Source organism: Neobacillus sp. Soil_C_43 (assembly GCF_057656715.1).
The window spans coordinates 115,343-172,473 of sequence record NZ_JBDGJV010000011.1 but is presented as its reverse complement, the minus strand read 5'-3'; the positions used below and the strand labels follow the sequence as shown (position 1 = coordinate 172,473).

Genomic DNA, 57,131 nt, shown 5'->3' with positions numbered 1-57,131 from the left:
TTTCTTGGTCGAAAACATTGTAACACGAGTCATGATGATGACCTATTTTCTTTTTACACAATTATATGGACTTAATCTCCCCAGAAGGCAATACGGTCGCATAGACCCCGTCTAAGCGACCAAAATCAATCTCCAGAAGGCAATACGGTCGCATAGACCTCGTCTAAGCGACCAAACCCCTTCTCCAGAAGGCAGTACGGTCGCATAGACCTCGTCTAAGCGACCTAATTCATTTCCACCAGGCAATTAAGGCTCTTAGAAAAGGAAAACCGGTCCTTAGAAGAGTTCTACGAGCCCCAAGAGGTAATGGAAATGGCGAACCGGTAACGTGGGTCATTCTCGTTCAATACAAATTAATAAAGCTAACAAAAAAAGCTGGTGGAAGTGAGCATCATACACTTTTCACCAGCTTTATTTTATTTCTCCCCCTGGAGACTCTCCTGTCGAGGCATCTTCTTGTTTGTCCGGTTTGCACATACGATCGAGTAGAAAACCAGCAAACACCATAAACGCAATCGGAATTGAATAATTTAAAACATGAATCACAGTCATAGCATCAAACACCACCTTTTATTTTGAATATTAATAATATTTAGTATATTTATATGTTGTTTATATTATATGTTATCTGTCACATTTTAGACAAATTTCATTAACATAAATCCTTGTTGTTCAGCCGTCCCTTCAAATAGCAAAATGTTTTTCTATTTTTTAACAGGATTTTCAAGATTCGTATCGTAATAGTTATATGAGTAGGGAATATTATGAAATTTTGACTTGCTTAACAAAGGACCTTAAGGAGTGGATGCTAACAATGAACAAACAGGAAGCAATCATTTTTGATATTCTCTGTATTGGTGGAGCGAATGTAGACCGTAAAATTCAGGCGCTTAAACAGTTGGAGTATGGAACATCAAACCCAGCCATAAGCTCATTGTCACGGGGCGGAGTCGCAAGAAATATAGCAGAAAACTCAGGCCGGATAGGTCTCAAAACATCTCTGTTTGCTTATGTTGGCTCAGATCCTGAAGGAGAATGGCTACTAGAAAACACTAAAGACTTTGTGGAAGTAAGTCCTACACAAATCATACAAGGAAAATCTACCGGCACTTATACTGCCGTACTTGATCCATTAGGTGAAATGGAAATCGCACTAGCTGACATGGCTATATATGATGAAGTGAAAGAATCCATTTTTGAAGATATATGGACGTATATTGAACAATCAAAAATGATTTTATTAGACACAAACTTTCCAAAAACCATCATTCAACAAGTAATTACTGACTGTAAAAACTTCATGAAGCCTATTTGTATTGCTACAGTTTCCGCTCCGAAAACAGAAAAGCTTCCAGCATCCCTTGAGGGTGTAACCTGGCTAGTGGCCAACCATAAAGAGGCAGAGGCGTTATCCAACCTAGAAATCAAATCAGAAGGTGACTTCTACCAAGCAGCTGAAGTCATTTTGAAAAAAGGTGTGGAGAAAGTAGTTATTACTCGAGGTGAGAAGGGATTAATTTATTATACAAAGGCTGGCGAAGCGGGGGCTTTACTACCTCCGACTGTTCCGATTGTAGATGTAACGGGGGCTGGCGACTCACTCATTGCCGGAATTTTATTTGGCTATCTTAAGGGGCTGAATACCGAAGATTCATGTAAAATTGGTCTTTCCTGTTCATTGATTACCATAAATTCAAATGAAACGGTAAATCCCAAATTAAACCAGCAAACCTTACTTGAAACGTATCAGAAATACTTCAGTAAAGGGGTCACCAAGCGATGAACCAAGAATACCTGTCCTTTTCTGAGGAAGTACTTAAAGCCAAAAGAAAAGGTAAGCCCATTGTTGCACTTGAATCGACGATTATTTCACATGGGATGCCGTACCCTCAGAATGTAGAGACTGCAAGAGAAGTAGAAGAAATTATCCGGCAGAATGGGGCTGTACCAGCTACCATTGCCATCATTAATGGGAAAATCAAGATTGGTTTATCTGAAGAGGATTTAGAATTTTTAGGCACTAGTAAGGAAATCATGAAAGCAAGCCGGCGGGACCTCCCCTACTTAATCGCAGCACAAAAACATGGGGCCACAACGGTAGCAGCGACCATGATTTGTGCACAAATGGGTGGTATTAACGTGTTTGTGACAGGTGGTATTGGCGGTGTTCACCGCGGGGCAGAAGTAACAATGGATATTTCAGCTGACTTACAGGAATTAGCAAAAACAAATGTAGCAGTCGTTTGTGCTGGAGCAAAATCAATTCTTGATTTAGGGTTAACGTTGGAGTATTTAGAAACCAACGGAGTGCCCGTCATTGGTTATCAAACAGAGATTCTGCCAGCTTTTTATACGAGAACAAGTCCATATAAAGTGAATTTCCGAGTGGATTCCCCAGAAGAAGCGTCAGCATTAATGAAGGCTAAATGGGATTTAGGGTTACAAGGTGGGATCGTCATTGCCAATCCGATACCAGAACCCTATGCTATGGATGAAACTGTAATCAATAAGGTTATAGAACTTGCTTTAAACGAGGCCAAAAGTAGGGACATACATGGTAAAGAGGTCACACCTTTTCTCTTAAGCAGAGTAAAAGAGCTAACAGAAGGGTCAAGCCTAGAAGCAAATATTGCACTAGTGAAACATAATGCCAAAATAGGTGCTCTTATAGCAGCAGTAAAAGGCGATAAATAAGCATACATTTTAAAGGGAGGATTTGACCTAATTTCCTTCCTTTTTTAATTTCCTCTCCTAAAAATGGTAGTAAAAGGAATTTTTTGTAGAAAAATAGGATAATTTGTGTATAAAAATAGTTCGAAAATTATAAAAAAAAGACAAAAAACAACAACCTATTATAAAAGGACTAGATATAATGAACATATCATTTAGTATTAAGTCATTTTACCTAAACAAATAGTAGAAAAATGAAAAAATGTAATACTTAAGTTGCAGTCGAAACAGAAAAGGGCAAACCTGTTGAAAAGTAGGGACGCAAAGCCGAGGATCTAAGGCAGGCATTTCATGCTATGATGGCCGGGTTACCTGGAATACTATGTGTATTTTAGGGGGAGAAAAAATGATAATTGCAGAGAGAGACGTGGATGTAATTGATCAGGAATGGATGGCGCTCATATTAGAAGCAAAGGAACTTGGCTTATCTATTACAGATGTTCGTGAATTCCTTCTCCAAGATGGTCAAAAGAACTAACTTGGTACATATTAAAAAAGCATTCTACAGAAGAGGTTTCTTTTGTAGAATGCTTTTCTTCTTTATAGAAAAAAATTATTCGTTACTACTATTTTGATTTATTCTCCACTTATTAAATTCCAGGAAGTCACGAAATTGCTCTTTTGAAACACCAGATCCCATTGCTTCTTTAACTAAATTCATCCATTCACTGTCTAACTCATCCTTATTAATTTGCTCATGGATAAAATGTTCAACGGGTAAATTTAATACGGCTGCAATTTTCTCAAGAAATTGTATAGATGGATTTTTTTGCAGGTTTCTTTCAAGAGAGCTTAAATAAGACTTAGCGACGCCAGCTTGCTCTGCAAGTTCGGAAAGAGACATCCTCTTTTCTAAGCGAAATTTTTTTACGCGGTCACCAATCATTCCATTCACACACCTATTAAACATATTTATATGTTAATTCTACCAAAAAGAATGAAAAAGTACCATATTAAGAACAAAGGAATATGACAAAATAGTGAATATAATAAAATGATTATCCAAAAAAGCCCAATAATAACAAGTTCTTTTGAAAAATTGGCGGATTCGAGTTACTATTAATAGTGTTTCCAAAAGAGAATATAGTTTAATGCGAACCGTAAAGCATACTATACATAAAAATATTCAAAAAGGCAGGGAAAAGAATGATTGTCCTGAAATCACAACGTGAAATTGAAGCGATGAAAAAGGCTGGAGAAATCCTTGCGGCCTGTCATAAAGAAATTGCTAAATTAATTAAGCCAGGTGTAACTACTTGGGAAATTGACCAGTTTGTCAATAAATTCTTAAGCGAACACAAGGCCACACCCGAGCAAAAGGGATATAAAGGCTATGAATATGCAACATGCGCAAGTATCAATGATGAAATATGTCATGGCTTTCCAAGAAAAGAGCCCTTAAAAGAAGGAGATATTGTTACGATTGATATGGTAGTCAATTATAATGGTGCCTTAGCTGATTCTGCGTGGTCTTATGCGGTAGGAAATATTTCGAAAGAAACAGAGCATTTATTAAAAGTGACAAAGGAAGCATTATATAAAGGTATTGAGCAAGCGGTTGTAGGCAATCGAATCGGTGATATTGGTCATGCGATCCAAACCTATGTGGAAAGTGAAGGTTTATCGGTTGTAAGAGACTTTATTGGACACGGCATTGGTGCTGTGATTCATGAGAAACCGGATGTTCCTCATTATGGGCTGCCAGGAAAAGGGGCAAGAATTAAAGAGGGAATGGTCTTTACGATTGAGCCGATGGTAAATATCGGTCACTATCAAACGAAGATGGATACAAATGGCTGGACCGCCAGAACTGTAGACGGGAAATATTCAGCACAATATGAGCACACACTTGCCGTTTCTAAGAATGGCCCTGTCATCTTAACAGAGCAAAAATAAATGAGGTTGACTCCAAGGAGTCAACCTCTATTTATTATTTTTTTCGCAGACTTCCTAATTCTTCTACTAAAGCCTGCATTTCATTCGGACTGAAGGAGTTCTTTTTTTGTACCATTTCATAAATCTCTTTTAATTCTTCGTACATTTCTTCATCAAAGTGAGAAGGTTTAATAGCCCCTAGGTTTAATACCCTAAGCTTTTCTTTTATTTGTTCAATCATATATTCCACGTTTTCAATCGATTTTTCTGATAGATTCATTTCGGTCACCCTTTCCGAATTCATATATCTCATCTTTTCATGTTAAAAATGATCTGTCAATATAATCTTCTCTTAAATTCACACGATTAATCTCGTAAAAGAATGGGTATAAAAGAGTACGCGGACTTGCATAGGAAACAGAGATAACGCAAAATAAACGTAGGGAATCTTTGGCATTATTTTTTGAAAAAGATGAATGATAATAACTAGGATTAAGGAGAGTTTAAGATGACAAAGAAGAATCAATTTTGGAGGGGCATGCTGATCGGTGCAATCGCCGGTGGTGCCATAAGTTTATTAGATAAACAAACCCGTCAGGCGATGACGGAAAATGTCCTAAAAACTTCTAGAAAGGTATCCTATATTGCGAGAAACCCAGGTGAAATTGCTGATAAGGTGAAGGGAACGGCATCCAAGCTTAAGGAAACCTTTGAACAAGTGAGTGAGGATATTGCCTATATTACGGACAAAGTGGACGAGTTACGTGAACTAACACCTCACGTGACGGACATCATTAAAGAAACGAAAGAGACGTTCTCTAAGAGCGAGGAAGATGATTTATTAGAGGATGTTCTAGGAGAAGAGAAAACGAACAAATAGAGGGAGGAAGGAAATGGATAAAGCAGCGAATTTACGCTCATCTTTGCTACGATTACTTTGGCACAGGATTGAAGAAGACGATCTTCCTGGATTAAGTGCGCAATTGGCCTATTTTTTACTACTTTCTTTGTTTCCGCTCCTCATCGTACTATTTACACTATTGCCATACATACCGTTTCCGCATGAAGATATGCTGGGGATGATCAGAGACTTTGCACCGGAAGAAGCTATCAATCTGATTGAAAAAAATGTGAATGAAATCATGAACCATCGTAATGGTGGACTTTTATCCTTTGGGATTATCGGGACTATTTGGTCCGCATCAAATGGAATTAATGCGATTGTGAGAGCGTTTAACAAAGCGTATAACGTTAAAGAGAGCCGCTCATTCATCGTTGCAAGAGGGATGGCTATTGTACTAACCTTTGGTATGATTTTTGTTTTTATTCTTGCAATTATCATACCCATTTTTGGAAGAGAAATCGGCCTATTTCTTTTTTCAAAATTAGGATATACGACAACATTTATTAAGCTTTGGAACGCCTTAAGCTGGCTAGTGAGCGCCATCATATTGTTCCTTATTTTCACCGGTCTTTACTGGATTGCTCCCAATGTAAAACTAAAGTGTCGAAGTGCTTTCCCTGGAGCAGCTTTTGCCACTGTTGGCTGGATCATCTCTTCCATTGGCTTATCCTTTTATGTTGGAAATATTACTAACTATTCTCTAACTTATGGCAGTATTGGTGCCATTATTGTGTTAATGATTTGGTTATATATATCTGCTTTCATTATTATTTTGGGCGGGGAAATCAATGCCTTTTACAGTGAAAAAAATAAGACAAATTGCTAATACTTTCCCTTCATGAAATTACTCCTTCTGTTCAAACTATGATGGAAGGACAACCCCAAAGCAAGGGAGGGTAAAAGCGATGACCAAACATACGAAAAAAGATGGCGGCACAAAGCAAAAAGGCAAGGGCAGTAAAGGAAATAAAACATCTGGATCAGCCAATGGATCGAATGGCTACCACTAATGAAAGAAAGGAGGCTGACTTTGAGTCAACCTCCTTTTCCTTTCATTATAAGAAAGTTTTAAATTCGACTTCGAGAATTGTCCAGCTCCAGCACCTAGCCCCTCGGGTCAAATAACCTTCTGCAATAAAAGTCAAAGAGCGACTTTTCTTGCAGAAGAACATTTGCCTGTCGGGGCTGATCAAGGTGCTTGCGCTTTTCTTATCACCTAAGATTTTAATAATCTTAAGCTGTTCAATATAACAAGTATGGTACTTCCTTCGTGACCGATGACGCCAAATGGCAGGTCGAGAATCTGGAAAAAGTTAGATGAAATCAGGACCATGATAACGGAAATCGAGAACACGACGTTTTGTTTAATAATTCTGTTCATCCGCTGAGAAAGATTGACGGCTTCGGCTATTCGTGTCAGGTCACTTTTCATCAACACAATATCTGCTGTTTCTAGGGCCACATCCGTACCTTCCCCCATGGCAATACCAACATTGGCAATGGCTAGGGCAGGGGCATCATTGATACCATCTCCAACCATCGCTACTGTAGTATACTTCGTTTTTAACTTTTTAAGATGTTCCACTTTTTCCTCTGGGAGGCATTCTGCAAATACTTCATCAACATGACTTTCAGCCGCAATTGCTTGAGCTGTTTTTTCACTGTCACCGGTAAGCATAACGGTACGGATACCTTGTTTCTTTAGATGGTCAATTGCAAGCTTCGTTTCTTCACGTACAACGTCCTTTAAGGCAATCATCGCACTAAGCTCACCGTTAATTTCAATAAACACAAGTGTATTTCCTTGGCTTGCAAGGTCTTTTGCTTTTCCGCCTGAGAAGCTGTCGACGGCTTCTTTCCCGACAAAAGCTGCCTTACCAATCTTCCATTGTTCACCGTTGATTTCTGCCTTCACACCCCAGCCAGGAATATCTTCAAGACTATCTGGATGGAACAGTTCTTTCTTAATGTTAGGTTTCACGTATTTTACGATCGCTTGTGCCAAAGGATGATTGGAGTGGCTTTCGATGGATGCAGCCTTCCAAATCAGATTTTCTTTATCTAATCCTTCTTTTACGATGACCTCTGTTACTTCTGGTTTCCCTTTAGTAAGTGTCCCTGTTTTATCAAAAGCGATTGCTCCTAAATGACCTAGATTTTCTAGGTGGACACCGCCTTTAACTAAAATCCCGTGTTTGGCTCCATTTGAAATAGCAGAGAGGGTAGCAGGCATAATAGATGCAACCAACGCACAAGGCGAAGCGACAACCAATAGGATCATGGCTCGATAAAACGATTCATGCCAGCTCCAGCCTAGTAAAAAATGCGGAATAAAAAACATTGCAAGAACAACAAGTAAGACAACCTTTACATAGGTACCTTCAAATCGCTCAATAAAAAGCTGTGAAGGAGATTTTTCACTTTGGGCTGATTGAACAAGCTGTATTATTTTTTGAAACAAAGTATCATTACTTGATTTTGTTACTTCAACGGTAATCGAGCCTGTCATATTTACTGTTCCTGCAAAAACTTCTGTTTGTTCGCCCTTGGATACGGGCATGGACTCACCCGTAATTGCCGCTTCATCAATATTGGTTTGTCCTTTGATAATCATTCCGTCAGAAGGGACACGCTCACCGGGCTTGATTAGAATGTGATCGCCAACAGCAAGTTCTGAGACAGGGACGCGTTTTTCATAGCCATTTGCTATCAATAGCGCCTCTTCTGGCTGAAGCTCCATTAATGAGGAAATTTCTTTGTGGCTCTTATTCATTGTGTAGGTTTCAAGGGCACCGCTTACTGAAAAAATAAAGATGAGGATAGCCCCTTCTGTCCAATAGCCGATGATAGCTGATCCAACGGCAGCAAAAATCATCAGCATTTCTACATTTAATTCTTTATCTTCAAAGGTTGCCTCGATCCCTTCTTTGGCTTTAGCGAAGCCGCCTATGACAAATGCCAGCAGATAGGCTACGATGGAATCGGCCCCTTGACCGTACTGATCAAGAAGCCAGCCAGCCGCAATCAATACCCCGCTTAGACCAGCCGCAATTAGTTCTGCATGTGGTTTGATTTTTTCTATAAAGCTCGGTTCCTGAATTCCCTTGCTAAGTGACTTTGCTTCTGAACTCATGTTTTTTCCCTCCCTATTCATTCTCTTATTTTTTATATTAGTCTTTTCTAATTGAGAGCAATAATCAAATTCATTACCCCTAAAAAACACGAAAGCTGTCATCAATGGATGACAGCGAAATTCTTTCTTCTATTTGTTTTAATCTTACCACACATTCTATTCATTGAATATCAACTTGCTTCATAAAAACCTTATGAATTTTGCTGCTCAACCAGTAGATACGATTTTTTACCAAAAGAAAAGATGATGACTGATAATACTAAAAGCATTGTACTAATAATGTAAAAGAAACTTACATCTTGCAGGTACTTAATAAATAAACCGCCGATGATGGGCCCCATTAAGCTGCCTAAACTGAAGAAAATGCCGCATAATAAGTTTCCTGTAGGCAAAAGGTTTTTTGGTACCAAGTCGGTCATATAACTTATGCCAAGAGAGAAGGTCGACCCAACAACCATTCCTGAAATGAGAAACGTAACGAACAGTCCGATAACTGAATGCTCCATGAAGCTTGCAGCAGTAAAACTGAAAAAACCAAGGAAGAGAACCGTCATTAAAATATTTCTCCGGCCGTATTGATCACTTAACATCCCTAACGGAAGCTGGGTAATAATACTTCCAATGGCAAAGGCAGATAAAACGATCGAGACACTCGAAACATCCATGTCCATTCTTAAAGCATATACAGGAAAGCTACCGTTTAACGATGATTCCAGAAATCCATAAGAAAAGGGAGGTAAGAAAGCCACCCAACCATACTTTAAGGCTTTTCTAAATTGTTTAATCGTTTCTAGAAAAGAGTTGATCGACACTTCTTGTTCAGGTAGTTCATTTTTTAAAAGAAAGACAAATCCCCAGCCAATTAAACATAGAATGGAAGAGGCAATAAATGGCAAAGCTTCATTTACATTTACTAACGGTGTCATCAAAGGCCCAGTGGCAAATCCAATTCCAAAAAATAAGCCGTATAATGAGATATTTCGTCCCCGTCTTTCCGGTGGTGAAAACGAAGTAATCCAGGTTTGAGTTGCGAAATGGAGGGAGTGGTCCCCTATACCAATCAGTAATCTTAATACAAACCAAAACCAAAAGGTCTTCCATAAAGGAAATAAGGCTAAGGATAGAAAGACAAGTGCTCCACCGAAAATAATAACCGGTTTATACCCATATTTTCTTAGGGGCCATTCCATAAACGGAGAGACAAGTAGGATTCCAATATAAAGTGCTGTAGCATTTAACCCATTTAATGAAGGAGAAACCCCACTTTTTTCAAAAATAACAGCAATTAGCGGCAAAAGCATCCCTTGGGAAAAACCGGAAATGGCCACAATACTGACCAAGATCCAAAAACGTAAATACATTTTATTCATTATTACTTTCTCCACTTTCCGAATTTCAAATAGTTTAAATTGTTCCTAAATGATGGTAACGAGAAAATGGAACATTTGCAAGAGAAAAAGGATTTGAATTTTTTTATGTTTTAAAGGAAAATTTAGGGGAAAATAGAAAAAACATATATAATAGGTGAAAAAGAATTTGGAGGGAATGTAGTGACGAACAAAATCTTTATGCTGATGACATTCATCGGTGTTCCACTATCCATTATAGGAACGCTGATGCATTGGTCATATATTGTCTTATTTATTGTGTACTGTGTAACCATAATTGCTCTTGCAAGTTATATGGGAAGAGCAACAGAAAGTCTTGCTATTGTGGCTGGACCTCGAATCGGCGGTTTGTTAAATGCTACCTTTGGAAATGCCGTTGAGCTGATCATTTCAATATTCGCCTTGAAGGCGGGACTAGTGGGAGTGGTTCTAGCCTCCTTGACTGGTTCAGTGTTAGGGAATTTACTACTTGTCGCAGGATTGTCTTTTTTTATTGGCGGCATAAAATTCAAACGTCAGCAATTTAATGTGTTTGATGCCCGCCATAATTCTGGTCTGTTAATGTTTGCAGTGATGATTGCTTTTGTTATTCCTGAGGTTTTCGCCATGAACATGAATGAAACAAAAACACTTTCATTAAGTATTGGAATATCCGTTATTTTGATTCTTCTCTATTTGGCTGCATTATTCTTTAAACTAGTTACGCACCGTGGCGTGTATCAGTCCAATAATGAAAATACAGCACATGAGGAAGAAGAGCCGGAATGGAGCAAAGGGAAAGCGATTGCTATACTAGCGATTGCCACAGTTGCAGTTGGATATATATCTGAACATCTTGTACATACCTTTGAATATGTGGGTGAGACATTCGGCTGGTCCGATTTGTTTATCGGGGTTATTATCGTAGCGATTGTAGGGAATGCCGCAGAACACGCTTCTGCGATTGTTATGGCTTATAAAAATAAAATGGACATTGCAGTGGAAATTGCAATTGGTTCCACTCTGCAAGTGGCTATGTTTGTTTTACCGGTACTAGTTTTGATCTCATTGTTCTTTGATTCCACCATGCCGCTTTTATTTAGCTGGCAGGAATTAATCGCCATGGTTTCTTCGGTACTTTTAATGGTCGTCATCTCCAACGACGGAGAATCGAACTGGTTTGAAGGATTAACGTTGCTAGCAGCCTATGTCATCATGGGCATTGGGTTTTATCTACTCTAACAAAACTGACTGTGTTAGCGAAAACAACGAGACACTGTCAGAAGGCAAGGCAACTTCGGACAGAGTTGGCAGAAAACAGCGAGACACTGTCAAAAGGCAAGGGAACTTCGGAAAGAGTTGACAGAAAACAGTAAGACACTGTCAAAAGGCAAGGCAAGTTTGGACAGAGTTGGCAGAAAACAGTAAGACACTGTCAAAAGGCAAGGGAACTTCGGACAGAGTTGGCTGTAAAAAGAGAAACACTGTCAAAAGGCAAGGGAACTTCGGACAGAGTTGGTAGAAAACAGCGAAACACTGTCAAAAGACAGGGCAACTTCGGACAGAGTTGGCAGAAAAAAGAGAAACACTGTCAAAAGGCAAGGCAAGTTTGGACAGAGTTGGCAGAAAACAGTAAGACACTGTCAAAAGGCAAGGGAACTTCGGACAGAGTTGGCTGTAAAAAGAGAAACACTGTCAAAAGGCAAGGGAACTTCGGACAGAGTTGGTAGAAAACAGCGAAACACTGTCAAAAGACAGGGCAACTTCGGACAGAGTTGGCAGAAAAAAGAGAAACACTGTCAAAAGGCAAGGGAACTTCGGACAGAGTTGGTAGAAAACAGCGAGACACTGTCAGAAGGCAGGGGAACTTCGGACAGAGTTGGCAGAAAACAGCGAGACACTGTCAGAAGGCAAGGGAACTTCGGACAGAGTTGGCAGAAAACAGCGAGACACTGTCAAAAGGCAGGGCAACTTCGGACAGAGTTGGCAGAAAAAAGAGAAACACTGTCAAAAGGCAAGGGAACTTCGGACAGAGTTGGCAGAAAACAGCGAGACACTGTCAAAAGGCAAGGCAACTTCGGACAGAGTTGGCAGAAAACAGAGAGACACTGTCAGAAGGCAAGGGAACTTCGGACAGAGTTGGCAGAAAACAGCGAGACACTGTCAAAAGGCAAGGGAACTTCGGACAGAGTTGGCAGAAAAAAGAGAAACACTGTCAAAAGGCAAGGCAACTTCGGACAGAGTTGGCAGAAAACAGAGAGACACTGTCAGAAGGCAAGGGAACTTCGGACAGAGTTGGCAGAAAACAGCGAGACACTGTCAAAAGGCAAGGGAACTTCGGCCAACTTGAATGATTTCAAGGGCACTAATTTCAGAACCTGAGATAAGTTCGGGCAAAATGGATGAAATTATTCAAGTCAAAAGATGTGCGACTTCATGGAAAACATAAGTATGAATAACACCAATCTTTTGTGAAAACACCCAAACTGAAAGAGACTCTAAGCCAACTGGCCTAGAGTCTCTTTTTTTTTAATGTACGGAGTAATTTCAACTTGCTATGCTATAATAAAACAGCATGATTTTTAGGGTTCAAAAATCAATCGTATTTCTGGGACCATCAACCACCAACCTTCATGTTTAGTTATTGACAATAAAAACACGAGTGTTGAATTTCATATAAGACGGGGATCCCAACCTCCTTAGTAAATTAAATATAAGTAGTCGATTGATTGCTGCCCTCCTTTTTTAAAAGGTTAAGTTTATTATAAATCTAAGTTAGAATTTTGTAAATAATCAGATTATTACATTTACATTACTTTTTTACCAATTTTAAAGGAGAAACAAATGAAATTTTTTATTAGGCTATTATTTTTTATTTTTGGCTTAGTCATTATGACTTTTGGCGTATGTATGACTATTAAGGTAGCGGATATTGGAGTCGGTGCCTGGGATGCACTGAATTATGCTCTTACCAAAAAGGTGGGCTTGTCGATTGGAAAATGGGTCATGATTGATGGGGCTATTTTAGTAATCGTCAATTCCTTACTATTAAAAAGAAGGCCGGCAATTCTTTCACTTTTTACAATTATAGTGATTGGGTCTTTAGTTGATTTTTGGCTGATGACGTTCTTTGAATTATTTGAAGTACATGGGTTTATTGCAAAAATAGCGATGCTCTTGGTAGGGATTTTAATTATCGGATTCGGTGCGGCTATTTATATTCAGGCGAAGTTTCCGCAAAGTCCTATTGATAACTTTATGTTAGCCATCAAGGAGCGTTTTCGTGTGAATTTAATGATGGCAAAAACGATCGGTGAGATTACGGCTTTAATTCCCGCGTTCCTTTTACACGGGCCGATTTCGTATGGAACGATTATTATTACATTTACCGTCGGTCCGGCCATTCAGCTGTTCTTTCCTTTTTTTGAGAAATTAATGGGACGACTGCAGGCGAAATATTGAAATTAATTGCTTGAATGGATAATATCTATGAACTCCGAAAAAACTAATAGCAGACATGGTAATGCTATTAGTGAAAGGAGTTTAACCTCGTGAAGAGAAATGTATCGATTCTAATGACACTGCTATTAATGCTAACCTTTATTCCATCTGCTTTCGCTCAAAAAGCAAAAGACCAGGTAAAGTATCAAGTCCCAGCCTCGGTTCGAAATATCACGAAGGAAAATACGTATCCGAATTCAACACAGGACTTACCTTTATTGCAGCCGAGTGATTTAACAAAAAAACTAATCAACTCTTCTAAAGTGAAGATTCAAAATCCTGATTTAATTCGTATGCTCAATGAGTCAAGCATCAACAGTACTCCGTTTGCACTTGGATACCGTGCGATTATTTATCTCGGACAATGGCCATTAAACTATGAGTCAACGGAGACCTCCCCGAATTGGGAGTACCAAAAAATTAACACTAATTATTTTGATAACCGTGGCGGGAAAGTGCCGTATCAAATTAAGTATGTGCAAGAGGCTCAGAAAATCGTTAGAGGTGGCCTGACTGCGAAAATTGCCAATCCTGAAGATGTGAAAAAGATGATGCTGTTAAAAGCGATGGAAAAAACTCGTCTTCCATTGTCGTTTGAAACCATTATTGGTGCAGGAACGAAAAATGATCACATTTACAATATCCCGCCAAACCGTTTAGGGTACCTTTTTGCATATGCACCTGGGGTAAATGAAAAAGGCAAAGTGACTTACGGTGAAGTGTACTTGATGCTTAAGGGCAGTAAAAAGTTCATTGTTGTTAAGAACGTGACATCACAAGGGATTGGCGCTTGGATTCCGGTCCAGGATTATGTATCATTTGGTTTTGCTGCTTCCGAGCGTCCGCGATGATTGTGAGAAAGGACTCCTGCCGATTGGCTGCAGGGGTCTTTTTTTGCAAATGGCTCGCGTTTTCTTTTCTAAAAGTTGGGTAAAATAAGGATAACTATTGCCAACAGCCGTCTATTTACGATAGGATGAAACGGAACACGAAAGGAGCGAGCAGCTTGGGCAGTCCATTACAAGATAAAAACACACAAGTTACTTTTTTAAAACAGCGTTTAAATATGTTTATCGATGTGCTTGATGCAATTGATCCGGAAGATACGGATCTTGAGGATATTGATCGCTTAATCTCTATGTTGGATGATATGGAGTCTAAATGTAAGGAATTTAATAATCGAGATATTCCAGAGTCTGTTTAACACAACAGGCTCTTTTTATTTGGGGGAGTAGGGGTCTATTTTCCTTATAATGGAATGAATTCGTTTGCAACCTTATTCTTTAATTCAAAGGATTATAGGAGTATAATGGTAACGTGAAAAAGTTATAAAATTGAAAATAGATACATTTGAGGAACAAAGGGAGAGGGGTACTCGAATTGAATATCGAAAAATTTCAAGAAAGCATGTACAAGCTAATTGTTGAAACGTCTACAAAGCTTCCAAAGGACGTGCGCCGGGCTGTCAAAAAAGCCAAGGAAATAGAAAATGCTGGTACAAGTGCGGCAATGAGCCTTGCAACGATCACAAACAACATCAAAATGGCAGACGATCAAGTATCACCCATTTGCCAGGATACAGGTTTACCAACGTTCAAAATTAAAACTCCTGTTGGTGTAAACCAATTGGTTATGAAAGAAGCCATTAAAAATGCAATTGTCCAAGCGACAAAAGAAGGAAAGCTACGCCCTAACTCTGTTGACTCACTAACAGGTGAAAACAGTGGGGATAACCTTGGTGCTGGACTTCCGGTCATGAAATTTGACCAATGGGAAAAAGATTACATCGATGTCCGCTTGATTTTAAAGGGCGGCGGTTGTGAAAATAAAAATATTCAATATAGCCTTCCTTGTGAATTAGATGGACTTGGCCGCGCAGGCCGCGACCTTGACGGTATTCGAAAATGTGTCATGCACTCTGTTTACCAGGCTCAAGGCCAAGGCTGTAGCGCAGGGTTTATCGGCGTTGGTATCGGTGGTGACCGTTCATCTGGCTATGATTTAGCAAAAGAACAGTTATTCCGTTCTGTGGATGACGTGAATCCAAATGAAGATCTTCGTAAGCTTGAAGAATATGTTATGGAAAATGCGAACAAGCTCGGAATCGGTACAATGGGATTTGGCGGGGAAGCTACCTTACTAGGCTGTAAAGTTGGCGTAATGAACCGTATTCCGGCTAGCTTCTATGTTTCCGTTGCTTATAACTGCTGGGCATTCCGCCGTTTAGGTGTAAGCGTGGATCCTGTGTCAGGTGAAATTACAGAATGGGCATACCAAGATGGTGAGTTCATTGATTTCGCAGAGGGAGAGGCGGCCAAGGAAACGGCAGCTGCTTCGGCTGGCGATTCTGAGCGAGTCATCATGTTGCAGGCACCAATTACGGAGGAACAAATCCGTGAGCTGAAAGTCGGCGATGTGGTTAAAATTAACGGATTAATGTACACAGGCCGTGATGCGATCCACAAATATTTAAGCGATCACGACGCACCTGTTGACTTAAATGGCCAAGTTATTTACCACTGTGGTCCGGTTATGTTGAAGGACGAAGCTGGTCAGTGGCACGTTAAGGCGGCTGGACCAACAACAAGTATTCGTGAGGAGCCATATCAAGGTGACATCATGAAGAAGTTCGGTATCCGTGCCGTAATCGGTAAAGGCGGTATGGGACCGAAGACATTGGCTGCGTTGAAGGAGCACGGCGGCGTGTACTTGAACGCAATCGGCGGTGCGGCGCAGTATTATGCGGACTGTATCAAAGGCGTTGAAGGTGTGGATTTAATGCAATTCGGTATTCCAGAGGCGATGTGGCATCTTCGAGTAGAAGGATTTACGGCCGTTGTAACGATGGATTCTCACGGCAACAGCTTGCATGCTGATGTGGATAAGTCTTCATTGGAAAAATTGGCGCAGTTTAAGGAACCGGTATTTAAATAGGATTGTGGGATTTTTTAAGGGGGGGCTGGGCACCTTGGTGCTTGGCCCTTTTTTATGCTTTGCTTTGGTAGATGATCCTATTTTGGGGGCGTATCCTTCGTTTTTGCTCACGTAATTGTTAGTTGGAAATTGATTTCCATGTTTTGTTGAATACAACCTCAATTTTGTAGAATAAATTAATTTTTTGTAGAATTCCACTCTCAATTTGTAGAATAATCCTCAATCTTCATCTGTAATTTCAATAATTGGGACTTGATTACCAATTTTTGTAGAATTCACCCCCGATTTTGTAGAATAACTTGAAATTTTGTAGAATTCGTCCTTCAATTTGTAGAATTCCTCTCCAGACACACTGAAATTGCACCAAACTTCTCTCAAATTAAAAAAGTCACAAAAAGTCCACATAGGAAACAAAGGAAAATCCGGATCATTAGCCGAAATTCTACCTAAAATACAAAGGAGGTATCATAAATTGTTTGATAAAGATCTTAAATTACCCATTAATTTAATTAAAGCAGAAGCATTAGAGAGAAGAACAGCGGAAAACCATCCGTGTAGGGGGGATTTAAAGTCATATATAAAGAATTTAAGGTCCGGTTATAACGGTGAAAAAACAATCAACTATTTTTTAAGCCAAATTCCACCCCAAAGGTTTCGCATTTTCCATGATCTACGTCTCCCATATGGTGATACTTACTTTCAAATTGATACTCTCCTATTATCTACTAAGTTTATTCTCATGCTTGATGGGAAAAATCATTCCGGAAAACTTTATATTGATAAAGAACAAATGATTCAAGAGTACTTGGATACTCGCAACGTATTTGAAAATCCAATTATACAAGCGAATCGCCATAACGTATTACTAAAGTACTTTTTAGAGAAACACAAAATACCCCAAATTCCGATCGAATCGTTAGTAGTCATAAGTAAATCATCAACTGAGGTCACTATTGATGTAGGTTACACCGAGGCAAATAGAAAGGTTTGTCGTGCAAGTGAATTAGTTAATAAAATGGAGGAAAAATATCGTTATTACAGAAAGGAATATATTGATAATAAGACCGTAGAAAAGATTAAAAAGCTGTTACTAAAAAAACACACTCCACTGAACACAAACATTATGGAGAAGTTCAACGTGACGATACTGGATATTTTAACAGGTGTTCAATGCCCAAAATGCTTCTTTATACCAATAAACTACAAAAGAAACAATTGGATTTGCCCAACCTGCCACTTCCTTTCACCCGATTCCTTTATAAATGCGGTGGCTGATTATTTCCTGCTCATCAATCCCTCATTTACTAATGCGGAAATTCGAAAGTTTCTACATCTTCCAACCTCCAGGTCAGCAAGCTACTTTATATTCTTATTAGATTTCCCTTCAACTGGCACCACAAAAGGCCGCATCTACCACCAACCCAAAGATTTCCTATAATCTTTTCCCCAATAAAACAAACACTAAAAAAAACAAAATAGGGGGAACATGGATGAAAAGAATAATGAGCCTGCTGATTGCGGGGCTACTACTCCTTCCGCAAATGACCTATGCAGCCGTCTCCAATCAACCCATTCATTGGGGCTTTAAAAAATCTGTCAATGAGCAGCCGCCAGAAGCGGGTGCCGCCTACGATCAGATTTTGGCTAAATACGGGGCGTTTTACAAAGGAAACCCGAACTCCAAAATCTTATATCTTACTTTTGATAGTGGGTATGAGAACGGACAAATGCCGAAAATTCTTGATGTGTTAAAAAAAGAAAAAGTACCAGCTGCTTTTTTTGTCACCGGGCACTTTTTAGAGTCCCAGCAAGAACTGTCCAAACGCATAGTAAAAGAAGGCCATATCATTGGAAATCACTCCTGGCATCATCCTGATTTTACAGCCGTTAGTGATGAACGAATTCGTGAAGAACTGGCAAAAGTAAAGAAACGCACAACAGAAATCACTGGTCAAAAAAAGATGAAATATCTTCGTCCGCCGCGCGGGGTTTTCAGTGAGAGAACTTTGCAAATTGCCAAAGAAGAAGGGTACACACATGTCTTTTGGTCGATGGCGTTCGTTGATTGGAATGTCAATCAGCAAAGAGGCTGGCAATATGCCTATGACAACATCATGAGACAGGCTCATCCTGGCTGTGTGATGCTGCTGCATTCGATTTCACAGGATAACGCCGATGCGCTAGAAAAGGCAATTATAGATTTGAAAAAGAGAGGCTATAAATTCAAGAGCCTTGATAAGTTTAAAGAATAATCGACTAACCGAATTTCACAGAGAAATTCGGTTTTTCCCTTTTCAAGATTTTTCGTGCTATAATACGGGGAAAATACTAAAGGATGGAATCTGCCCGTGTGGAGAGAAGAGATTCATTTCGAAGGTCCTTATAATTTCGATAGTGTGCTAATGAGGCATAAACCAGATCCATTGAAACAGGTAGATATAGAAGCTCGGTCCATCAGAGTGCCTGTTGTTATTGGCAACCACTCACAGGTTATAGATGTGACGGCAATTGGTACGGTCGATCATCCTGCATTTACCGTAAAAGGACAAACGGATAAGGAAGTTGTCATACCACATATATCCGAACTTTTTCAATGGAATAGATCTTTAAAACCAATCAATAATCACTTTCAACAAACCGATCTTAAGGACATCTTCGACACATTCATTGGCACACCGCTCGTCCTTGATTTCGGTCTATTTGATAGCCTCATCAAGTGTATTATCCACCAGCAGATAAATATGATGTTTGCCTATCAGTTAACGGAGCGTTTTGTAAAAACATTTGGCTATGAAATCGACGGTGTTTGGTTCTTTCCTCAGCCTGAAAAAGTAGCTACCCTAACGGTAGAACAACTGCGTGAGCTGCAATTTAGCAGTAGGAAAGCGGAATACATGATTCAAATTGCGAAGGATATCGTTGAAAAAGGTCTGAACTTACAGGCTCTCAAAATGCTAACAGACGAAGAAATTTTTCAAAAATTAACGCTGATTCGCGGAGTTGGCAAATGGACGGTTGAGAACTTCCTATTGTTTGGCATGGGGAGGCCTAACCTGTTTCCGATGGCAGATATAGGCATTCAAAATGCACTGAAGAAATTGTACAAGTTGGAGACAAAGCCAACTTTTGAAGAAATGGAACACTATAAACAAGGCTGGGAGCCTTATCTAAGCTACGCTTCTTTGTATTTATGGAGAAGCCTTGAATAATGGAGTGAATATATGAAAACCGAGCAAAGTATTAAAATTCAACCGAAGCAGACGTTTCCGTTAACTATCAAAAGATTAGGAATTAATGGGGAAGGTGTCGGATATTTCAAAAAGCAAGTCGTGTTTGTACCGGGTGCGCTACCTGGTGAAGAGGTAGTGGTTGAGGCGACGAAAATCAATCCTAAATTCGCTGAGGCAAAAATTAAGAAAATCCGTATCCAATCACCGCATCGTGTACAAGCGCCATGTCCGGTTTATGAGCAATGTGGCGGCTGTCAGCTGCAACATTTACAGTACGGACAGCAATTAAAAGAAAAACGCGATATCATCATTCAGTCACTTGAACGGCATACGAAACTAGCAGTCAACAAGCTGGATATCCGTGAAACGATTGGAATGGAAAATTCATGGGGCTACCGGAATAAAAGTAGTTTCCAAGTGGCTCAGAAAAATGGCAAGGTGTTAGCCGGATTATATGGAATGAATTCGCACCAGCTCATCGATATCGAACACTGTGCAGTTCAGCATTCACAAACAAACGAAGCGGTCACAAAGGTAAAATCGATCTTAGAGGACCTGCAAATTCCAATTTATAATGAAAAAAGGGGTAAAGGTATTGTTAGAACAATCGTTGCCCGCGTAGGAGTGGAAACGGGAGAGCTACAAGTTGTCCTTATTACTACACAAAAAGAGTTACCTAAAGAGGACTTAATTATAGAAGAAATTCAAAAACGACTTCCTAAGGTAAAATCAATTGTTCAAAACATCAACGGTGAAAAAACGTCGCTGATTTTTGGAGAGGAAACCCTTGCGCTAGCTGGCGAAGAGTTTATCCAAGAGACACTAGGGGACCTGCAGTTTGAGCTGTCAGCAAGAACGTTCTTTCAACTAAATCCAATCCAAACCGTCAAGCTTTACGACGAGGTGAAAAAAGCAGCCGCTCTGACAGGTAAAGAGAAAATTGTTGATGCTTATTGTGGGGTGGGAACGATTGGATTGTGGCTGGCGGATCAGGCAGCAGAAGTGCGCGGCATGGACATAATTCCAGAATCCATTGATGACGCGAAGAAGAATGCCAAACGTCACGGATTCACCAATACGAAATACGTTCCAGGTAAAGCGGAAGAAGTACTTCCAAAATGGGTGAAAAAAGGCTGGAAGCCGGATGTCATTGTGGTCGACCCACCAAGAACCGGCCTGGACAACCAGCTGCTTCAAACCATTTTGCAAGTAAAGCCGGAAAAGTTGATTTATGTGTCTTGCAACCCGTCAACATTGGCGAAAGATATTCAAACGTTAAGTTCGAAGTATGAGGTTAAGTATATTCAGCCTGTGGATATGTTTCCGCATACGGCGCACGTGGAGACAGTCGCACTGCTGGAATTAAAATAATGATTGAAACCCTTGGAACTGGCTTATTGAAGGCATTTCCAAGGGTTATTTTTATGTGAAGAATTGAAAGTGAGTCGAATTTTTAGGTGTGTTTTTAAGGGATATTGGATTTGTGAGTGATGGAGAAGTAATAAAACGGTGTGCAGTTTTGCGGTGAGGGTTTAACAATGAGAGAGGGATTTTTAGTTTTTAGTTTTTAGTTTGCAATCAGGTTTAATTGCAGTGAATTATACACCGTGTTTGACCCTGTAAAATCATGCCCAGGCTGCATTTATTTATGCTATGATTTTGGTATATAGCATTTGGAGGTGCAGGTATGATAGATTTTGAAAGTCTTAATAATAAGAAATTCGCATACAGTTGTCTCGCTCTTCTCAGAGAAAAAAGTTGTTTAAATGAAGCGGAAATTCGCATTTTAACTAGTGAGGATGCATGTAAACGGCTATTTAACTGCAGTAAATATCCGATACTATCAGAAGTTCCGCGTGATAGTGGATTAGTTGATGCCGATTGTTATGATGAACTCGGTAGACAAAGATTCTATAAAGATAAAATATTTGTTGACGGACGAGCTTTTGTAGTGTCGAATCATTGGTACGGACCGAAAAAATCTATGCCTGACAACAGAACACCTTTTCTACAATGGGTATTAGAAAAAACAAAGGAGAAATGCCGATGAAGTATAGACTTATTCACTGAATTTGTCATCATTGCAAACTATTGGAAACTCACGTATAATAATAGAAGTTTAGATTAATAGACTGGAATTAAATACTACTTCATTTGTGCCGGGGCAACTAGTTTTTTAATCAGAAACTGGTTGTTTATTTGTTTAATGATAGATTTTCTTAAATCTCCATTCTGTAAGGCACTTTTTCATATTATCCCATTAACTAAACTTGCAAATATTTTTGCACTTACAGGAGCGGTGATACATGTGGCTAAAAAATACTATGCAGTAACACAAGGCAAAAGAACTGGAATCTTTACAACATGGGATGAATGCAAACAAAATGTACACGGATACGCAGGTGCAGAATATAAAAGCTTCACGAGTAAAGCAGAGGCAGAAAACTTTTTGACTGGTACACAAGAAACTGGCAATCCGCAAAAAGATAGAGCAACCGAAAGTGAAACTGAAGTTGTAGCTTATGTTGATGGTAGTTTTAATCAAGAGAGCTCCGAGTTTTCTTACGGTGCAGTTATTTTTTACCAAGGGGAACAAACACATTTTGCTGAAAAATTTAGTGATCCCGATCTAGTTTCCATGAGAAATGTAGCGGGAGAAATTATGGGTTCAGAAAGAGCTATGGCTTTTGCTGTTGAAAAGGAAGCCAAGAGCTTGACAATTCATTATGATTACGAAGGCATTGCTAAATGGTGTACAGGTGAGTGGCAAGCAAAAAAGCAAGGCACTATTGCTTATAAACAATTTTTTGACAGTATTAAGAATGATGTGAATGTTAAATTTGTAAAGGTTAAAAGCCACTCGGGTGATGAATTTAACGATTTGGCAGATAAATTGGCTAAAGAAGCTTTTCAGCAAACAATATCTGAAGAGAATCCAGTAAATAGTATCTCTGATAAAACAAAATCTGAAGAAAACCCAGTAAATAGTATCTCTGATAAAACAAAAAATATTGGGATCTTTGTTCAATCAAACAAGTTAGAGGAAGCTATTTCCTATGCTGGGTCAAGCGAATGGGAGGATTTTCAGCTTGTCTCTTTTGAAAAAGTTGGGAATGCTAAACGATGCATCTTCTCTGTTAATGGTAACCAGGGTTCTTTGGATTTTTATTATAGTAAGGTCAAAGGAACAACTACTATGTCAACTGTTGGGAAAAATGTTGAATTTTCCACGGTGCTTAGGGATCGAATTATCGAACAAAGTAAATATACAGATACGGGTATCTCTAAATCGCACACGTTTAGTATCACTAAAGAATGGGCACATAAACTAGTAAATTTCTTAGGTGGACTAGAAGGTATTGATAAAGAACAAAAAAATTACGATAACCCAAAATATGAACAGTACAAAATTGTGAGTGGTATTGGCGACCGATTAAACGTAAACATATATGAAACAGGTAAAGTTGTCTTGCAAGGAAAACCCGCTTATCTTTATACTGAGGCTCTTTCCTTATTATCTTACTGCCCAGAAGTCAGTATGAATGATGTTGTTGAAGCGAACAATTCATTTCATGAAGTGGATATTACAGTCACAGAAACTAGAACGGAACTTCAGAAGCTTATGCCTAATGCATTTAAGAATATTGACGAAACTTTAATCAAGATTCTTTCTCCTGCAGTGTCTCTTAAAAAAGTTAAAATGGAGATTGAAGATTACTCATGTTACGCTTTTCCCGCTTTACGAGGACTGGAAGGGTACTTGAAGTACTTGTTTAGTATAGAAGAAATTGAAATTGGGCATAGCTATGGACATCACTTTAGACATGATACTAAGAGGGATTCGTTTCACTTGAAGAAAAAGATTGTACAGGATTTAAAGAATCCAAAGAGTGATGCTGCTTTAACGGAAGTTTACAACTACTTAAATAAAAATCGTCATACGTTGTTTCATTCAGAACAATTGCTGTTTACTACTCGCATCTTAGAGGATAAACTAGAAGCAGATCAAATTGTTAATGAAGTCATTGATCTGATTGAACGCACATATACGTATCTTATAGCATAAAATATCTGAGGGAGAAGGTGGTTTTTATGAATAATTTTGATGTGATTCAACTTAATAATGCCCCATATGACTACTTGTTGATTGCGACAAGTTTTCGTAGCTCCCTCAGTGATTTAACGAAGCTAGAAAGTGTAGTGGGCATAGGGCAAGGTAAGGTTTTGTTTGACTTTATGCTAATTCATGGGAACAAAAAGAATCGTTTTGTGGAATGCAAAGTTTTAAATGATGCTTGCGAAAGACAATCAATAAAAATTGCAGATAATGTTGACGAAAATATTCGAAAAAAGAGCTCATTATTTTTTAGGGAAAATGAACAGCTGGTTAAAAACAGCGTATTACCAAAAGCTCTTCAGTATCTAATTACAACTGGAGATGTTATATAATAAAAAAACTGTTGGAAGGCATGGTAGTGTCTAAATACAAATACTTCATTTTCGGTAGGAGCGAAACTACATGTTTTGCTCTATTTTTTATGAACAAGAATATAATAGATTCGTGCATCTGCTGAAAAGTGGGTGCTTTTTTTATGCCCAATTTCGGAGGTGAAGATCATGAAGATACCGTTGTTACCAAAACTATTTCAGTCAAGAGCAAGCCCACAAAATAGTCTCTTCGGAAGCACTTATAGTTTCTTCTTTGGTAGTACAACTAGTGGAAAAACAGTTAATGAAAGATCGGCAATGCAGACCACTGCCGTCTATGCTTGTGTGAGGATTCTAGCTGAAACGATTGCAAGTCTCCCGCTTCATTTATACAGATACACTGATAATGGTAAGGAGAAAGCAGTAGAAAATAGTTTATATTTCAAGCTCCAAGATGAACCGAATTCTGAGATGACATCATTTGTGTTTAGGGAAACATTGATGAGTCATCTTTTATTATGGGGAAATGCCAATGCGCAGATTATTCGTGATGGTAAAGGAAATGTGCTTTCTTTATATCCTCATCTGCCTGATCGAATGTCTGTGGATAGAGCATCTAATGGTGAGCTTTTTTATGAATATCGAAAGGAAACTGGTTCAGTCATTCTTAGTAACAAGGAAGTGCTTCACATTCCAGGTCTTGGATTTGATGGTCTAGTGGGTTATTCACCGATTGCTATGGCTAAAAACGCTATTGGTATGGCACTAGCAATCGAAGAATATGGAGCTGAATTTTTCGCCAATGGGGCAAATCCAGGAGGTGTCTTGGAACATCCTGGCGTATTAAAGGATCCTGCAAAAATTAGAGAAAGTTGGAATGCTGTCTATCAAGGGAGCAGCAATGCCCATCGAGTTGCAGTCCTAGAAGAAGGAATGAAATTTCAAAGCATCGGTATTCCACCAGAACAAGCACAGTTCTTGGAAACAAGGAAGTTTCAAACAGAAGAGATTTGTAGAATCTTTCGGGTGCCACCTCATCTTGTAGCGAATTTAGATAAAGCAACCTTTAGTAATATTGAACACCAATCGATTAGCTTTATCGATAATACAATCGTGCCTTGGGTAACTTGGATTGAACAGTCCATGAAGAAATCACTTGTTAAGTGAAACCGAAAAGAAAGAATACTTTATCAAGTTTAATTTGAATGGACGACTTCGGGGAGATGCAGAGTCAAGAGCTCAATTTTATCAAATAAAGCGGCAAAACGGTGTGATGTCGGCGAATGATATCCGAGAACTAGAAGAGATGAACGTAATTCCAGAAGATCAGGGTGGAGATAAGTATTTAGTGAATGGGAATTTTGTTGATATGTCAAAAGCAGGTGCATGGACAGAAAAATATGAGGAGGGATAAGCCATGAAGAAGTTTTGGAACTGGGTGAAGAATGAGGGTGAAAGAACCCTCTTTTTAAATGGGGAAATTTCAGATGAAACCTGGTTCGGGGATGAAGTAACTCCAAAACTAATTAAATCAGAATTGGAATCAAGTCAGAGGGATATAATGATTTGGATCAACTCTCCTGGCGGTGACGTATTTGCCGCTGCACAAATCTACAATATGCTGATGGACTACCAAGGAAATGTAAAGATCAAGATTGATGGGATTGCGGCTTCAACTGCATCCGTCATTGCTATGGCAGGTACAGAGGTTTTGATGTCCCCAGTTGCCATGATGATGATTCATAACCCTATGACAGTTGCCATTGGTGATTCCAAGGAAATGCAAAAGGCAAGTGAGATGCTTTCGGAGGTCAAGGAAAGCATCATTAATGCTTATAAAATCAAGACTGGACTGGCAAGGTCGAAAATTTCACATCTCATGGTTGAAGAGTCATGGTTTAATGCAAAAAAAGCTATAGAACTCGGATTTGCCGATGGAGTTCTCTTTGAAGCAGATGAGGAAAAAAATAAGGAATTTGAGTCTGTCATGTTCTCACGAGCGGCGGTAACAAACTCGCTACTTTCCAAACTTATTCCTCCAAAGCCAGAGAACAAGACACCTATTGAGCAGTTAGAAAAAAGATTGAGTCTATTGACTCACTAATTACGAGGAGGAAAACAATATGAATACAATTCTTGAAATGAGAGAAAAACGTGCAAAAGCGTGGGAAGTACGGAGAATCTTTGAAATGTACCTTGGTGGAATGGGGGTTTTCAAAATTGCAGCCCAACTTAACAGAGAGAGCCTCCCATCACTTATGGGTGGAAAATGGCATGAAGGAACAATCAGGGGAATGCTTGCGAATGAAAAATTCAAAGGTGATTGCATTCTACAAAAATATTACACTCCTGAAAATCGAAGGAACTCTACCGTAAGAAATAGCGGTGAAGTGCAAAGCTATTATATAGAAGAAAACCATCCTGCCATTGTTAGCAAGGAGGATTGGGATAGGGTGCAACAAATTATGCAAAAACGGAGGGAACAGAGACGCATTGGAGAGGGATGGAGCAGACAAGTACAAAAATAGATACCCTCTTTCGGGTATGCTCATTTGCCCACATTGCGGTAAAGCCCTGAGGAGAAGGCAAGTCCACAACAAGAAAATTGAGTGGTGGTGCGCCACTTATATGCAAGAGGGAAAATCCACCTGCAAAGGGGTGAAAATTTCAGACGAAGAAGCATCAAAGCAAAGTATTACAGTGCCAACTGTCATTGAGGAGGTAAAAATAGATGGCAAGAAGTATTACGGTTATACCCGCAAGGCAGACTACGACAAGGGCATCAGAAACCAACCAAACACCCCAGAAAATCAGAATGGCAGCCTACTGCCGCGTGTCAACAGAGCAAGAAGAACAGCTATCAAGCTATGAAAATCAAGTGAACTATTACAAGAATTATATTAAGCAAAATCCCAATTATGAATTGGCAGGAATCTATGCGGATGAAGGGATTTCTGGTACAAACACAAAAAAGCGTGACGAATTTAACCGCATGATTGCCGATTGCAGAGCACATAAAATTGACCGCATCATCACAAAATCCATCAGCCGTTTTGCTAGAAACACCTTGGACTGTTTAAATTATGTGCGTGAACTAAAGGAACTTGGCATCGGGGTCATTTTTGAAAAAGAGAATATCGATACATTGGATGCAAAGGGAGAGGTGCTTCTTACCATTCTTTCTTCCCTTGCACAAGATGAGAGCAGGTCCATATCGGAAAACTCAACCTGGGGGATCCGCAGAAGGTACGAAAACGGAAAATTTGGGATGAGTACAAAGAGATTTCTAGGTTACGATAGAGATGCGAATGGCAATCTAATCGTTACTCCTGAGCAGGCAAAGATTGTGGTGAGACTTTACGATGAGTACCTTTCTGGAAAAACTGTGGATCATATCAAACGAATTTTTGAACTTGAAGGTATAAAAAATTAGAATGGAAAGACAAAATGGCAAGCGACAACCCTCCAAAGTATGCTCCTCAATGAAAAATACAAAGGAGAAGCCATTTTGCAAAAGAGCTACACGGTGGATTTCCTTACGAAGAAACGGGTCAAGAATGTTGGGCAGATTCAACAGTATCATATTGAGGATAACCATAAAGCGATTATCGACCCTCTAATTTGGGAAGCGGTGCAGCATGAACATCAACGGAGAAATAATTATTGTGAAGAGCACGGTTTGAATGCATATTCACGCACACCTGAATCAAATCCTTTTGCAGGAAAAGTCATTTGCGGAACATGCAATCAATCTTTTACAAGAAGAGGTTGGAAAACAGGGGATCGTTACCGAAAAGTATGGCAGTGCCAAGAACGCTACCGAGCGAAAGGGGTACAAGGCTGTACAAATAGACATGTCGATGAAGCCATTCTGGAGCAAGCATTTATGATGGCTTGGAATGCTTTGATTGATAATCGAGATGAAATAAAGGCACGATGGGAGACACTTGCTGAATTTGGTAACCCGCTAGAGCAATACAGAGCGGTGCAGTTCGCAGACATAACAGAGACCGCAAAACACATCAGGGAATTTGAAATAGATTTTATGCTAAAGACGCTGAATCACATCACAGTTTTTGAAAGTGGAAAACTGGTAGTAACCTTTATGGATGGGACGGAAATAGAATGTGGTGGAGATAAGTAAGACAGCAGCCTTTTTGAACGAATATAATAATAGGCTTGTTCTCCTTAAATAGAGAAAAGCCTATTAATTATTACTAGTTCATCGGGAAAAATAGCTCTATGAAAAAATCATTCTATTTACTTATCTCACTGCATTTGATGGATAAGATGAAATATCCTCATAATCATACCAATACTTGCTGTGACCTGGAAAATTATTATTATTTACCATTGGCCCAACACGATAAAGGGGTTTATCTCCAATTAGTTTTATTACCTCACGTATTCTTTCCTTATATTTACTCTCAAGTAAAGGCTTATAGTTCCCCCAAGCTGCAATAATGATATCCTTCGCAGGATTAAAATTGGACAATAATTGCAAAATTACTTCATTGTTGTATGTTCGATACATTAGCTCATCATCCGTTCCAATGTAATCTTTTAAATAATCTGGTGTACCACTAACCATCGTAAATAAATTGACAATGGTTACCTTTTGAACATTCCCTAATTTATATAGATAATCCGTTATCTTATAAATTGTGTCATCAGAAACTTTTCTTCCCTGAGTATCTTCTTTACCTGCATTACTCGGATTTTTTAGTATCACAATGGCATGCCCGCCATCTATTCGATTATGAAAAGGTATCGTAATTGAAAAACGGTGTAGTGTCTTTTCGCTTGAATCAAAAAATATAGGGTTCATCATAATATTTTCTTCGTCAATAAAATTTGAAAAGTAAACGGGTTTCAAAACCTCACCTCATTATGGATAACATTCTTCTAACGTAATTTTACATTAATTTTAGAATTATTTGTTATTATCTATTGGTGAACTAGATATTTATTATTACTTTTAAAGTAGTTATAAATAAATTCACAAACTACATTGACAACAATATATATGAGAGATATATTTTAGTTATAATAGGAGGGATATTATGGTAAAGGATTTAGTGGCTAAATGCCCAAGATGCGATGAAAAACTAATCGTAACAAGATTAAGTTGTGATAATTGTGAATTAGAATTAAACGGTGAGTTTCCCCTAAGCAAGTTTGACTATCTCTCAGCGGACGAACTTGATTTTGTTGAGAGCTTTCTGAAGGCACAAGGTAATTTTAAGACTCTTCAAAATGAGAAAGGCATGTCTTACCCAGCTGTAAAAAAGAAGTTTAATGATATATTAAATAAATTAAATCTATCTCCAATAAAAAATGAAGAAGGGAATAAAGCTGCTATGATAACTGTGGATAATCAACCTATTAACGAAGACGATAGCTTGGTTGTTAAAATGATAAAAGAAAAGCTTAATGTTAATGGTGGTAGAACTTCGATTCCTCTTTATAGTGGAGACCTTTGCGATATTGGTTTTGATCCAAACGGTAAGGGGCTAGTCTCACCTAAGATTCCTGTTCCTAACCATCTTATATGGGAAGTATTTGATGCTACTGTTGAGGTTGTAATCCAGATGGGCGGAAAAGCCATGAAGGGTAAAGCTCGTTCAGGAGCAAAGCTTGGAAGTGACAATTTGCCGCTTGATTCAGTAGAAGGATACATAGCACACAAAGTACATGGTGCACAAATTGGGGAGACCACTTTCGGACCAGGTTTCGTAATTGCTGCTATTTTGGATTGGGCTGGAATTTGCAATAATGAGAGAGGTTATTTGACAATAAATCCAACTTTTATAAATGAAATAAAATAGTAAAATGTTGCTAAATTATTGGTTTAATGTTGAATTTTGCAGGGGGATTTAAGAATGGCTCTACTTCAAGATGAGTTAAAAATAACAAAGATTCATGAATTACTTGAAATGAAATTGGCGTTACCATCATATCAACGTCCGTATAGGTGGAGTGTGAAGTCTACAAATACGCTTTTCCTTGATACATATAATGCCTACCAAGAAGGTGTACAAGAATACAGAATCGGCTCTGTCATTTTACATAAGGAAAATGAAAAATATAACATTGTGGACGGGCAACAGCGACTGACAACCCTTTCGATTCTTCTTTACTGTTTAGGTGATGAGGATCAGGGGCTATTACGAGAAAAATATAATCAGCTATCTAATGATGCAATAGTAACTAATTTTGAAATTTTATCTAAGCGGATAAGTGAACTTTCGGAAGATACGCAAAGCAAATACAAAGAATTTTTACTCGAGCATTGTAGTGTAGTTCAAATTGTCACAAACAGCGAGCAAGAAGCTTTTCAATTCTTTGATTCGCAAAACTCCCGTGGCAAGGAGTTAAAACCACATGATTTATTGAAGTCATATCATTTACGTGAGATGGATGATGAAAACGAAAATCTGAAAGTAAGAATTATCAACCAATGGGAAAATGTAAACCAGAATGATTTGAATGACTTATTTAAAATTTATCTTTACCCCTTGACGCAATGGTATAAAGGAAAAAGTGGTTTGGGTTATTCCTCCAGTAAGATTGATGTATTCAAGGGGATTAAAACCACGAATGTGTTTAATTATGCTATATATCATAAAGCAAGTAACCTTTTCGTTGAGCAGTTTAATGCAAATGGAAGCAGTGAACTTCTTGCATCTAAAGCGTTAAATCAATTTCAATTAACACAGCCGCTGATGGCAGGAAAACGATTTTTCAATTATTCACTTCACTACGGAAAGAAACTTGAACAAATACAAAAATTAATAAATAAGGTTCACACTAAAGAACAAGTTCCGAGTAGACGTTCTGGGGATCTTTACATTAAACAGTTATATGAATGTGCGTTATTGTTTTTTGCTGATCGCTTCGGTATTGAGAGCCTGTCTAAAGGCGTGATGCAGCAACTATATTCATGGAGCTATTCTTTACGACTTACTATGAATGCAGTGTATACCGAGACAATCAATAATTATGCACGGGAAGGGCATGATCGTATAAACAAGGGTCTGCATTTGTTTTCAGAAATCAGTGAAATGAATAATGCAGAAGAATTAAAACTTATTGTTTTGGAGCAACCAACTATTGAGAATAAAAATAAAGAGAAGTACAAAGCGGTGTATGATTTACTTTGTAAATGGAATAGGTGGTAGGAGATGGATAATAATTTAAACATCATACCGGTATCAAGCATTTTTACGAATATTAGTTATGTTATTCCAATTTACCAACGGAACTATGCTTGGGAAGAAACGCAAATTGAACAACTGATAGAAGATATTGATAGTTCAATTGACAATCTTAATAAAAACTATTTTCTTGGTAATCTTATTGTTAATCAAACTGATAATAATATTTACGAAGTAATAGATGGACAACAAAGATTGACCACATTATTTCTATTAGAAAATTATCTTGGCATGAAGTTTGCGAAAGATGTGTTAAGATTTGAGGCGCGCGAAAAATCAAACCGTACCCTTAACCTCTTAATCAAAGACAATAATCATGAATTAATGGAAGAATTAGTCTCTGTTGAAATCTTAAATGGTTATCGAATCATTGATACCTATATGAAAGCTAACAATATAGACAAAAATGAATTAGTTAAAAAACTAGAAAAGGTTTTTCTAGTTCGTGTACAAGTTCCACAAGGTATAGATTTGAATCATTACTTTGAAATAATGAATACTCGTGGGGAGCAACTTGAACTTCATGAAATAGCAAAGGCAAAGTTTTTAGAAGTATTGGATACAGAACACGATAAAAAAACCGCAGCATTGATTTGGGAAAAATGCACTAACATGGACTCCTATCTCCAAATGAATTTTGATCCAAAAGTTAGGAACTCCCTTTTTACAAAAGATTGGTCCAGTATCAAGGATAGTATCGATGATTTTAATTCAATTAGGGAATGTATTCCGAGAGATGAAGATGATAAAAACTCAGTTCCTTTGATTGAAATCCTAAAAAATAAGAAACTCCTAAATAAAGGAGTAAGTAAGGACGAAGCTGAGAATGAACGTTTCGAATCGACTATCTCGTTCCCCAACTTTTTACTACAGGTGAATTCTGTAATTAATAGGTTAGAAGAGGAAGATTCAACACTTGATGATAAACACTTCTTGAATCATTTATCATGGGCTTGGGCCGATGCTGATAGAGCAAAGAACTTTCTATACCATATGCTAAAATGCCGTGTGTTGTTTGATAAATATATTTTGAAACGAGAATATGCTAGAGAGTATAAAGAAACTGGAAAATGGTCGTTACAACGTTTAGAGAAATATAGTGATGGAAGAAGTGATAAACCCAAATATGTAGGCACTTTTGGAGATGACGATAGTCAGAATAATAAACAAATAAGAACACTGCAATCCTGCTTGCGCATAACCTATACATCACCGAAGACTATGCATTGGATTTCACTAGTCTTAACCAAGTTATTAGAGAATGAATCATGTGACATTATTGAAATCCTTGAAGATTACTGCAAAACAAAAGTGATCCAGTCAAACTATGAGGATGAGGAAATTAGTGGATTTGGTTATGAAAGAATCGTATTTACATACCTTGATTATCTATTGTACAAAAATGGGTATTCATACTTGGGTAGGGAAATTATCCAGCCATTGCGAGATGACTGGCAATTCCAATTTAGAAGTTCCATTGAACACTTCCAACCACAAAACCCAGTGGAAGGTATACCTTGGGAACGGGTTGACCTAGATGGTTTTGGAAACCTTGCATTAATTACTGTATCTGGAAACTCGAGGTTTTCTAATTCGCCACCGGCAGGAAAAATCAGCTTCTCAAGCATTATCGGGCAAAGTTTGAAACTTAAGATCATGAAAGAATTAATCAATCTCAATGATGAAAAATGGACGGAAGAAATAGCAAGCAAACATAAAGAAGAAATGTTTAGCATTTTAAAGGGGTAGTATTTACGACCAGAATTACGGAATTCAAGACTCTTATGTACAGCAAAAATGGTACGTTTTTTGAAATTTGACTTTTCTTTACTTTCAGAGCATTACTAGACATCAATAAAATGATGGAGGTGATGCAAATGAAATATGAACAACAAGAAAAAATAATTGAATTAAGGAAAATGGGTATTGGGTATCGCAGCATAGCTACAGCAATGGATTTATCCAGAGATAAGGTCAGAAATTTCTGCAAGGCTCAAGGGCTAGATGGCTATGGTGTGGATGTTAAAAAATCAGCGGTAGAAGAATCTACACCAAGAGAGCAATGTAAAAATTGTGGAAAGCGTATAAATTTAAAACCCATTTCAGGACGGCCGAGAATCTATTGCTCACAAGATTGTAAAAGGAAATGGGAGGATGCACATCCTACTATTCGTCAGTACATTTGTTATTATTGCGGGATAAAATTTGAGAGTCGGTCTGCAAATGCAAACTTTTGTAGTCACAAGTGTTATATACGAGACAGGTTCTGGCGCAAAGAAGATATTGCAGAAGTTGTAAAGTATTTAGAAAAAGAAACCCCCGTACCCAATGCACCAGGATGGATAAAAGACTTAATAATGGGAAGAAATGATAAACAGACTGACCCCATACAATAATATTTTGCCCTTAACGATATCAGCAAAACTCTACCCCATGGGGTGCGAACCCACTAAATATGGAGTAAAAAACAATAATTTTCCCCTTTTGTAAAAGAGTATTGCGTAATTGTATAAAATATAAGTGATGTCGCATGTTGAATGTGTGTCGCAGATAGTTTTGAGAGAAAATTAATCAGGTAAAATTGAAAACCGATAAGTAATTGTCGGAGTGCCGTTTCTGTCTACATCAATACGTTCAACAAAATGATGGAGTATCTCCTCCGTTAACTCATTGAGAGGTAAGAACCGGTTTATTGTGTTCCGGAGGTTTTCAATCCTTCCAAGAAATTCATCATCATGTCGGAGTGAGGCCTCAAGCCCACTCCTTTTAATATTTAATTCATTAATTCGTCCTTGATGTTCATAAGGCGTGTGATTGGGGTTAAGAGATGGTTTTACCATGAAAAACTTGTAAAAACTCAGCGGTATTTAAAAAAAGTAACAGAGGATATTGAAAGTTATCGGGTTCGGAAGATTAGATGGGCGATAGATGATATGATTAAGAATGGTGAGATATTGACGGTTTATAAAATTCAGTTATACGCAGGATTTGGTGGAGCTAATAAAGGTATAAAGGAACATATAACGAATATACTGTCGGAATATAAATGAGAAGCGGAGGTAAACCTCCGCTTCCGTTGAAACGATCATAGCAAAGTATCAAATCATTATTCTATTTTTCTATCATCCTCTTGGTGGAAATGAATCAATTCCATAACTGTTTTTCTCTCTAATTCGACCTTGATGGTTATGAATAACTAATTCAGACTGTTGGTTTATTGCAATGTTTTTGGCGTAAGCAATAGCCTCGCTTTGAGTATTAGTAATTTTAGTAGCTTTTGTATTACCAGCACCTTTTATTTGCCAACCTCCGCCAGGAGACGGTGTTACGTGTTGATTCTTTCCCATTTTACATACCTCCAATTTTTTGAATAATTTGGAGAGCCGAACATATCTTCTTCTTGTTTTACTTTAAGAGGTTGAGGTATGATGTTAAATGAAATTTATCAGTTGACTCTTATTTGTCCCCAAACAAATAAGAGTTTTTTTATCCCTGAAATTGCCCTTCAGAATGGCTATACCTTACAGTAAAGTGCGGATCTAATTGATAATTAAATGAAACAATGGATCGATTTGTATTTTGCAGTTGTTGTACCATTTCCTGAATCTCCTGCCCATTTTCATCAATTCCCTTAGTATCTACACTGTTTATCACCGCACCAGAAGGAGTAAGAATAGTAAGTTGAACCCTGCTTCCATTTGTCATTTGTATACCATCAAAAGGTAGCCGAATTTCAAATTGATAATCTTGACTGCTTAAAAGTGGGAATATTTTATAATCATACTTTAGTTCGTAAACGTAGCTGTTCCCTACCTGTGCTACCTGCTCCAGTTGACGTTCTTTTAACGCTGATAAGAGTATAAGTTTAGCAGAATCTCTAAGCGTATCAGTTGTATCACCTGTTAAAGAGCTTTGAATGATATTTTCTGTTCCTTCTGTCAAAACGGAAGCTCTGTAAGGACGATACTCCAAACCTTGCAACTTAATTAATTCCAATGCTGGATTTGGAAGTGAAACACCTGCTGGAACATAATAGGATTCAGTTAGTGGAGAATCCGTAATAATAGTTGTTTGGACCATTACGGAATCATATTGATTGCCGTTATATCGAGAACTACCGCTTACAAAAACTGTGACCTCTTGAAATTTAATATTTGCCATTCTACTTCACTCCAATTTTTCGTATTTCCTCACCCTCCTATTTTCAGAACATTTATTCGACTCTCTCAATATTGAATTATAGCACTACTTATTTTTATTATCCACTAAATATCTACATATAGTACTGAAAATATTTTCGACACCACTATATATTGTAGTATGTTTAAAATGATTATTTTTTGTCAAATCAGTAATCTTCTAATTATTTGAGAAAATAGAAGGAATAGTAGGAATTTCAATGGAAAATAAGAAAATATATAAAATTCTAAAGTTTGCTTTTGGTAATATAAGAATTAAATGAAATATTTTCACATATTATGTTACATTTTGTATATGCAATGTTACACAAGGAGTCATGATAAGAAGGAGCATACAAAGGTACGAATAGATAAAGAGAGTTTGAGAAAATTAGAGGGGATAGCTTATCAATTACAAAATACGCTAAATATCAATATTTAAGAAGACTACGGATATAAAGTGCATAATCAATGAAGAATATGAATGCTCTATCATCCAATTAATAATATATAGAGCAAAAAATATGAATAAACCGCTATTAAAATATAACAGAGAAGTAAACATGGCAAGGAGGACCAGCAAATATTATTTCAAGAAGATCGTACAAGGAGTGACGTTTTATTATGGAACAGCAAATGCGAATATGGATGAGTGAGAGAAACCCTAATGGGAGTAGAGATTTTCGTGCTTATCCTGTGGTTAATTTGGAAACGGCAAAAACTGTTTTGTTTGATTTTATTTCAGAATTAGAATTGATCAAAGAGATTTATCCAAATACATTCGGTTTAGAAGTATGGGATGAAAATAAGCATGATTGGTTTGAATGGGAAAACGAAGATGGGTTAGACATTAGAGAATATATTTATTCGCATAGCGGCGGTGATGAATAATGGGGAGTGTTAATGAACATGTTTTGTTAAGATTGGATGAAATAATTACATATGAATCAATAGTGACACAAGTAAATAAGTTAAATAATGAATCATATTGGTATAAACAATCTTATAGACCATTTATTAATAGGTTCAGAGAAACAAGGGGTGAGATGAATATCGGAGTATGTGCAGAAAGAGTTGCGTTGGTTTATTCATGGCTTCCAAAGATACCTCTTTCTTCCTTTGCTTTAGATTGCCAGGAAATACAAGCAAATATTAATAAGTTGACAGAATTTGAATTAACATTTCATGATGCACAACTTTTAACCATTGGAAAGACAGCTTACCTTGGTTCTCAATATCATGGTGAGACAATCTTTCCATCTTATAAAGGTTATTATGATACCGCAATTAGGGATTTTTTGATTCCCACTGGATACCTTCTACACAAAGTACCAAAAATAGACACTCAACTATCTTCAACAACTAAACTACTACATTTTATGTTACCTAATTTATTTCCTATCTTTGATACTAAAGTTTGTAAAAAAATTTTTGGTACTACTCACCAGACTTACGGAAAATACCATGCATATGTATTTGAACTTCAACAGTTTCTTAAACAAAGTCGGGTGGCTTCATATATAAAAAGCATTGCTCAGAAAATGGATTTGTCACCCTTATATATCATTGACCTTGTTATCTTTAATGTGGATGAAAGTTCGAACAAGAACAATGAAACCAAATAATTTTTCCTATACATATTAAAATTACTTTGTACAAAGTTGGATAATTATGAATCAGCCAAAGGCATATGGAACATTTATCAAAAGAGGAAACAATATTTATCGAACATCGGCGTTCATGCAGTGGGGTGAATCGGAAAAGTCAATTGGAGCTTGCCTATTACGTAATCCAGGGTCGTTTGAACTTGGAAAACAATTAACTTCAACACTTAATACTATTGGCTATGCAAGTGGATGGACTGAATTTGAAAAATTTGATCCAACTATGGAGCAGTTAGTTAATATAGTCAATGGAATAAATAGTGGTAAAAAAGCGTTTTCGGGTCGGCTTTATATCTATAACCTATTTAATCTTCGAAATACTAAATTAAATGATGCCACCGACGAGTTTGAAACACTTGTTCATTCGGGGGAGTATAACATAACAGAATCCTTGGTTTCTCTTAACGAATTAAAAACCCACCCCTGGATACTTTTGGGATGGGGGATTGAAAAAAATAAAAGCAGGAAGAACATTCAATTAATTAAAGGAAAATGGCAACGTTTGATTGATGAAGCTAAGGTTCCGTCATTTGGGAAAAAGCATAAGGAAAAGAAAGAATACTATCATATTTGTCCACGAATTTCAACAGAACGCCCAATAATGGCAAAAGAACTTATAATGATGTATAAGAGGAAATTTGAAATACTTCGATTTCCAATACATGCAACAAAGCCAAATTTAATTGTGGAATCAAACCCATCAGAAAATATTGGTGTTTTTGCTATGTTCGAAGATGGCTGGTTTAAATCACATGAAAATCCAGAAGACATTGTAATGGGTTTTTTCTCATCTTCGTATTAAGGAGGGGTATAAATTAAAAAGCTTATCAATACAGAGCTGGAGGTAATGGTAATGGAGTGGTATGGGCTATTCCGATTGGTAAAACTCTACCAAATCCCAAAGATTACATGGAATACGTATCCGAACCAAAACCTGACTTTGTTTTGACCGACTTCATGGAAGCAGTTGAAGGTGACAGGACTTCAATGTCATATTTACAAGCATCAATAGTATTTCACGAGTTACATGAGTTTGGGGCTATTTGGCATGGGGTATCATGGGGACGGGATGTCATATTACCAGATAGTCAAATTGAGGGTTCTAATTTGGATGGTTATGAATGGGATATGCTGGAGGAAGAGCCATGTGCCATGTATCATTGAACCTTATTTTTATTACAATAGTGAAGGTAATCCAGTTATTGTCTTTCACACAATAGTACATTGAGGGGAATGAACCAGATTACCTTAATGTTGAGATTATCGAATTTGAAAATATACATCATATTGATATGTTTCGAGATGAAGAATCCGAGGAATGATACTGGAAATTCTACTATTCCATGGTATTTTTATATTACTGGTAGTAATGATTTCTAGATAAAATCTTATTACTAGGTATTTTGTCGTTTATGAGGAATTATGTGTCGATTACGTTAAAGTGTTTCTGCTTCTTTATAATAAATAAAAAATGAGGAAATAAAATTTTGAAAACATGCCATATTATTCCTTTTATATAGTAAAATAGACTTATAATTTACTATGAAAGCGGAGGAACAAAATGAACAAGAAAAAAATTATTGGTTTAGTCTGTTTTTGTATGATAGTTCTTGTTACTGGTTGCTCAAATAATGAAAAATATGATGAATCTTTGGCGGAATTTTACAGATATTCTGATTCAACATTCTTTTTTGCTGGAATGGCTTTAGATAGTTATTCGACCGCATGGAGTGACGCAATCGATAACGACCAAGATTTTAATAAAGTTTTAAGCGAAAAAGTTGCAAATTCAGAAAAAAGTTTCGGAAAAGCTTCAGACACACTATTAAAAGATATGTCCAAAAATCTAAAAATAATTTCTGAAGCTTCACAAAAAAATCCAGATGAATATAAAGAAATTTATCAAGAGAGTAAAAAATTGTACTCAACATTATCTGCTTTAGTTGAGCAAGTTCATAATCCTTCTGGATCACTTCTAACATTTAATCAGAATGTTAATGAATTAACCCAAGAATATAATACTTCACACGATATGATTAAAACTCTTTTATCAGATAATGTAAAAAAAGTAATAAAACAACAAGAAAAAGAGGCAGAGAAAAAAGATAATGGAGATAAAAAATAAAATAGCTTTTTCAGCAAGTGACAAAAATTTTATATAAGTCTATTAATCTGATTTTTAAATCAAATCCTGATATTTATAAGAATGCTTACCCAAACTGGCAAAAATCGGTGTGGAATTTATCTTAATAATGATCAATGAATATACCTTAAACCTTATCTCTACTATGTAGCAAACAAATAAAAACGTTCACAACACAATAAACATTTTCCTTCACTCCCCAACAGTGAGAATAAAAAATGTGCATCGAAGCGTGAGAAAAATGCCCGACAAGCCCGACATATCCACATTTGTGAAAAAACAGCCGATGAAAAAGTCTATTTTAAGTCGATAAAAAACGTGAAAAAAAGCGTGGAAAAAGCCCGAAAAAACATGGGTTTTTGAAGCGAAAACGGGTGAAAAGCGGGAGAAAAGGAAAATCTTTATTATCATAGCGAACGGTGGAATGCGGGTTTGATTGGAGTGGAAGTGAACGTTTATTTTTTAACGGTACATAAAAATTAAAAAATTCCGTTTGGTCCAGTTATAAGACTGGGCCATTTTGTATGTAAACTTTTGGTTCACTTTTTATTTCTATAACAAACATTCGACATACATCGGGTTGTGCCAGGCATCATAGCCTTTGTGGTCGGGACTTTTGCTTGTAGTTTCTATTAACGTAGTGAATGGAAACTATTAAAGAACTTTAGATTATTTTGTTATTCAACAAACGGATTGTTGTAGTTAGTTTTTTGTAATATTATGTTGAAGAATGTTAGAGGGAATGGTAAATTTAAACAGTTGAGAAATTGTATTAGGAGGAACTAATTTGAGATTAGAAAAGGGATCTTAGAGAATTTTAGATCTTACAAGCAAAGAGTTACTGTAGATATTATTGATATTACAGGATTACTCGTTTATCATTCTACTGTCGAAACCACACTACAACAAGAATCCCTTCTTAATGGTGAAAATCTTCTAGAAATACATAAGTATATGACTGGAGTAAAAAAACTCTTACATTTATTCAAATAATTCCTTACATAATAGATTAGTTGGATTAAAAGGACAAGCATTGTAATGGTAAAAATGAAAGGTGAGAAAAAAGTGGATACAAATAGAGAAATTATCGAAGAAAAAGACGAAAAAATTGCACAGCTAGAAAGACAATTAATTGAATTAAAGGAAGCACAACAGCAAATTGCTGCAACTATTGCGGTAGGTCAGAACTCAAGATCTTTATCTCTACCAAGAGGTATATTTAAGTCTTTCTTAAAAGCTGGTGCATGGAAGATTATTTTGGTCATGGTCCCCCTTGTTTTTTTAGTCGTCATGACTTCAGTAGGAATTCGGCTATTTGGGGGCAGTACCTCCAAACAAGAATCTGTCACTTTTGTTGAACGTGTTCAAGAGCTAGCCACATTGGCAACAGCTGAAGCTCATATGAAAGAGGTTCTACATGTAAAGGATAATAAGATTTTCGGGAAAGAAATCTCTATTGATCTGCCAGGAACAAAGAGAGATGTACTATTAGTTGTACCTGCGACGGTTATTGCTGGTGTTGATTTGAAAAGGGTTACTTCTGAGGATATGGATATTAATGAAGAAACAAAAGAAATAGATATTACCCTTCCTCATGCAAAGCTCATCCAGGATCCATCACTACAGATGGATAAAATACAATCCGTTGATAATAGTGGGCTTTTCCGTGGTGATATTAAATGGGATGAGGGGAATGACCTGACCGCTAAGGCACAAGAGAAAATTCGTCAAGATGCCATCAATAGTGGGTTACTGGATACTGCAGATAAAAATGCAGTAAAGGTGTTAAAGGAATTTTTTAAGAATATTGGTTATACGGTAAATGTCACGTTTAACTAATAAACGGCCTACCTATGCTACTTGGGACAGGCCTGTTCTAATCTACTAATCATTGGAGTGATTTCATGTTAAAAAATCTATTTAAGAAGAAAACAGATTTAGATGAATTATCCTCATCAACTATTGATGAAGTAGACAAAATTGAAATTGAAGAAGAACTAGTCGCTGATTTAAAGGATGAAGCAGAAAAACTAAATGCTGAAGAAATAAACAAACACGAAGAGCATTTCTCAGAGGGAAAATTTTGGACTAAGGTTCAAAAATTCTCTAAAAAAGCTGGAACTTCTGTAGTCTACGCCGTTCTATTACTTTATTACACACTTCAAAAGCCAGATGTACCATTAAAAGTTAAAGCAACCATTGTTGGGGCTTTAGGTTATTTTATTTTACCTCTAGATATTATACCTGACTTAGCGGTTGGTGTAGGATATGCTGACGACTTAAGTGTTGTAATATTCGCTTTAGTTCAAGTAGTTTTATATGTGGATGATGAAATTAAAATGCAAGCAAAAAATAAACTAAAAGATTTATTCGGTGAGAATGTAGATACAACTGAGATTGATAATAAAATAGGTAGATAATGATATTAAAAGTCTGTTTCCAAGGTTTTAGGAAACAGACTTTATTTTCTTGGATTTGTAGTAAGAACTTTAACGTTTTATTGCAGTTCAGCTACATGGAGAATTAGACGGATCACAGAATTGCTGCCAAAACAAAGTTATTTTTGGCACAGTACAACGATACTATTCAATAAAAAATTGTAATTAATAAACGGGAGCAATTTTTGGTTAATTATTAAATAAATAGGTAAACACCACTACACCATAATCTATCTGCGATCACCACTCAAGCCACGTTGAGTGCTGTTCACTTTTAGTTTTAAGTGAATAAAGATGAGGTTGTGTGTGTAAAAAAGTCTCTCTGCTTGTAAAGTGGAGAGACTTTTTTGTACGGAAAAGGCTAAGAGGGGGATTTATAACCAACTAAATATATGGCAAAAAAATATGCGGACTGAATATGGGCATAAACCATAAATATTATTTTAGCAACAGTTTAAAATACTTCAACGCGAAATAGGCTCTTAGTTTAGTAACAGACACCTAAATGAAAACATAATTTGTTGAAGAGAGTATACATCGTAACTAATGATTTCGTTTATACAGAACTGGTATTGACTTTTTTACTCTTTATTCAAGATTAACTTAGATCATTAAATATAATGGGGAGGAAAGAATACAATATGTTTCAAAATGAGCTACAGGGGTTGGGAATCGACCCTTACCAAGTTGGTCAGTTAGTTCCTATGGATACTCAGAGCCAGGACCTGCAAATGATGGCTAGACGTTGCGGTGGCTGCGGACATTGCGGTGGCTGTGGAGGCTTTCGTTGCGGCGGTTGTGGAGGATTTCGATGTGGCGGATGTGGCGGATGTGGCGGCTTCCGTTGTGGTGGTTTTGGATGTTTTGGCTGCTTCGGTTTCAGCTGTTTCGGCTTTGGCATCGGTTTTAGCTGTTTCGGTTTCATTTAATTGCTTTGGCAGTTTGAGCCGTTATATACCGATAACATTTCGTAAAGAAAAAATTAATAATGTAAATCAAAAGTGTCCTTGCGTAATTTTCCCGCAGGGGCACTTCTTAAATTTAAGGCTGTATTAAAGCTCATTGTTGATTTTTTAGCGTCGTTGATTGGAGTTTCCGCTTTTCTTATCATATTGGACAAAAAATCGTACATAAACTGATAGTGCATAATTAGTACGAATATGAATAAGGAGGGGCTGAATGACAAAACTGGACTCGTCCTCACGTCTTAAGGTCAAAAGGGATACTTTCTTTCTTCCAGATCCACATGGCGGTGTGTATTTAAGAAACAACTTAAGCTCATTCCGAATAGAAGGTAATACAATCTATCAGTGGATTGAAAAATTGCTTCCAATGTTTAATGGGGAGCATACAATGGGAGAATTAACAATGGGATTAACTGCCCCTTATCGGGACAGGGTATACGAAATAGGAGAAACGTTGCACAACAACGGTTTTGTACGCGATCTAAGCAAAGATAAACCCCATCAATTGAATGGAAACCTTCTTGAAAAGTATGCATCACAAATCGAATTTATTGAGAATATTAAGGGGTCTGGTGCTTACCATTTTCAAGAATACCGTAAAGCGAAGGTTCTGGTTGTCGGCTCTGGCCCCTTTATGGGTTCATTGGTTTCCTCGTTAATCGAATCGGGTCTTCCCAAATTAAATGTCTTGGTCACAGATTCCGTTCCTACAAATTGGCAGAGGCAAAATGAACTGGTGCAAAATGCCCGTAAGACCGATTCTGAAGTCGAGATAAAGAATGTACCCTTTCATAAGGACGCAGGAAGCAGTTTCTGGAGAGAAGCAGTTCAGCCCTATGATTGGATTCTATATGTCTCGCAGGATGGCAATATAAATGAGCTAAGGGATCTTAATCTGGTTTGCAAAGAAGAAAAGAAGGCATTTATGCCAGCTATCTATTTAGACCAGGTGGGGCTTTCTGGTCCATTCAATCAACCGGATACAGCTGGATGCTGGGAGTCCGCATGGCGCAGAATCCATCAATCAGCACTAAAAAAAGATCGGCCGTCTCAATCCTTCTCTTCAACAGCGGGATCGATTCTGGCAAATGTTTCAGTATTCGAATTTTTCAAAAGGGCTACAGGGATTACAGATTCCAATGAGAGTCATCAAATTTACATGCTTGACCTTGAAACTCTCGAAGGAGACTGGCTTTACTTCATCCCACATCCATTGGGTACGTCTAAATGTGACACTCCAAGACTGGTGGAAGATTTTGATTTACGCCTCAAAGAGGAAACGGACAGAAATGAACCAACGAGTAACCTCTTAGAGTATTTCAGTCGTTTAACGTCAGAAGAAATAGGAATTTTCCATACTTGGGAGGAACGAAATTTACCCCAACTTCCACTTGCACAGTGCTATGTTCAAGCAGTTAACTCTTTTTCAGAGGGACCGGCAGAGCTGCTTCCTGAAGTTGTCTGTGCAGGACTAACACATGAGGAAGCAAAAAAAGAGGCAGGGCTAACAGGCATTGAAATGTATGTTTCACAAATGATAAATTTGCCCGTATTGGGAGACAAACATCAGAAAAATAAGGTAGGTGCGAAAATACCTGAGGGATTTATTGGCATCGGTTCTGGAGAAACAATGGCAGAGGCTGTTTGTAGAGGCCTTCAAGTATATTTAGGTGAAGAATTGAAAAAGAGAAAGGGTGATCAGCAGAGTAAGGTTTATCGAATTAAGGTGGGAGCCCTAGAAGATAAGAGATGCAGATTTTATTTTAATGCCTTGACTACCTTAAATGGTGCTCCAACAATTGGTCTAAAAGGGGATGTACTAGGATTCCCTGTGGTAGGGGTAAGGTCGAAGGGCCGTTGGTACACAAGTGTAAGTCTAAATACCACATTGTCATTACGTAATGCATTGGAACAAGCGCTTTTGGATGCTCAAAACCAAGTATATTCCACAGAAATGCAAGAGAGCGAGTCTTTTGTTTTTCTGGAAAAAAATGAAAGTAAACTGGATATCCCATCTTGTGATGAAATTACGTCTCGGGAGCTATTACAATCGTCTATTCAGGTATTGAACCGGAACCGCAAGCGGCTAGCAATCTATGACCTTACCTTTGAGCCTTTTTTAAAACAAGAGCTGGCAGGGGTGTTTGGTGTTCAGGTTAAAGAGGGGGGATCCTAATGGCTGCTCATATACTTATAGATGGTGAGGGGGTATTAGCGGATTATGTCTATAATCAATTGTCCCCAAACTATCTTGTTAGGCGCCAAAGCATTCTTGAAGAGGTTCCCGAAAATACAGAATTAGTTCTTGTGCTGCATGATACCTGGAAACCATCCGTTCATCAAAAAGCGGAAGAGAGGTTAAGGGCTTTAGCTATTCCTTGGTTTCGAGGTTTCGTTTTGTTAGGTGAGGGAATCATTGGTCCATTTGTACGCCCTGGTGTACCGGGATGTTCTCACTGTGCTGACATACGACTTATGTTAGCTGGGCCTGACCGCCAAGAAATGTGGGGGCTTCGGGTGAAAGTGGCAACAGGAGAAGATTTACTGCGTGATGCATGGGCATCACGAACCGGATTATCGCAAATGGCGTTCTTGATTAGCAACGAAGTGAAAAAGATTCTTCAAGGAGAAGAAAGCAGCTTAGAAGAACGGGTGTTCATAACAAATCTGAAATCGTTAACGATCTCTAGCCACTTTTTTTTGCCAAATTCGTTATGCCCTATGTGCAGTCGAATACCTAAAGACACATCTGAATTGGCGCACATTAAGTTAGAATCTAGTCCTAAATTGAACCCCACTGGTTACAGATGTCGTTCGATGGATGAATTAAAAAACGTGCTAGTCAAAGATTATCTGGATTATCGTACGGGAATCATGAATGGGAAAATGCAGGATATCAAGTTGCCGTTTGCCGATGTTTTAGTGAACATGCCGTTGTTTGATGGGGACGAGGGAGTAGCAGGCAGGACCAATTCTTATGAAATGAGTGAGCTAACTGCCATTTTAGAGGGTTTGGAGAGATATTGCGGAATCGAACCTCGCGGCAAAAGGAAGGTAGTTCGTGATAGCTATTACAATTTAGCGGAAAAAGCACTAGATCCTGCAAAAGTAGGTTTGCATGAGAAGGAACAGTATGCAAGGCCCCATTTTCCATTTAAAACATTTCATCCTGATAAACCAATGAATTGGGTCTGGGGATATTCATTTTTACAAGAACGCCCTATTCTGGTTCCGGAGTTACTGGCCTATTACAGTTTGGGATATGGAGAAGGCTTTGTTTATGAGACCTCCAACGGTTGTGCATTAGGAGGAAGTTTAGAGGAGGCCATTTTCCATGGCATTATGGAAGTAGTCGAGCGAGACTCATTCTTATTAACCTGGTATGCACAACTTCCCCTTCCCCGTCTTGACCTTAGTTCTGCGAACGACAAAGAATTGCAGCTGATGGTGAGCCGGATTCGTGAGGTGGCTGGTTATGACCTGCATTTTTACAATTCGACGATGGAACATGAGATTCCAAGCGTTTGGGCAGTGGCCAAAAACAGAACATCCAAGGGAGCAAACCTCATTTGTGCAGCCGCAGCGAATCCTGATCCTGTAAAGGCAGTAAAAAGTGCGATTTACGAGCTTGCAGGAATGATGTTTAGGCATGACGAAATCTTGGAGAAAAATCGACCGAAATATGAAGCGATGTTACAGGATCCGTTTGCAGTACGTACTATGGAGGACCATGGCATGCTTTACGGACTAAGAGAAGCAGAGGAGAACTTGAGCTTTCTATTAGATGAAAATCGCCCGTTACGTACATTTGCTGAGGAATTTAAATGCCCACCTGTGAATGCTAATTTGAAGGATGATGTTGAGGATATTCTAAATAGGTTTCGAATGCTAGACTTGGAAGTCATTGTGGTTGACCAAACAACACCAATAACCAAACGGAACGGTTTATTTTGTGTAAAAGTATTGATTCCTGGGATGCTGCCAATGACATTTGGACATCACCTTACACGTATACAAGGTCTTGAACGGGTACTCAACGTACCTGTGAAACTCGGGTTTAAAAAGCATCCGTTAACATATGAACAGTTGAATCCATATCCCCATCCTTTTCCATAACTGCAAGAGTAGGAGGGTTTCAGGTTGGAACTAGATACATTTCTATACAATCTGCATTTTGACACTGATAAACTTCTTCCGCCGGATTGGCAACCGGATTGGGAAGACGCACCACTTCCCTATAAACTGTACCGTGGCTTACCAGAGATTCCACTTACCGCAGATGTACCGTTAACTCTCAAAGGAAGAGAGGCTAATTCAATACCCAGCTTGGAGGAGTTTGGTCATTACTTATGGTATGTATATGGTCTTACTCGATACTCTCTAGCTGCTTTCATTGAAGGCACCGAGGAAAAAGCTACTGTAAGCTACGCCCAGTTGTTTCGCAGATTTGTTCCCTCTGGCGGAGCATTGTATCCCAATGAATTATATGTGTACTTAAAGTTGGAGGATGTACCTGAGGGAGTATACCACTACGATGTTGCACACCATCGCCTTTTATTGCTGCGTGAAGGCAACTATGATTCCTATCTATCAAGAAGTCTTGGAAATCGTTATAATCTTTCAGATTGTTTTTGTACTGTTTTTGTATCGACGGTTTTTGGAAAAAATTTTTATAAATACAATAATTTCTCTTACAGGTTACAAGGGTTAGATACAGGCGTAGTAATTGGGCAATCGTTAGAAGTGGCGGGTAGGATGGGGTTCTCAACACGGGTATGTTACCAATTTCTAGATCGTTCTATCAATCATTTGCTTGGGCTATCTGAACAAGATGAAAGTGTATATGCTGTGATCCCATTATCTATTTATAATGTTGACCAATTTAATATAGAAAAAAATATTTCTATTTCTGCAACGGAATTGTCCCGGGAAGTTCCAATGCTGAAGCATGTAACATATAACCGTTCAAAGAGAGTCATTGATTACCCAGAGCTGAAAGAGATCAATAAAGCCTCGATGTTCGAAACAACACATTCATTTGTGAATATAAAACAAGATAATCCTCTTAACAATGCATTAGGTACAGAGTTAACCATACTGCCATTTCCGGAGGCCATTTCATACGATTTGGCATCCGTTTGCAGAGAGCGGCACTCTCCAGATATTGATTTTATGCTAGGGAAAATCAGTCAAACAAAAGTATCCACTTTGTTACATGAGACTTTTTCATTTTCATATCAAAAAGACCTTTACCATACACAGGGGAAGCTTGGGACTGGTTTAAATTTGTATGGCACTTTTTATAACGTGGAAGGTGTTCGAGATGGTGCTTACGTCTATGACAAGAATGCTCATGCACTTCGGAGAATATCTAAGGGGGATTTACGGGAGTATATGCAAAATTGTTTAACAGTGCCTAATGTAAACCTGTTTCAGGTTCCTCTCTGTCTGCATGTTGTTGGAGACAAGGACCACCTCAAAAAGGAACTGGGTTATAGAGGATACAGAATTCAACAGATGGAAGCTGGTATACTCGTGCAAAGGCTGCTCTTGACAGCGTGTGCCCTCGAGATGGGAGGACACCCACTATTAGGATTCGACTCGAACCAAAGTGATGACCTTTACGGAGTCAATTCGAAAGAAAAAACGTGCCTTATACAAATCCCTGTAGGTCCATACCGTCCCCGCGTTTGGTTAAAAGGAAGCTTGAATAGCTAGGATAGACAGGAGAATTAACAATTTTTTATTGAAGTGATTTTTAATAATATTAATAAAAGGGTACCCAAATGAAATTTTACTCATTGGGTACCCCTTAATCTTTATTTAAAACACTTTCGTAGTCCAATCCTCACAGTTCCAAATATCAGTCGCAATTTCACGATAGAAATCAGGTTCGTGGGATACCATCAAGATACTTCCGCGATATGCTTTTAAAGCACGCTTTAATTCTTCTTTTGCATCTACATCCAGGTGATTGGTAGGTTCGTCTAGAATTAATAAATTCGTTTCTGTGTTTAAAATTTTACACAATCGAACTTTGGCCTTTTCGCCACCAGAAAGGACTTCGATTTTACTTTCAATATGTTTCGTCGTTAATCCACATTTTGCAAGGGCAGCACGGACTTCAGCCTGATTCATACTTGGGAACTCGCTCCAAATCTCTTCAATACAAGTGTTGTAGTTGGACTGTTTAACTTCCTGCTCGAAGTAACCGATGTGTTGATATTCACCACGTTCCACTTTACCGGAAATTGGATTAATCAACCCAAGAATACTTTTTAAAAGAGTAGACTTCCCAATACCGTTTGCACCAACGAAAGCAATTTTTTGTCCGCGTTCCATTTTCAAATTCAAAGGGCGAGAAAGTGGTTCATTGTAACCAATAACAAGATCTTCAGCCGTGAAAATATAACGACTAGTTGCACGAGCTTCTTTGAAGTTAAACTCAGGTTTAGGCTTCTCTCTTCCCAATTCAATAACATCCATTTTATCGAGCTTCTTTTGACGAGACATCGCCATATTACGAGTTGCCACACTTGCCTTGTTACGAGCAACGAAATCCTTCAAATTAGCAATTTCTTGTTGTTGACGCTTGTAAGCAGACTCTAGCTGTTGCTTCTTCATTTCATAAATATTTAAGAAGTTATCATAGTCACCAACATAGCGATTCAACTCTTGGTTTTCCATGTGATAGATTAAGTTAACAACATTGTTCAAGAATGGAATATCATGTGAAATCAAGATAAATGCATTCTCATATTCCTGTAAATAGCGCTTCAACCATTCGATATGCTGTTCATCCAAATAGTTCGTAGGCTCGTCTAGTAATAGGATTTCAGGCTTTTCTAGTAAAAGTTTAGCTAGCAAAACTTTCGTCCGTTGCCCACCGCTAAGATCATCTACATCTCGATCGAGTCCAACATCGTCTAATCCTAGACCACGAGCAACTTCCTCAACTTTTGAATTAATTTGATAGAAATCATTACTATCTAACGTTTCTTGTAGCTCTCCAACTTCTGCAAGTAAGGCTTCGATATCAGCACCTTCATCACCCATTTTTGCATAAAGTTCATTGATCTCTGCTTCAGCATCAAAAAGATATTGAAAAGCAGTACTCAAAGCGTCACGCATCGTAGTACCTTTTTGAAGTACAGCATGCTGATCTAAATAACCAACACGAACTTTTCGTGACCACTCCACTTTCCCCTCGTCGGGGTGCAACTTCCCAGTTACAATATTCATGAAAGTAGACTTACCCTCACCATTTGCCCCAACTAGTCCAACGTGTTCGCCTTTTAAAAGTCGAAAAGACACATCATTAAAAATCGCACGATCACCGAAACCGTGACTTAAATTTTTTACATTTAATACGCTCATTTTTTTAACCCCTTATCTAAATGTCACATGTGAATATCTTACTAGAATTTGGCTGCTTTTTCTATCTGAAAGTTATTTTTGTGAAAAAGGTAATTCGATTTTTGGGCTAAATTGAAGTGTGCCCCTTTTTAATTAAATGCAATTATTGAATTATATTTATTTGGGCGAATCAAAATAGGATAAAAATATATTATACATCCGAACTGGGATGTATGATATGAGGTTTTCCTATGTGGGAATAGTTCAACAAAAAATGAAAGAATTGGTTGTGTTCTAATTGTTCGTCACGGTAACAAAGGAAGCCCTGCCTGCGATTTCCTAGAAGTAGTGGCTATTGTTAAATTAATCATTACAGACATAAGGAAAATCATATAGGAATAGAATGAGTGATGGTAAACTTAATAAAAAGGAGGTTTTCCCCACAATGAACCAAAACTATAAAAATCACAGAAAAGTAGACCCGCTTTATCATTTTGGGACAGCTTTGCTTGGACTTATTATGCTCATTTTATCGATTGTGTTTTTCTTTCAACATGTAAGAAGTCAGCTGTTGCTAAGTGGAATTGTGTTAGGCTTCGCGTTGTTGTTTTTCTTTGTGACAGTTAAACTAAGAGGATATGCCCTGCAGCTACAAGATCGAATCATTCGTACGGAGGAAAATTTTCGCTACTATCGTTTAACTGGGAAGCTATTAGACTCGAAGCTATCGGTGAAGCAAGTGATTGCACTAAGATTTACAGCTGACGAAGAATTCGTAGATTTAGTTGAGCGAACTGTTCAAGAGAACCTTTCACCAGATGATATTAAAAAGGCTGTTCGGAATTGGCGTCCAGACCATCATCGCGTATAATTGAGAAAGAAACAGCTTCAAATGGCTGTTTCTTTTTTGAATTCTTACATTCCAATATAAGGATTACATAAATGTTCTAAGGAGGCTTGCTATGCTTAAAAACATAATGGTTGACGTAAAAAGTCTATTAAAACGATACGGATCTCACACAGCGGTTAATGGGGTATCCTTTCAGGTGGAAAAAGGAGAGGTTTTTGGTCTCCTTGGACCAAATGGTGCTGGAAAAACAACCACGATTGAAATGTTAGTAGGACTTAGAAAGCCAGATGAAGGAACCGCTGCACTCGCAGGCTTTGATGTGAAAAAGGAAGTGAACAAAGTCAAAGAGGTCATCGGAGTTCAACTTCAGTCCACTTCTTTATTTGAATTATTGAAAGTAAATGAAATTCTGCAAATGTACGGAAGTTTCTATCCGAGCCACGTAAACATCGATGAATTAATTGATGAAATGCTTTTAACAGAGAAGAAAAATGCTCGTATTAAAGGACTTTCCGGCGGACAAAAGCAGCGTCTTGCTATTGCCTTAGCTCTTATACATGACCCGCAAATTGTGTTTCTCGATGAACCAACGACTGGACTCGATCCACAAGCAAGAAGAACCTTGTGGGACATTGTACTACGTTTAAAAGATCGCGGAAAAACAGTTATCCTCTCTACACATTATATGGATGAAGCTCATGTGCTCTGTGACCGCATTGGGATTATGGATCAAGGAGAATTGATTGCTCTTGATACGCCAGACAATTTAGTGAAGAAACTTCAATCAACAAGCACCTTAGAGTTTCATTTAAGCAATCCGCCTGAAAAAGAGTTACTTTTGAATTTAAATGGTGTTAAAGAAGTGTCTATAAAAGATACCTTTATCCAGTTATATACAGATGATTTACAAACAGCTTTAACATCCTTAATTCAGGCCTCTACGGAACATCTATTTAAAATTGAGGATTTACAAACACGTTTAGCAACATTAGAGGATGTTTTTATTCATATGACAGGAAGGAGTATCAGAGAGTCATGAGAGCTTACTGGCAGTTAACTCTTGCACAATTAAGAATCTTTGCTCGCAATAAACAGGTTTTATTCTTTACCTTACTCTTTCCGATTATCTTAATGCTAGCTCTTGGTTCCTTTGCAGGTAAGGAGGATAATCTATCATTAACCGTAGGGGTAATCGACTTGGAACAAACAAGTTCCTCGGAGGATCTAAAGAAACTGTTTGACAAGTACGAGGGACTAAAAACCATAAGTTATGGGAAAGTTCAAAATGGAAAACAAGCCCTTAGAAATGGAGAAATCCAGCTTCTTATTGAAATTCCAAAAGGGTATGAAGCAAACTTGAAGGAAAAGGAACACCCCTTTTCCCTTCCGGTTTATTATAATGAGAAAAATCTCACCACCTCGGAACTCGGCCTGACCGTTGTAAATGGCATCATTGATCAATATAGTAAAGCACTTGTTGGCTACAAACCTTTAGTGACGGTTGAAAAAATAGGCATAGAAGCCAGAAATATTCGTTATGTCGATTTCCTCGTCCCAGGAATCGTTGCTATGATGATTATGAGTAATAACATGAATGGTGTTGCTGGACAAATTGCTGCCTGGCGGGAAAGAGGGATCTTGCGGAGAATGCAAGGAACGAGACTCAAAGCCTCCACGTTCATCGCTGCTCAAATCACAGCTCGTTTATTACTTAATGGAACTCAAGCTCTATTGGTCGTCCTAATTGCTAATTTAGTATTCGGTATTAGCGTCGTAGGTTCTTGGCTTTCTTTGATCTTCTTCATTGTCCTTGGCACCCTTGCATTTATGTCACTTGGTTTTATTATTGCAGGGATTGCGAAAAACCCTGAAAGTGCTGGGCCAATCGCAGGATTTGTTACGTTTCCCATGCTGTTTCTTGGAGGTGTGTTCTTTCCGATTAGTAATATGCCTGATATTATTCAACCCATTGTTAAGGTACTGCCTATTGCTCATTTAAGTTCTGCCTTGAGGGAGACGATGAATCTTGGAACCCCTTTTCTTCAATTGGGAACGGACACTCTTGTATTAGGATGTTGGTTATTAGTTGGGTTTATGTTAGCCAGTTTAGTGTTTAAATGGGAATAGGAAAAAGGATGTAAAACACTGCGAAGATGATCTTACAATACATGAAAAGTCTAATCTTTTAGGGATTAGGCTTTTTTTTTTGAGAAATGATGAGTCTGCTTGGGCAGTGGCAACAGTATTGGTGAAAAAATCTTGTTTCAACCAATTTTTAAGGGGGTATTAAAAAAGAAAACCTATTAGAGGGGGTGGCACATATGGAATTGGAAGTGAAATGTAATGTTATAAACTGCAAGTATTGGGCTGATGGCGACCAATGTGTGGCTGACTCCATTTATGTCATAGGTCCACACGGCAGCAGAAAGGCCGATACCGTGGAAGAAACAGCTTGCAAAACTTTCGAGCTTCATGAATGAAAACATGAGGACTGCTCTTCTGCTTCAAAAGTAGAAGAGCAGTCTTTTTCATCAATGCTGGGAAAGTAACGGTATAGCTTGAACGAGAGAGGAGAAAATCAAGCATGGAAAAACGATACATAATTATTCTATCGTGCTTATTTCTGATGGGGATGCTGACTGGTTGTATCCAAAAGGACCAGCTGGCAGATGGAACAAAGCTGATAGATAAGCAGAAATTTATTTTTGCAGCTTCAGGAGAATTTAAGCCCTTTAGCTATGTTAGGAATGAAGATTTATCGATGACTGGTTTCGATATTGAAGTAGGAAACGCAGTAGGAAAAGAGCTGGGTCTTGAACCAGTCCAGAAGAGGATGAAATTCAAAGGACTCATTGAGGGCATTAAAACGGGACGGGCAGACGCAGCCGTTGCCAGCCACACTATTAATCCCCAACGCGCCAAACAAGTTAATTTTTCCACACCCTACTATTACTCAGGTCCACAGATCTTCACAAGACCTGACAGCAAGATTAAAACAGTAGATGACTTAAAAGGTAAAGAAGTTGCCGTAGCAAAGGGCTCTACCTATGCAGATACAGCTAAAAAATATACTAATAATATTAAAATGTACGACAGTGATATTACGGCATTAAAAGCGCTAAGTATTGGCCGGCATGATGCCGTTATTACCGATTTTGTCACTGGTAAAAGTGCAAAAAAGGAAGGATTCAAAATTCAGGGGCAGCAGTTAATTGAGCGAAGCGAGCAGGCCATTGTTGTTCCTAAGGATAATCCAATCCTGCTCAAGCGGATTAATGACGCACTTCAAAGACTTCGTAACGATGGAACACTATCCCGAATCAGTCAAAAGTATTTTGGTGAGGATATTACGAAAAAACCAGAATAATAGATTGAGCACCAGAAAGAAAGGATGTTGTTATTTTGCCTAGTTTTTCTCACTTTTTACATACGTTTATCAGTAGTAAAAACATTTTCATAGATGCGGCGTTGTTGACGTTAAAGCTTACGGTTGTCTCCATTTTAATTGGGATTTTATTCGGATTATTTTTTGCTCTTTTAAAAATATCAAGGATTAAAGTATTGGGCTATATTTCAAATGCCTATGTATTCCTTGTAAGGGGAACTCCACTCATTGTCCAGATTTTCATTCTGTATTTTGGCTTCAGCGGAATTTTCCTCATTCCTGATTTTTGGGCAGCAGCTCTTGCACTCGCCTTCCATAACGGTGCCTATATTGCAGAAATTTTTCGGGGGACGATTCAGTCCATTGATAAAGGGCAAATGGAAGCGGCCCGCTCTCTCGGCATGACCAGAACACTAGCAATGCGCCGTATTATTCTTCCACAAGCTTTCAAGAGGGCACTGCCTCCCCTTGGAAACCAATTTATTATCGGGCTTAAGGATTCATCTCTGGCAGCCTTTATTTCCATGAATGAATTGTTCAATGTGTCGACGACACTGGGTTCCAATAATTTCGATGAAATGACCTACTTGTTAATAGTAGCCGTTTATTATCTAGTACTTGTTGCCGTATTAACAATGGTGGTGAGCCTGTTCGAAAAGAGATTAGCAGTTAGTGATCGATAGGAGGAAGATAAAGTGAATGATCGAGAAATGATAAAAATAGAAAACTTACATAAATCTTATGGCAGTTTACATGTATTAAAAGATATAAACATGTCCGTGTATGAAAGTGAAGTTGTCTGCTTGGTCGGAGCATCTGGCTCTGGTAAAAGTACTCTACTAAGATGCCTTAACTTTTTAGAAAAAAGGGGAGGTGGGAAAATTTCAATCCGCGGGGAAAAGATTAGCCCGGAAACCCACAATCTTAACAATGTCCGCCAAACGGTGGGGATGGTTTTCCAGCACTTTAATCTATTCCCACATAAAACCGTCCTTGAAAATGTCATTGAAGCACCCATCATGGTAAAGAAAATCCCAAAAGACCAGGCCATTGCTGAAGCAAACGAGTTGCTACAAAAGGTGGGTCTTGAGGATAAGGCCAATGTTTACCCTAGCAAATTGTCAGGCGGTCAAAAGCAGCGTGTGGCAATTGCCAGGTCGCTGGCCATGAAGCCGGATATTATGCTTTTTGATGAACCGACATCTGCCCTTGATCCGCAGCTAGTTGGTGAGGTATTGGCAACTATGAAGGAGTTAGCCGATGAAGGAATGACCATGGTAGTGGTTACCCATGAAATGGGCTTTGCTCGTGAGGTTGCTGATTGGATTGTCTTCATGGACGATGGTAGAATTATCGAAAGAAATCGGCCAAATGAATTCTTTGATGATCCAAAGGAACAACGTACAAAAGAATTCCTCCAAGCAACCATTTTAAAATAATTTGAAATAAGCAGAAGCCGAATCAGGTTTCTGCTTATTTTTATGAGCTTCGGATTTTATTTCCATGTTATGCTTTTCCTTAGAAAAATAAAAACTTTAACTTTTTGAAACTTTTCTTGAGTATAGATTCCACTAATTAGTAAAGGGGGGGCAAATAAGATGGAAATAGAAAGCCACCGGCTAGTTAAGAAAGCAATCAAAGGTAATAAATGCGCCTTTGAAAAGTTAATTCAACAACATTATGAAAGAATCTACCGAACTGCCTATCTTTATGTACATAACGAAGAAGATGCGTTGGATGTTGTCCAAGAAGCAACTTATCAGGCCTTTACATCTATCCATTCGTTAAAAAATCCGGAGTATTTTATGACCTGGCTCACCAGGATTGTCATACGATGTTCGGGACAGGTCCTAAAGAGAAAAAGCAATGTTGTTCCGTTGAGTGACGAGATAATATCAAATTTGCCGGGTGAAGCAAATTCAAACATTGAAGAATCTATACAGCTCTTAAATGCAATTCAGCAGCTGAGAGAGAATTACCGTACTGTGATTATCTTATTTTACTATTACGATTACTCGATAAAAATGATTAGCAGTGTCATGGAAATTCCAGAGAGTACTGTAAAAACATATTTAAGTAGAGGGAAAGCAGAGTTAAAAAAGTCCTATAAAAATGAGGAGGACCAATGCCATGGATAAAAAGGAATTAAAAACAGCAATAGAGCAAATACCTGTACCCAAAGAAAAAGTATTTAGTGCCATTTCCAAAGGGATCAACATGGAAGGCAATAGGGGAAAGGCAAAGAATAAGAAGGTTCTTGTAGGTGTGGCGACGGCTGCTGCTCTTCTTGGAATCACTGTTACCTCAGGATTTGTTAATCCTACAATGAATAGAGTATTAGCTAAAACTCCTTTACTAGGCGGGATATTTCAAGAATTTAATGATGCAACAGGTGTAGAATTAGCTAACCAGGATGCAGTTACAGAATTAAACCAAACACTTACCAAAAGTGGGGTAACGGTAAAGCTGACCAGCGCTTACTTTGATGGCAGTGTGGTATCCATTACAGGATTTGTAGATGAAGATGTTGAAAAGGGGCATAACGAAAAAGGTGAAGTAAGCTTTGATGTAAACTTCGAACACAATAAAGGGGATCATGACCCTTGGCTAAATGGAAAGTCAAATGATATTAAGAAAGTAGAGAATGGATATAATTTTCAATGGAAAATGAATTATCCCTATACATCATTCAAGGAGAATTCTACTCTTCCTATAACGATTCATAATATCAACGGGATAAAAGGTGAATGGAATTTTGATATTCCAATTAAACAAGAAAAAAATAGTACACTTGCTATTAACCAGGAGCAAGGATATCCGGAGGACGAGGTAA

General features: G+C 38.0%; 58 protein-coding genes, 2 pseudogenes and 1 riboswitch (1 of these 61 cut by a window edge). Of the genes and pseudogenes, 51 read left to right on the top strand and 9 right to left on the bottom strand.

The features are described from left to right. Window positions 1–411: 411 nt before the first annotated feature. Entirely contained in the window at window positions 412–552 is a 141-nt protein-coding gene (locus tag AC3A54_RS15875) for a hypothetical protein (protein WP_308080876.1), read from the bottom strand. 262 nt (window positions 553–814) lie between these two features. Between AC3A54_RS15875 and AC3A54_RS15870 the strand changes: the two genes are divergently transcribed. From AC3A54_RS15870 to AC3A54_RS15860, 3 genes are all read left to right on the top strand, one after another. After that, window positions 815–1,783: a carbohydrate kinase family protein gene (locus AC3A54_RS15870; protein WP_487655169.1), complete on the top strand. Its 969-nt coding sequence runs from the start codon at window positions 815–817 to the stop codon at window positions 1,781–1,783. Continuing rightward, on the top strand, window positions 1,780–2,694 hold the full coding sequence (locus AC3A54_RS15865) for a pseudouridine-5'-phosphate glycosidase (protein WP_487655168.1): 915 nt from the start codon (window positions 1,780–1,782) through the stop codon (window positions 2,692–2,694). The genes AC3A54_RS15870 and AC3A54_RS15865 overlap by 4 nt, the downstream gene beginning before the upstream one ends. A 262-nt stretch (window positions 2,695–2,956) precedes the next feature. Next, a riboswitch (cyclic di-GMP riboswitch) is annotated at window positions 2,957–3,046 on the top strand. A 30-nt stretch (window positions 3,047–3,076) separates the two neighbouring features. Then, complete coding sequence (locus tag AC3A54_RS15860; RefSeq protein WP_335548993.1) at window positions 3,077–3,208, top strand: anti-repressor SinI family protein; 132 nt, start codon at window positions 3,077–3,079, stop codon at window positions 3,206–3,208. Window positions 3,209–3,283: 75 nt separating this feature from the next. Here the strand turns inward: AC3A54_RS15860 and AC3A54_RS15855 are convergent, their stop codons facing one another. Beyond that, window positions 3,284–3,616, bottom strand: coding sequence for a helix-turn-helix domain-containing protein (locus tag AC3A54_RS15855; protein ID WP_335548799.1), 333 nt, complete (start codon window positions 3,614–3,616; stop codon window positions 3,284–3,286). A gap of 260 nt (window positions 3,617–3,876) precedes the next feature. On the opposite strand from AC3A54_RS15855, the gene map reads away from it, so the two are divergent. Further along, window positions 3,877–4,626, top strand: a complete 750-nt coding sequence (map, locus tag AC3A54_RS15850; protein WP_487655167.1) for a type I methionyl aminopeptidase — start codon at window positions 3,877–3,879, stop codon at window positions 4,624–4,626. A 34-nt stretch (window positions 4,627–4,660) separates the two neighbouring features. Here the strand turns inward: map and AC3A54_RS15845 are convergent, their stop codons facing one another. Beyond that, window positions 4,661–4,885 carry a DUF1128 domain-containing protein gene (locus tag AC3A54_RS15845; protein WP_308080871.1) on the bottom strand — a complete coding sequence of 75 codons (225 nt, stop codon included), beginning with the start codon at window positions 4,883–4,885 and terminating at the stop codon, window positions 4,661–4,663. Between the two features lie 228 nt (window positions 4,886–5,113). Between AC3A54_RS15845 and AC3A54_RS15840 the strand changes: the two genes are divergently transcribed. Together AC3A54_RS15840 and AC3A54_RS15835 are read left to right on the top strand one after the other, a co-directional pair. Then, the gene (locus AC3A54_RS15840; protein WP_308080870.1) at window positions 5,114–5,485 is read left to right on the top strand and encodes a YtxH domain-containing protein; all 372 of its coding nucleotides are present in this window, start codon (window positions 5,114–5,116) and stop codon (window positions 5,483–5,485) included. Window positions 5,486–5,498: 13 nt separating this feature from the next. Further along, window positions 5,499–6,335, top strand: coding sequence for a YihY/virulence factor BrkB family protein (locus tag AC3A54_RS15835; RefSeq protein ID WP_487655166.1), 837 nt, complete (start codon window positions 5,499–5,501; stop codon window positions 6,333–6,335). A 390-nt stretch (window positions 6,336–6,725) separates the two neighbouring features. Here AC3A54_RS15835 and AC3A54_RS15830 read toward each other — a convergent pair whose 3' ends face one another. Then, window positions 6,726–8,642 carry a heavy metal translocating P-type ATPase gene (locus AC3A54_RS15830; protein ID WP_487655165.1) on the bottom strand — a complete coding sequence of 639 codons (1,917 nt, stop codon included), beginning with the start codon at window positions 8,640–8,642 and terminating at the stop codon, window positions 6,726–6,728. A 191-nt stretch (window positions 8,643–8,833) separates the two neighbouring features. Next, complete coding sequence (locus AC3A54_RS15825; protein WP_487655164.1) at window positions 8,834–10,012, bottom strand: MFS transporter; 1,179 nt, start codon at window positions 10,010–10,012, stop codon at window positions 8,834–8,836. Between the two features lie 180 nt (window positions 10,013–10,192). Between AC3A54_RS15825 and cax the strand changes: the two genes are divergently transcribed. From cax to AC3A54_RS15720, 21 genes and pseudogenes are all read left to right on the top strand, one after another. Continuing rightward, the gene (gene cax / locus AC3A54_RS15820) at window positions 10,193–11,251 is read left to right on the top strand and encodes a calcium/proton exchanger (protein ID WP_487655163.1); all 1,059 of its coding nucleotides are present in this window, start codon (window positions 10,193–10,195) and stop codon (window positions 11,249–11,251) included. Window positions 11,252–11,524: 273 nt separating this feature from the next. After that, the gene (locus AC3A54_RS15815) at window positions 11,525–12,391 is read left to right on the top strand and encodes a hypothetical protein (RefSeq protein ID WP_487655162.1); all 867 of its coding nucleotides are present in this window, start codon (window positions 11,525–11,527) and stop codon (window positions 12,389–12,391) included. Window positions 12,392–12,853: 462 nt separating this feature from the next. After that, the gene (locus tag AC3A54_RS15810; protein ID WP_308080865.1) at window positions 12,854–13,471 is read left to right on the top strand and encodes a YczE/YyaS/YitT family protein; all 618 of its coding nucleotides are present in this window, start codon (window positions 12,854–12,856) and stop codon (window positions 13,469–13,471) included. Between the two features lie 128 nt (window positions 13,472–13,599). Next, window positions 13,600–14,361 carry a YfkD family protein gene (locus AC3A54_RS15805; protein ID WP_487655178.1) on the top strand — a complete coding sequence of 254 codons (762 nt, stop codon included), beginning with the start codon at window positions 13,600–13,602 and terminating at the stop codon, window positions 14,359–14,361. 155 nt (window positions 14,362–14,516) lie between these two features. Further along, window positions 14,517–14,714, top strand: coding sequence for an SE1561 family protein (locus AC3A54_RS15800; RefSeq protein WP_308080863.1), 198 nt, complete (start codon window positions 14,517–14,519; stop codon window positions 14,712–14,714). 176 nt (window positions 14,715–14,890) lie between these two features. Beyond that, window positions 14,891–16,444: a fumarate hydratase gene (locus tag AC3A54_RS15795; RefSeq protein ID WP_487655161.1), complete on the top strand. Its 1,554-nt coding sequence runs from the start codon at window positions 14,891–14,893 to the stop codon at window positions 16,442–16,444. Window positions 16,445–16,916: 472 nt separating this feature from the next. Beyond that, entirely contained in the window at window positions 16,917–17,882 is a 966-nt protein-coding gene (locus tag AC3A54_RS15790; RefSeq protein ID WP_487655160.1) for a nuclease-related domain-containing protein, read from the top strand. A gap of 64 nt (window positions 17,883–17,946) precedes the next feature. Beyond that, window positions 17,947–18,696: a delta-lactam-biosynthetic de-N-acetylase gene (gene pdaA, locus AC3A54_RS15785; protein ID WP_487655177.1), complete on the top strand. Its 750-nt coding sequence runs from the start codon at window positions 17,947–17,949 to the stop codon at window positions 18,694–18,696. A gap of 96 nt (window positions 18,697–18,792) precedes the next feature. Next, entirely contained in the window at window positions 18,793–19,653 is an 861-nt protein-coding gene (locus tag AC3A54_RS15780) for a DNA-3-methyladenine glycosylase family protein (RefSeq protein WP_487655159.1), read from the top strand. A gap of 12 nt (window positions 19,654–19,665) precedes the next feature. Then, on the top strand, window positions 19,666–21,045 hold the full coding sequence (gene rlmD, locus AC3A54_RS15775) for a 23S rRNA (uracil(1939)-C(5))-methyltransferase RlmD (protein ID WP_487655158.1): 1,380 nt from the start codon (window positions 19,666–19,668) through the stop codon (window positions 21,043–21,045). A gap of 316 nt (window positions 21,046–21,361) precedes the next feature. Beyond that, a complete protein-coding gene (locus AC3A54_RS15770; RefSeq protein WP_487655157.1) occupies window positions 21,362–21,724 on the top strand; it encodes a hypothetical protein in 363 nt (120 codons plus the stop codon). 258 nt (window positions 21,725–21,982) lie between these two features. Continuing rightward, window positions 21,983–23,740, top strand: coding sequence for a ribonuclease H1 domain-containing protein (locus AC3A54_RS15765; protein ID WP_487655156.1), 1,758 nt, complete (start codon window positions 21,983–21,985; stop codon window positions 23,738–23,740). A gap of 26 nt (window positions 23,741–23,766) precedes the next feature. Further along, window positions 23,767–24,123 (top strand): type II toxin-antitoxin system RnlB family antitoxin, encoded by a 357-nt coding sequence (locus tag AC3A54_RS15760; protein ID WP_487655155.1) that lies wholly within the window; start codon window positions 23,767–23,769, stop codon window positions 24,121–24,123. Between the two features lie 168 nt (window positions 24,124–24,291). Next, complete coding sequence (locus tag AC3A54_RS15755; protein WP_487655154.1) at window positions 24,292–25,269, top strand: phage portal protein; 978 nt, start codon at window positions 24,292–24,294, stop codon at window positions 25,267–25,269. Continuing rightward, a complete protein-coding gene (locus tag AC3A54_RS15750; RefSeq protein ID WP_487655153.1) occupies window positions 25,259–25,516 on the top strand; it encodes a phage portal protein in 258 nt (85 codons plus the stop codon). The genes AC3A54_RS15755 and AC3A54_RS15750 overlap by 11 nt, the downstream gene beginning before the upstream one ends. Before the next feature lie 3 nt (window positions 25,517–25,519). Continuing rightward, the gene (locus AC3A54_RS15745) at window positions 25,520–26,206 is read left to right on the top strand and encodes a head maturation protease, ClpP-related (RefSeq protein WP_487655152.1); all 687 of its coding nucleotides are present in this window, start codon (window positions 25,520–25,522) and stop codon (window positions 26,204–26,206) included. 19 nt (window positions 26,207–26,225) lie between these two features. Further along, window positions 26,226–26,630, top strand: coding sequence for a recombinase family protein (locus tag AC3A54_RS15740; protein WP_487655151.1), 405 nt, complete (start codon window positions 26,226–26,228; stop codon window positions 26,628–26,630). Window positions 26,631–26,646: 16 nt separating this feature from the next. Further along, window positions 26,647–26,721: pseudogene (locus AC3A54_RS15735) on the top strand (hypothetical protein); the annotation flags it as partial. 112 nt (window positions 26,722–26,833) lie between these two features. After that, entirely contained in the window at window positions 26,834–27,535 is a 702-nt protein-coding gene (locus tag AC3A54_RS15730) for a recombinase family protein (protein WP_487655150.1), read from the top strand. Window positions 27,536–27,553: 18 nt separating this feature from the next. Beyond that, a pseudogene (locus AC3A54_RS15725) lies at window positions 27,554–27,742 on the top strand (recombinase family protein); the annotation flags it as partial. Next, a complete protein-coding gene (locus AC3A54_RS15720) occupies window positions 27,734–28,246 on the top strand; it encodes a recombinase zinc ribbon domain-containing protein (protein ID WP_487655176.1) in 513 nt (170 codons plus the stop codon). The pseudogene AC3A54_RS15725 and the gene AC3A54_RS15720, both read left to right, overlap by 9 nt. 120 nt (window positions 28,247–28,366) lie before the next feature. Here AC3A54_RS15720 and AC3A54_RS15715 read toward each other — a convergent pair whose 3' ends face one another. Then, window positions 28,367–28,978 (bottom strand): DUF1643 domain-containing protein, encoded by a 612-nt coding sequence (locus AC3A54_RS15715; protein ID WP_487655149.1) that lies wholly within the window; start codon window positions 28,976–28,978, stop codon window positions 28,367–28,369. A 187-nt stretch (window positions 28,979–29,165) separates the two neighbouring features. On the opposite strand from AC3A54_RS15715, the gene AC3A54_RS15710 reads away from it, so the two are divergent. The 4 genes from AC3A54_RS15710 (at window position 29,166) to AC3A54_RS15695 (ending at window position 33,715) form a co-directional block, all read left to right on the top strand. Further along, window positions 29,166–29,930 carry a DUF2089 family protein gene (locus AC3A54_RS15710; RefSeq protein WP_487655148.1) on the top strand — a complete coding sequence of 255 codons (765 nt, stop codon included), beginning with the start codon at window positions 29,166–29,168 and terminating at the stop codon, window positions 29,928–29,930. Window positions 29,931–29,984: 54 nt separating this feature from the next. After that, complete coding sequence (locus AC3A54_RS15705; RefSeq protein WP_487655147.1) at window positions 29,985–31,283, top strand: DUF262 domain-containing protein; 1,299 nt, start codon at window positions 29,985–29,987, stop codon at window positions 31,281–31,283. 3 nt (window positions 31,284–31,286) lie between these two features. Then, window positions 31,287–33,068 carry a DUF262 domain-containing protein gene (locus AC3A54_RS15700; RefSeq protein WP_487655146.1) on the top strand — a complete coding sequence of 594 codons (1,782 nt, stop codon included), beginning with the start codon at window positions 31,287–31,289 and terminating at the stop codon, window positions 33,066–33,068. 128 nt (window positions 33,069–33,196) lie between these two features. After that, window positions 33,197–33,715 carry an RNA polymerase subunit sigma-70 gene (locus tag AC3A54_RS15695; protein WP_487655145.1) on the top strand — a complete coding sequence of 173 codons (519 nt, stop codon included), beginning with the start codon at window positions 33,197–33,199 and terminating at the stop codon, window positions 33,713–33,715. Window positions 33,716–34,441: 726 nt separating this feature from the next. Here AC3A54_RS15695 and AC3A54_RS15690 read toward each other — a convergent pair. Then, the gene (locus AC3A54_RS15690) at window positions 34,442–34,666 is read right to left on the bottom strand and encodes a DUF2188 domain-containing protein (protein WP_487655144.1); all 225 of its coding nucleotides are present in this window, start codon (window positions 34,664–34,666) and stop codon (window positions 34,442–34,444) included. 139 nt (window positions 34,667–34,805) lie between these two features. Next, a complete protein-coding gene (locus tag AC3A54_RS15685) occupies window positions 34,806–35,480 on the bottom strand; it encodes a hypothetical protein (protein ID WP_487655143.1) in 675 nt (224 codons plus the stop codon). A gap of 641 nt (window positions 35,481–36,121) precedes the next feature. On the opposite strand from AC3A54_RS15685, the gene AC3A54_RS15680 reads away from it, so the two are divergent. The 11 genes from AC3A54_RS15680 (at window position 36,122) to AC3A54_RS15630 (ending at window position 48,425) form a co-directional block, all read left to right on the top strand. Further along, entirely contained in the window at window positions 36,122–36,388 is a 267-nt protein-coding gene (locus tag AC3A54_RS15680) for a hypothetical protein (RefSeq protein ID WP_487655142.1), read from the top strand. Beyond that, window positions 36,388–37,122: a hypothetical protein gene (locus AC3A54_RS15675; protein WP_487655141.1), complete on the top strand. Its 735-nt coding sequence runs from the start codon at window positions 36,388–36,390 to the stop codon at window positions 37,120–37,122. Before AC3A54_RS15680 ends, AC3A54_RS15675 begins: the two co-directional genes overlap by 1 nt. A gap of 46 nt (window positions 37,123–37,168) precedes the next feature. Next, window positions 37,169–37,963 (top strand): hypothetical protein, encoded by a 795-nt coding sequence (locus tag AC3A54_RS15670; protein ID WP_487655140.1) that lies wholly within the window; start codon window positions 37,169–37,171, stop codon window positions 37,961–37,963. Between the two features lie 185 nt (window positions 37,964–38,148). Continuing rightward, window positions 38,149–38,325, top strand: a complete 177-nt coding sequence (locus AC3A54_RS15665) for a hypothetical protein (protein ID WP_487655139.1) — start codon at window positions 38,149–38,151, stop codon at window positions 38,323–38,325. A gap of 397 nt (window positions 38,326–38,722) precedes the next feature. Continuing rightward, a complete protein-coding gene (locus AC3A54_RS15660) occupies window positions 38,723–39,286 on the top strand; it encodes a hypothetical protein (protein ID WP_487655138.1) in 564 nt (187 codons plus the stop codon). Window positions 39,287–40,342: 1,056 nt separating this feature from the next. Then, window positions 40,343–41,143, top strand: coding sequence for a DUF4230 domain-containing protein (locus AC3A54_RS15655; protein WP_487655137.1), 801 nt, complete (start codon window positions 40,343–40,345; stop codon window positions 41,141–41,143). Window positions 41,144–41,208: 65 nt separating this feature from the next. Continuing rightward, complete coding sequence (locus AC3A54_RS15650; RefSeq protein WP_487655136.1) at window positions 41,209–41,724, top strand: YkvA family protein; 516 nt, start codon at window positions 41,209–41,211, stop codon at window positions 41,722–41,724. Between the two features lie 638 nt (window positions 41,725–42,362). Next, entirely contained in the window at window positions 42,363–42,671 is a 309-nt protein-coding gene (locus AC3A54_RS15645; RefSeq protein ID WP_374121013.1) for a heterocycloanthracin/sonorensin family bacteriocin, read from the top strand. 250 nt (window positions 42,672–42,921) lie between these two features. Then, window positions 42,922–44,883 carry a putative thiazole-containing bacteriocin maturation protein gene (locus tag AC3A54_RS15640; protein ID WP_487655135.1) on the top strand — a complete coding sequence of 654 codons (1,962 nt, stop codon included), beginning with the start codon at window positions 42,922–42,924 and terminating at the stop codon, window positions 44,881–44,883. After that, window positions 44,883–46,823, top strand: coding sequence for a TOMM precursor leader peptide-binding protein (locus AC3A54_RS15635; RefSeq protein ID WP_487655134.1), 1,941 nt, complete (start codon window positions 44,883–44,885; stop codon window positions 46,821–46,823). The genes AC3A54_RS15640 and AC3A54_RS15635 overlap by 1 nt, the downstream gene beginning before the upstream one ends. Window positions 46,824–46,847: 24 nt before the next feature. Further along, window positions 46,848–48,425, top strand: a complete 1,578-nt coding sequence (locus tag AC3A54_RS15630) for a SagB family peptide dehydrogenase (RefSeq protein WP_487655133.1) — start codon at window positions 46,848–46,850, stop codon at window positions 48,423–48,425. 105 nt (window positions 48,426–48,530) lie between these two features. Here the strand turns inward: AC3A54_RS15630 and AC3A54_RS15625 are convergent, their stop codons facing one another. After that, window positions 48,531–50,084 (bottom strand): ABC-F family ATP-binding cassette domain-containing protein, encoded by a 1,554-nt coding sequence (locus AC3A54_RS15625; RefSeq protein ID WP_487655132.1) that lies wholly within the window; start codon window positions 50,082–50,084, stop codon window positions 48,531–48,533. A gap of 424 nt (window positions 50,085–50,508) precedes the next feature. Here AC3A54_RS15625 and AC3A54_RS15620 point away from each other — a divergent pair, with 424 nt between their 5' ends. The 9 genes from AC3A54_RS15620 to AC3A54_RS15580 form a co-directional block, all read left to right on the top strand. Beyond that, window positions 50,509–50,934 carry a DUF6526 family protein gene (locus tag AC3A54_RS15620; protein WP_487655131.1) on the top strand — a complete coding sequence of 142 codons (426 nt, stop codon included), beginning with the start codon at window positions 50,509–50,511 and terminating at the stop codon, window positions 50,932–50,934. A gap of 91 nt (window positions 50,935–51,025) precedes the next feature. Then, window positions 51,026–51,952, top strand: a complete 927-nt coding sequence (locus AC3A54_RS15615) for an ABC transporter ATP-binding protein (protein ID WP_487655130.1) — start codon at window positions 51,026–51,028, stop codon at window positions 51,950–51,952. Continuing rightward, window positions 51,949–53,040: an ABC transporter permease gene (locus tag AC3A54_RS15610; protein WP_487655129.1), complete on the top strand. Its 1,092-nt coding sequence runs from the start codon at window positions 51,949–51,951 to the stop codon at window positions 53,038–53,040. Before AC3A54_RS15615 ends, AC3A54_RS15610 begins: the two co-directional genes overlap by 4 nt. A 194-nt stretch (window positions 53,041–53,234) precedes the next feature. Further along, window positions 53,235–53,393, top strand: coding sequence for a DUF1540 domain-containing protein (locus AC3A54_RS15605; protein WP_487655128.1), 159 nt, complete (start codon window positions 53,235–53,237; stop codon window positions 53,391–53,393). Window positions 53,394–53,497: 104 nt separating this feature from the next. Further along, window positions 53,498–54,280, top strand: coding sequence for a transporter substrate-binding domain-containing protein (locus tag AC3A54_RS15600; protein WP_487655127.1), 783 nt, complete (start codon window positions 53,498–53,500; stop codon window positions 54,278–54,280). Between the two features lie 35 nt (window positions 54,281–54,315). Then, window positions 54,316–54,981 carry an amino acid ABC transporter permease gene (locus tag AC3A54_RS15595; protein ID WP_487655126.1) on the top strand — a complete coding sequence of 222 codons (666 nt, stop codon included), beginning with the start codon at window positions 54,316–54,318 and terminating at the stop codon, window positions 54,979–54,981. 27 nt (window positions 54,982–55,008) lie between these two features. Beyond that, window positions 55,009–55,737, top strand: a complete 729-nt coding sequence (locus tag AC3A54_RS15590; RefSeq protein ID WP_487655175.1) for an amino acid ABC transporter ATP-binding protein — start codon at window positions 55,009–55,011, stop codon at window positions 55,735–55,737. 159 nt (window positions 55,738–55,896) lie between these two features. Then, a complete protein-coding gene (locus tag AC3A54_RS15585) occupies window positions 55,897–56,436 on the top strand; it encodes a sigma-70 family RNA polymerase sigma factor (RefSeq protein ID WP_487655125.1) in 540 nt (179 codons plus the stop codon). Further along, window positions 56,429–57,131 carry the 5' portion of a DUF4179 domain-containing protein gene (locus AC3A54_RS15580; RefSeq protein WP_487655124.1) on the top strand. Its footprint extends 713 nt past the window's final position, so the window shows 703 of its 1,416 coding nt (coding positions 1–703); its start codon is at window positions 56,429–56,431; its stop codon lies beyond the right edge, outside the window. Before AC3A54_RS15585 ends, AC3A54_RS15580 begins: the two co-directional genes overlap by 8 nt.

Coding starts and splice junctions, on each gene's coding strand:
- AC3A54_RS15830 (WP_487655165.1), bottom strand. CDS start 8,642: ATGAGTTCAGAAGCAAAGTCACTTAGCAAGGGAATTCAGGAACCGAGC.
- AC3A54_RS15770 (WP_487655157.1), top strand. CDS start 21,362: ATGATAGATTTTGAAAGTCTTAATAATAAGAAATTCGCATACAGTTGT.
- AC3A54_RS15675 (WP_487655141.1), top strand. CDS start 36,388: ATGGGGAGTGTTAATGAACATGTTTTGTTAAGATTGGATGAAATAATT.
- AC3A54_RS15670 (WP_487655140.1), top strand. CDS start 37,169: ATGAATCAGCCAAAGGCATATGGAACATTTATCAAAAGAGGAAACAAT.
- AC3A54_RS15680 (WP_487655142.1), top strand. CDS start 36,122: ATGGAACAGCAAATGCGAATATGGATGAGTGAGAGAAACCCTAATGGG.
- pdaA (WP_487655177.1), top strand. CDS start 17,947: ATGAGCCTGCTGATTGCGGGGCTACTACTCCTTCCGCAAATGACCTAT.
- map (WP_487655167.1), top strand. CDS start 3,877: ATGATTGTCCTGAAATCACAACGTGAAATTGAAGCGATGAAAAAGGCT.
- AC3A54_RS15860 (WP_335548993.1), top strand. CDS start 3,077: ATGATAATTGCAGAGAGAGACGTGGATGTAATTGATCAGGAATGGATG.
- AC3A54_RS15855 (WP_335548799.1), bottom strand. CDS start 3,616: ATGATTGGTGACCGCGTAAAAAAATTTCGCTTAGAAAAGAGGATGTCT.
- AC3A54_RS15605 (WP_487655128.1), top strand. CDS start 53,235: ATGGAATTGGAAGTGAAATGTAATGTTATAAACTGCAAGTATTGGGCT.
- AC3A54_RS15805 (WP_487655178.1), top strand. CDS start 13,600: ATGCTAACCTTTATTCCATCTGCTTTCGCTCAAAAAGCAAAAGACCAG.
- AC3A54_RS15740 (WP_487655151.1), top strand. CDS start 26,226: ATGAATACAATTCTTGAAATGAGAGAAAAACGTGCAAAAGCGTGGGAA.
- AC3A54_RS15660 (WP_487655138.1), top strand. CDS start 38,723: ATGAACAAGAAAAAAATTATTGGTTTAGTCTGTTTTTGTATGATAGTT.
- AC3A54_RS15590 (WP_487655175.1), top strand. CDS start 55,009: ATGATAAAAATAGAAAACTTACATAAATCTTATGGCAGTTTACATGTA.
- AC3A54_RS15650 (WP_487655136.1), top strand. CDS start 41,209: ATGTTAAAAAATCTATTTAAGAAGAAAACAGATTTAGATGAATTATCC.
- AC3A54_RS15865 (WP_487655168.1), top strand. CDS start 1,780: ATGAACCAAGAATACCTGTCCTTTTCTGAGGAAGTACTTAAAGCCAAA.
- AC3A54_RS15840 (WP_308080870.1), top strand. CDS start 5,114: ATGACAAAGAAGAATCAATTTTGGAGGGGCATGCTGATCGGTGCAATC.
- AC3A54_RS15635 (WP_487655134.1), top strand. CDS start 44,883: ATGGCTGCTCATATACTTATAGATGGTGAGGGGGTATTAGCGGATTAT.
- AC3A54_RS15690 (WP_487655144.1), bottom strand. CDS start 34,666: ATGGGAAAGAATCAACACGTAACACCGTCTCCTGGCGGAGGTTGGCAA.
- AC3A54_RS15705 (WP_487655147.1), top strand. CDS start 29,985: ATGGCTCTACTTCAAGATGAGTTAAAAATAACAAAGATTCATGAATTA.
- AC3A54_RS15810 (WP_308080865.1), top strand. CDS start 12,854: ATGAAATTTTTTATTAGGCTATTATTTTTTATTTTTGGCTTAGTCATT.
- AC3A54_RS15665 (WP_487655139.1), top strand. CDS start 38,149: ATGTCATATTTACAAGCATCAATAGTATTTCACGAGTTACATGAGTTT.
- AC3A54_RS15640 (WP_487655135.1), top strand. CDS start 42,922: ATGACAAAACTGGACTCGTCCTCACGTCTTAAGGTCAAAAGGGATACT.
- AC3A54_RS15685 (WP_487655143.1), bottom strand. CDS start 35,480: ATGGCAAATATTAAATTTCAAGAGGTCACAGTTTTTGTAAGCGGTAGT.
- AC3A54_RS15870 (WP_487655169.1), top strand. CDS start 815: ATGAACAAACAGGAAGCAATCATTTTTGATATTCTCTGTATTGGTGGA.
- AC3A54_RS15875 (WP_308080876.1), bottom strand. CDS start 552: ATGACTGTGATTCATGTTTTAAATTATTCAATTCCGATTGCGTTTATG.
- rlmD (WP_487655158.1), top strand. CDS start 19,666: ATGAAAACCGAGCAAAGTATTAAAATTCAACCGAAGCAGACGTTTCCG.
- AC3A54_RS15845 (WP_308080871.1), bottom strand. CDS start 4,885: ATGAATCTATCAGAAAAATCGATTGAAAACGTGGAATATATGATTGAA.
- AC3A54_RS15645 (WP_374121013.1), top strand. CDS start 42,363: ATGGGGAGGAAAGAATACAATATGTTTCAAAATGAGCTACAGGGGTTG.
- AC3A54_RS15835 (WP_487655166.1), top strand. CDS start 5,499: ATGGATAAAGCAGCGAATTTACGCTCATCTTTGCTACGATTACTTTGG.
- AC3A54_RS15655 (WP_487655137.1), top strand. CDS start 40,343: ATGGTAAAAATGAAAGGTGAGAAAAAAGTGGATACAAATAGAGAAATT.
- AC3A54_RS15695 (WP_487655145.1), top strand. CDS start 33,197: ATGAAATATGAACAACAAGAAAAAATAATTGAATTAAGGAAAATGGGT.
- AC3A54_RS15760 (WP_487655155.1), top strand. CDS start 23,767: ATGAATAATTTTGATGTGATTCAACTTAATAATGCCCCATATGACTAC.
- AC3A54_RS15600 (WP_487655127.1), top strand. CDS start 53,498: ATGGAAAAACGATACATAATTATTCTATCGTGCTTATTTCTGATGGGG.
- AC3A54_RS15710 (WP_487655148.1), top strand. CDS start 29,166: ATGGTAAAGGATTTAGTGGCTAAATGCCCAAGATGCGATGAAAAACTA.
- AC3A54_RS15615 (WP_487655130.1), top strand. CDS start 51,026: ATGCTTAAAAACATAATGGTTGACGTAAAAAGTCTATTAAAACGATAC.
- AC3A54_RS15610 (WP_487655129.1), top strand. CDS start 51,949: ATGAGAGCTTACTGGCAGTTAACTCTTGCACAATTAAGAATCTTTGCT.
- AC3A54_RS15755 (WP_487655154.1), top strand. CDS start 24,292: ATGAAGATACCGTTGTTACCAAAACTATTTCAGTCAAGAGCAAGCCCA.
- AC3A54_RS15620 (WP_487655131.1), top strand. CDS start 50,509: ATGAACCAAAACTATAAAAATCACAGAAAAGTAGACCCGCTTTATCAT.
- AC3A54_RS15625 (WP_487655132.1), bottom strand. CDS start 50,084: ATGAGCGTATTAAATGTAAAAAATTTAAGTCACGGTTTCGGTGATCGT.
- AC3A54_RS15585 (WP_487655125.1), top strand. CDS start 55,897: ATGGAAATAGAAAGCCACCGGCTAGTTAAGAAAGCAATCAAAGGTAAT.
- AC3A54_RS15700 (WP_487655146.1), top strand. CDS start 31,287: ATGGATAATAATTTAAACATCATACCGGTATCAAGCATTTTTACGAAT.
- AC3A54_RS15745 (WP_487655152.1), top strand. CDS start 25,520: ATGAAGAAGTTTTGGAACTGGGTGAAGAATGAGGGTGAAAGAACCCTC.
- AC3A54_RS15730 (WP_487655150.1), top strand. CDS start 26,834: ATGGCAAGAAGTATTACGGTTATACCCGCAAGGCAGACTACGACAAGG.
- AC3A54_RS15825 (WP_487655164.1), bottom strand. CDS start 10,012: ATGAATAAAATGTATTTACGTTTTTGGATCTTGGTCAGTATTGTGGCC.